Origin of the sequence: Achromobacter sp. (assembly GCF_050285585.1) — a bacterium.
GTDB lineage: Bacteria > Pseudomonadota > Gammaproteobacteria > Burkholderiales > Burkholderiaceae_B > Achromobacter.
Genome location: NZ_JBLZXF010000017.1, coordinates 54562 through 108118 on the forward strand (window position 1 = coordinate 54562; position 53557 = coordinate 108118).

General features: G+C 66.6%; 51 protein-coding genes and 3 tRNA genes (1 of these 54 cut by a window edge). 30 read left to right on the plus strand and 24 right to left on the minus strand.

The window, feature by feature from the left end; genetic code table 11:
- From ACN6PJ_RS20460 to ACN6PJ_RS20470, 3 genes are all read left to right on the plus strand, one after another.
- Positions 1-517 carry the 3' end of a homoserine dehydrogenase gene (locus ACN6PJ_RS20460; protein WP_427997689.1) on the plus strand. Its footprint begins 788 nt before the window's first position, so the window shows 517 of its 1305 coding nt (coding positions 789-1305); the start codon falls outside the window, past its left edge; it ends in the stop codon at positions 515-517.
- Positions 514-1923, plus strand: coding sequence for a threonine synthase (thrC, locus tag ACN6PJ_RS20465; RefSeq protein ID WP_427997639.1), 1410 nt, complete (start codon positions 514-516; stop codon positions 1921-1923). The genes ACN6PJ_RS20460 and thrC overlap by 4 nt, the downstream gene beginning before the upstream one ends.
- 226 nt (positions 1924-2149) lie before the next feature.
- Positions 2150-2371, plus strand: coding sequence for a YgdI/YgdR family lipoprotein (locus ACN6PJ_RS20470; protein ID WP_427997640.1), 222 nt, complete (start codon positions 2150-2152; stop codon positions 2369-2371).
- Between the two features lie 74 nt (positions 2372-2445).
- On the opposite strand, the gene ACN6PJ_RS20475 is transcribed toward ACN6PJ_RS20470, so the two are convergent.
- On the minus strand, positions 2446-3468 hold the full coding sequence (locus tag ACN6PJ_RS20475) for a class 1 fructose-bisphosphatase (protein WP_427997641.1): 1023 nt from the start codon (positions 3466-3468) through the stop codon (positions 2446-2448).
- A 10-nt stretch (positions 3469-3478) separates the two neighbouring features.
- The gene (pepN, locus tag ACN6PJ_RS20480; protein ID WP_427997642.1) at positions 3479-6184 is read right to left on the minus strand and encodes an aminopeptidase N; all 2706 of its coding nucleotides are present in this window, start codon (positions 6182-6184) and stop codon (positions 3479-3481) included.
- A gap of 149 nt (positions 6185-6333) precedes the next feature.
- Between pepN and ACN6PJ_RS20485 the strand changes: the two genes are divergently transcribed.
- Entirely contained in the window at positions 6334-6972 is a 639-nt protein-coding gene (locus ACN6PJ_RS20485; protein WP_427997643.1) for a DUF4136 domain-containing protein, read from the plus strand.
- 88 nt (positions 6973-7060) lie between these two features.
- Here ACN6PJ_RS20485 and ACN6PJ_RS20490 read toward each other — a convergent pair whose 3' ends face one another.
- Positions 7061-7444, minus strand: coding sequence for an H-NS family nucleoid-associated regulatory protein (locus tag ACN6PJ_RS20490; RefSeq protein ID WP_427997644.1), 384 nt, complete (start codon positions 7442-7444; stop codon positions 7061-7063).
- Positions 7445-8273: 829 nt separating this feature from the next.
- On the opposite strand from ACN6PJ_RS20490, the gene tldD reads away from it, so the two are divergent.
- The 7 genes from tldD (at position 8274) to glcF (ending at position 16819) form a co-directional block, all read left to right on the plus strand.
- On the plus strand, positions 8274-9734 hold the full coding sequence (tldD, locus tag ACN6PJ_RS20495) for a metalloprotease TldD (protein WP_427997645.1): 1461 nt from the start codon (positions 8274-8276) through the stop codon (positions 9732-9734).
- 166 nt (positions 9735-9900) lie between these two features.
- A complete protein-coding gene (locus ACN6PJ_RS20500; RefSeq protein WP_427997647.1) occupies positions 9901-10158 on the plus strand; it encodes a hypothetical protein in 258 nt (85 codons plus the stop codon).
- Complete coding sequence (gene aroG / locus ACN6PJ_RS20505) at positions 10139-11212, plus strand: 3-deoxy-7-phosphoheptulonate synthase AroG (RefSeq protein ID WP_043544326.1); 1074 nt, start codon at positions 10139-10141, stop codon at positions 11210-11212. The genes ACN6PJ_RS20500 and aroG overlap by 20 nt, the downstream gene beginning before the upstream one ends.
- Before the next feature lie 102 nt (positions 11213-11314).
- Complete coding sequence (locus ACN6PJ_RS20510; protein ID WP_427997648.1) at positions 11315-12730, plus strand: FAD-binding oxidoreductase; 1416 nt, start codon at positions 11315-11317, stop codon at positions 12728-12730.
- Positions 12731-12959: 229 nt separating this feature from the next.
- Positions 12960-14459 carry an FAD-linked oxidase C-terminal domain-containing protein gene (locus ACN6PJ_RS20515; RefSeq protein WP_427997649.1) on the plus strand — a complete coding sequence of 500 codons (1500 nt, stop codon included), beginning with the start codon at positions 12960-12962 and terminating at the stop codon, positions 14457-14459.
- Between the two features lie 12 nt (positions 14460-14471).
- Positions 14472-15578: a glycolate oxidase subunit GlcE gene (glcE, locus tag ACN6PJ_RS20520; protein ID WP_427997650.1), complete on the plus strand. Its 1107-nt coding sequence runs from the start codon at positions 14472-14474 to the stop codon at positions 15576-15578.
- Between the two features lie 5 nt (positions 15579-15583).
- Positions 15584-16819: a glycolate oxidase subunit GlcF gene (gene glcF, locus ACN6PJ_RS20525; RefSeq protein WP_427997651.1), complete on the plus strand. Its 1236-nt coding sequence runs from the start codon at positions 15584-15586 to the stop codon at positions 16817-16819.
- A 67-nt stretch (positions 16820-16886) separates the two neighbouring features.
- Here glcF and ACN6PJ_RS20530 read toward each other — a convergent pair whose 3' ends face one another.
- The 5 genes from ACN6PJ_RS20530 to ACN6PJ_RS20550 all read right to left on the minus strand — a co-directional run bounded on the left by ACN6PJ_RS20530 (position 16887) and on the right by ACN6PJ_RS20550 (position 22108).
- On the minus strand, positions 16887-18326 hold the full coding sequence (locus ACN6PJ_RS20530) for an NAD(P)(+) transhydrogenase (Re/Si-specific) subunit beta (protein WP_427997652.1): 1440 nt from the start codon (positions 18324-18326) through the stop codon (positions 16887-16889).
- A complete protein-coding gene (locus tag ACN6PJ_RS20535) occupies positions 18323-18640 on the minus strand; it encodes an NAD(P) transhydrogenase subunit alpha (RefSeq protein WP_427997653.1) in 318 nt (105 codons plus the stop codon). The genes ACN6PJ_RS20530 and ACN6PJ_RS20535 overlap by 4 nt, the downstream gene beginning before the upstream one ends.
- Before the next feature lie 2 nt (positions 18641-18642).
- Entirely contained in the window at positions 18643-19761 is a 1119-nt protein-coding gene (locus ACN6PJ_RS20540; protein WP_427997654.1) for a Re/Si-specific NAD(P)(+) transhydrogenase subunit alpha, read from the minus strand.
- A gap of 411 nt (positions 19762-20172) precedes the next feature.
- Positions 20173-21048: an N-formylglutamate amidohydrolase gene (locus ACN6PJ_RS20545; protein WP_427997655.1), complete on the minus strand. Its 876-nt coding sequence runs from the start codon at positions 21046-21048 to the stop codon at positions 20173-20175.
- 70 nt (positions 21049-21118) lie between these two features.
- Positions 21119-22108 (minus strand): Bug family tripartite tricarboxylate transporter substrate binding protein, encoded by a 990-nt coding sequence (locus ACN6PJ_RS20550; protein ID WP_427997656.1) that lies wholly within the window; start codon positions 22106-22108, stop codon positions 21119-21121.
- Between the two features lie 281 nt (positions 22109-22389).
- Here ACN6PJ_RS20550 and gcvA point away from each other — a divergent pair, with 281 nt between their 5' ends.
- From gcvA to ACN6PJ_RS20565, 3 genes are all read left to right on the plus strand, one after another.
- The gene (gene gcvA / locus ACN6PJ_RS20555; RefSeq protein WP_427997657.1) at positions 22390-23316 is read left to right on the plus strand and encodes a transcriptional regulator GcvA; all 927 of its coding nucleotides are present in this window, start codon (positions 22390-22392) and stop codon (positions 23314-23316) included.
- A gap of 7 nt (positions 23317-23323) precedes the next feature.
- Entirely contained in the window at positions 23324-24439 is a 1116-nt protein-coding gene (gene mnmA, locus ACN6PJ_RS20560; protein ID WP_427997658.1) for a tRNA 2-thiouridine(34) synthase MnmA, read from the plus strand.
- A 104-nt stretch (positions 24440-24543) separates the two neighbouring features.
- Positions 24544-25362, plus strand: a complete 819-nt coding sequence (locus ACN6PJ_RS20565) for a sulfite exporter TauE/SafE family protein (RefSeq protein ID WP_427997659.1) — start codon at positions 24544-24546, stop codon at positions 25360-25362.
- A 220-nt stretch (positions 25363-25582) separates the two neighbouring features.
- On the opposite strand, the gene ACN6PJ_RS20570 is transcribed toward ACN6PJ_RS20565, so the two are convergent.
- Positions 25583-26188, minus strand: coding sequence for a glutathione S-transferase (locus ACN6PJ_RS20570; protein ID WP_043544311.1), 606 nt, complete (start codon positions 26186-26188; stop codon positions 25583-25585).
- A 161-nt stretch (positions 26189-26349) separates the two neighbouring features.
- Here ACN6PJ_RS20570 and purB point away from each other — a divergent pair, with 161 nt between their 5' ends.
- Positions 26350-27726 carry an adenylosuccinate lyase gene (purB, locus tag ACN6PJ_RS20575; protein ID WP_427997660.1) on the plus strand — a complete coding sequence of 459 codons (1377 nt, stop codon included), beginning with the start codon at positions 26350-26352 and terminating at the stop codon, positions 27724-27726.
- 56 nt (positions 27727-27782) lie between these two features.
- Positions 27783-28241 (plus strand): c-type cytochrome, encoded by a 459-nt coding sequence (locus ACN6PJ_RS20580; protein WP_043544310.1) that lies wholly within the window; start codon positions 27783-27785, stop codon positions 28239-28241.
- A 56-nt stretch (positions 28242-28297) separates the two neighbouring features.
- Here ACN6PJ_RS20580 and ACN6PJ_RS20585 read toward each other — a convergent pair whose 3' ends face one another.
- The 3 genes from ACN6PJ_RS20585 to ACN6PJ_RS20595 all read right to left on the minus strand — a co-directional run bounded on the left by ACN6PJ_RS20585 (position 28298) and on the right by ACN6PJ_RS20595 (position 30320).
- Positions 28298-28990 (minus strand): cytochrome b/b6 domain-containing protein, encoded by a 693-nt coding sequence (locus ACN6PJ_RS20585; protein WP_427997661.1) that lies wholly within the window; start codon positions 28988-28990, stop codon positions 28298-28300.
- Positions 28991-29078: 88 nt separating this feature from the next.
- The gene (locus tag ACN6PJ_RS20590) at positions 29079-29360 is read right to left on the minus strand and encodes a hypothetical protein (RefSeq protein WP_427997662.1); all 282 of its coding nucleotides are present in this window, start codon (positions 29358-29360) and stop codon (positions 29079-29081) included.
- 600 nt (positions 29361-29960) lie between these two features.
- Positions 29961-30320 carry a hypothetical protein gene (locus tag ACN6PJ_RS20595; RefSeq protein ID WP_427997663.1) on the minus strand — a complete coding sequence of 120 codons (360 nt, stop codon included), beginning with the start codon at positions 30318-30320 and terminating at the stop codon, positions 29961-29963.
- Positions 30321-30414: 94 nt separating this feature from the next.
- Between ACN6PJ_RS20595 and ACN6PJ_RS20600 the strand changes: the two genes are divergently transcribed.
- From ACN6PJ_RS20600 to ACN6PJ_RS20620, 5 genes are all read left to right on the plus strand, one after another.
- Complete coding sequence (locus ACN6PJ_RS20600; protein WP_427997664.1) at positions 30415-30924, plus strand: GNAT family N-acetyltransferase; 510 nt, start codon at positions 30415-30417, stop codon at positions 30922-30924.
- Between the two features lie 146 nt (positions 30925-31070).
- Positions 31071-31784: a DUF3053 family protein gene (locus tag ACN6PJ_RS20605; protein WP_427997665.1), complete on the plus strand. Its 714-nt coding sequence runs from the start codon at positions 31071-31073 to the stop codon at positions 31782-31784.
- A gap of 58 nt (positions 31785-31842) precedes the next feature.
- A complete protein-coding gene (locus ACN6PJ_RS20610) occupies positions 31843-32934 on the plus strand; it encodes an AI-2E family transporter (protein ID WP_427997666.1) in 1092 nt (363 codons plus the stop codon).
- A 130-nt stretch (positions 32935-33064) separates the two neighbouring features.
- On the plus strand, positions 33065-33286 hold the full coding sequence (locus ACN6PJ_RS20615; protein ID WP_427997667.1) for a hypothetical protein: 222 nt from the start codon (positions 33065-33067) through the stop codon (positions 33284-33286).
- Between the two features lie 393 nt (positions 33287-33679).
- Positions 33680-35257: a diguanylate cyclase gene (locus ACN6PJ_RS20620; RefSeq protein WP_427997668.1), complete on the plus strand. Its 1578-nt coding sequence runs from the start codon at positions 33680-33682 to the stop codon at positions 35255-35257.
- Between the two features lie 13 nt (positions 35258-35270).
- On the opposite strand, the gene ACN6PJ_RS20625 is transcribed toward ACN6PJ_RS20620, so the two are convergent.
- Positions 35271-35513 carry a 6-phosphofructokinase gene (locus ACN6PJ_RS20625; RefSeq protein WP_427997669.1) on the minus strand — a complete coding sequence of 81 codons (243 nt, stop codon included), beginning with the start codon at positions 35511-35513 and terminating at the stop codon, positions 35271-35273.
- A 166-nt stretch (positions 35514-35679) separates the two neighbouring features.
- Here ACN6PJ_RS20625 and yddG point away from each other — a divergent pair, with 166 nt between their 5' ends.
- Positions 35680-36588, plus strand: a complete 909-nt coding sequence (gene yddG, locus ACN6PJ_RS20630) for an aromatic amino acid DMT transporter YddG (RefSeq protein ID WP_427997670.1) — start codon at positions 35680-35682, stop codon at positions 36586-36588.
- Between the two features lie 36 nt (positions 36589-36624).
- On the opposite strand, the gene ACN6PJ_RS20635 is transcribed toward yddG, so the two are convergent.
- Complete coding sequence (locus tag ACN6PJ_RS20635; protein WP_427997672.1) at positions 36625-36810, minus strand: hypothetical protein; 186 nt, start codon at positions 36808-36810, stop codon at positions 36625-36627.
- A 258-nt stretch (positions 36811-37068) separates the two neighbouring features.
- Between ACN6PJ_RS20635 and ACN6PJ_RS20640 the strand changes: the two genes are divergently transcribed.
- The 4 genes from ACN6PJ_RS20640 to ACN6PJ_RS20655 all read left to right on the plus strand — a co-directional run bounded on the left by ACN6PJ_RS20640 (position 37069) and on the right by ACN6PJ_RS20655 (position 40429).
- A complete protein-coding gene (locus ACN6PJ_RS20640; protein WP_043544293.1) occupies positions 37069-37308 on the plus strand; it encodes a hypothetical protein in 240 nt (79 codons plus the stop codon).
- A 137-nt stretch (positions 37309-37445) separates the two neighbouring features.
- Positions 37446-37637: a hypothetical protein gene (locus ACN6PJ_RS20645; RefSeq protein WP_427997674.1), complete on the plus strand. Its 192-nt coding sequence runs from the start codon at positions 37446-37448 to the stop codon at positions 37635-37637.
- A gap of 189 nt (positions 37638-37826) precedes the next feature.
- The gene (locus ACN6PJ_RS20650) at positions 37827-38738 is read left to right on the plus strand and encodes a hypothetical protein (RefSeq protein WP_427997675.1); all 912 of its coding nucleotides are present in this window, start codon (positions 37827-37829) and stop codon (positions 38736-38738) included.
- 131 nt (positions 38739-38869) lie between these two features.
- Entirely contained in the window at positions 38870-40429 is a 1560-nt protein-coding gene (locus ACN6PJ_RS20655; protein WP_427997676.1) for a diguanylate cyclase, read from the plus strand.
- A 78-nt stretch (positions 40430-40507) separates the two neighbouring features.
- Here ACN6PJ_RS20655 and ACN6PJ_RS20660 read toward each other — a convergent pair.
- The 3 genes from ACN6PJ_RS20660 to egtD form a co-directional block, all read right to left on the minus strand.
- Positions 40508-40584, minus strand: a tRNA-Met gene (locus ACN6PJ_RS20660).
- A gap of 133 nt (positions 40585-40717) precedes the next feature.
- Complete coding sequence (gene egtB, locus ACN6PJ_RS20665; RefSeq protein ID WP_427997677.1) at positions 40718-42034, minus strand: ergothioneine biosynthesis protein EgtB; 1317 nt, start codon at positions 42032-42034, stop codon at positions 40718-40720.
- 35 nt (positions 42035-42069) lie between these two features.
- Positions 42070-43047: an L-histidine N(alpha)-methyltransferase gene (egtD, locus tag ACN6PJ_RS20670; RefSeq protein ID WP_427997678.1), complete on the minus strand. Its 978-nt coding sequence runs from the start codon at positions 43045-43047 to the stop codon at positions 42070-42072.
- A gap of 344 nt (positions 43048-43391) precedes the next feature.
- On the opposite strand from egtD, the gene ACN6PJ_RS20675 reads away from it, so the two are divergent.
- Together ACN6PJ_RS20675 and ACN6PJ_RS20680 are read left to right on the plus strand one after the other, a co-directional pair.
- A complete protein-coding gene (locus ACN6PJ_RS20675; RefSeq protein ID WP_043544285.1) occupies positions 43392-43727 on the plus strand; it encodes a DUF883 family protein in 336 nt (111 codons plus the stop codon).
- An 11-nt stretch (positions 43728-43738) separates the two neighbouring features.
- Positions 43739-45205: a phospholipase D-like domain-containing protein gene (locus ACN6PJ_RS20680; RefSeq protein WP_427997679.1), complete on the plus strand. Its 1467-nt coding sequence runs from the start codon at positions 43739-43741 to the stop codon at positions 45203-45205.
- A gap of 41 nt (positions 45206-45246) precedes the next feature.
- On the opposite strand, the gene ACN6PJ_RS20685 is transcribed toward ACN6PJ_RS20680, so the two are convergent.
- The 5 genes from ACN6PJ_RS20685 to ACN6PJ_RS20705 form a co-directional block, all read right to left on the minus strand.
- A complete protein-coding gene (locus tag ACN6PJ_RS20685; protein ID WP_427997680.1) occupies positions 45247-46911 on the minus strand; it encodes an FMN-binding glutamate synthase family protein in 1665 nt (554 codons plus the stop codon).
- Positions 46912-46994: 83 nt separating this feature from the next.
- Complete coding sequence (locus tag ACN6PJ_RS20690) at positions 46995-48221, minus strand: YeeE/YedE family protein (protein WP_427997681.1); 1227 nt, start codon at positions 48219-48221, stop codon at positions 46995-46997.
- A gap of 152 nt (positions 48222-48373) precedes the next feature.
- Positions 48374-49654 carry an arsenic transporter gene (locus tag ACN6PJ_RS20695; protein ID WP_427997682.1) on the minus strand — a complete coding sequence of 427 codons (1281 nt, stop codon included), beginning with the start codon at positions 49652-49654 and terminating at the stop codon, positions 48374-48376.
- A gap of 10 nt (positions 49655-49664) precedes the next feature.
- Entirely contained in the window at positions 49665-50609 is a 945-nt protein-coding gene (locus ACN6PJ_RS20700) for an AEC family transporter (protein ID WP_427997683.1), read from the minus strand.
- Positions 50610-50636: 27 nt separating this feature from the next.
- Entirely contained in the window at positions 50637-51530 is an 894-nt protein-coding gene (locus ACN6PJ_RS20705; protein WP_427997684.1) for a DMT family transporter, read from the minus strand.
- A 110-nt stretch (positions 51531-51640) separates the two neighbouring features.
- On the opposite strand from ACN6PJ_RS20705, the gene ACN6PJ_RS20710 reads away from it, so the two are divergent.
- Positions 51641-52090 (plus strand): GNAT family N-acetyltransferase, encoded by a 450-nt coding sequence (locus tag ACN6PJ_RS20710; protein ID WP_427997685.1) that lies wholly within the window; start codon positions 51641-51643, stop codon positions 52088-52090.
- Positions 52091-52248: 158 nt separating this feature from the next.
- Here the strand turns inward: ACN6PJ_RS20710 and ACN6PJ_RS20715 are convergent.
- Positions 52249-52333 (minus strand) — tRNA-Leu (locus tag ACN6PJ_RS20715).
- Between the two features lie 184 nt (positions 52334-52517).
- Between ACN6PJ_RS20715 and ACN6PJ_RS20720 the strand changes: the two genes are divergently transcribed.
- A complete protein-coding gene (locus ACN6PJ_RS20720; protein ID WP_427997686.1) occupies positions 52518-53135 on the plus strand; it encodes a tRNA-uridine aminocarboxypropyltransferase in 618 nt (205 codons plus the stop codon).
- Between the two features lie 105 nt (positions 53136-53240).
- Here ACN6PJ_RS20720 and ACN6PJ_RS20725 read toward each other — a convergent pair.
- A tRNA-Leu gene (locus ACN6PJ_RS20725) sits at positions 53241-53325 on the minus strand.
- Positions 53326-53557: the final 232 nt, after the last annotated feature.

A 53557-nucleotide genomic window follows, 5' to 3' on the forward strand; every position in this document is an offset into this window, starting at 1 on the left:
GCATCCGGCGCTGGTGCCGGCCGAGCGCCTGCTGGCCAATGTCGAGGGCGCGATGAACGCCGTGCTCGTGAAGGGCGACGCCGTCGGTCCCACCCTGTACTACGGCCAGGGCGCGGGCGAAGAGCCCACGGCCTCGGCCGTCGTGGCGGACCTGGTCGACGTGACCCGCCTGCACACGGCGGATCCGGGCAACCGCGTGCCGCACCTGGCCTTCCAGCCGGACGCCATGTCGGATACGCCGATCCTGCCGATCGAGCAGGTCAACACCTCGTACTACCTGCGCCTGCGGGTGGACGACCAGCCCGGCGTGCTGGCCGATATCGCCCGCATCCTGGCGGACCGTTCCATTTCGATCGGGTCGATGATCCAGCAGCCGTCGCACATCGGCGGCGCGGACATCATCTTCCTGACGCATGAGGCGGTCGAAGGCAACGTCAATCAGGCGATCGAGCGCATCGAGGCATTGCCGTTCGTGCGCTCGAAAGTGACGCGCCTGCGAGTGGAGAATCTCACATGAAATACGTCTCCACCCGCGGCGGCATGACGCCGCTGCAATTCTCGGACATCCTGCTGGAAGGCCTGGCGCCGGACGGCGGCCTGGCCGTGCCGGAGCAACTGCCCCAGGTGTCGGCCGAGACGCTCGAATCGTGGCGCGGCCTGCCGTACGCCGACCTGGCGTACGAAGTGCTGTCGCTGTTCGCCACGGATATCCCGGCGGACGACCTGCGCCGCCTGACCCGCGCCGCCTACACGCAAGAGACCTTCAACAGCGAAGACATCGTGCCGCTGCGTCCCCTGGACGGCGGGCTGTCGTTGCTGGGGCTGTCCGAGGGGCCGACACTGGCGTTCAAGGACATGGCCATGCAGTTCCTGGGCCAGGTCTTCGAGTATGTGCTGGGCAAGCGCGGCACGACTCTGAACATCGTGGGCGCCACTTCCGGCGACACGGGCTCGGCGGCGGAGTACGCCTTGCGCGGCAAGCGCGGCGTGGCCGTGTTCATGCTGTCGCCCCACGGCCGCATGAGCGCCTTCCAGCGCGCGCAGATGTACTCGCTGCAAGACGAGAACATCCATAACATCGCCGTGCGCGGCGTCTTCGACGAAGCGCAGGACATCGTCAAGGCGCTGGCGGGCGACCTGGCGTTCAAGACCCGGTACCGCCTCGGTGCGGTGAACTCCATCAACTGGGCGCGCATCGCCGCTCAGGTGGTGTATTACTTCCACGGCTGGCTGCGCGCCACCGGCAAGGCGGGCGAGGAAGTCTCGTTTGCCGTGCCCTCGGGCAATTTTGGCAACATCCTGTCGGGCCACATCGCGCGCAGCATGGGCCTGCCCATTCGCCGGCTGGTGCTCGCCACGAACGAGAACAACGTGCTGGAAGAGTTTTTCCGCACGGGCGTGTATCGCCCGCGTCCCGCGGAGCAGACCTACGCCACGTCCAGCCCGTCCATGGACATTTCGCGCGCATCGAACTTCGAGCGTTTCGTGTTCGATCTGGCGGGCCGCGACGCGGGCCGCGTGAAGGCGCTGTGGGAGTCCCTGGCGCGCGACGGTTCGTTCGATCTCTCGGATCTCAAGCCGCAGTTCGAGACCCGCTACGGTTTCGTGTCGGGCGCCAGCTCCCACGAAGACCGCCTGGCCACGATCCGTTCGGTATATGACGAGACCGGCGTGCTGATCGACCCGCACACCGCCGATGGCGTCAAGGTCGCGCGCGATTTCGTCGAGCCCGGGGTGCCGATGCTGGTTCTCGAGACCGCCTTGCCGGCGAAGTTCTCGGAAACCATCGAGGAGGCGCTGGGCCGTCCGGCGACGCCGCCGGGCAACCTGGCCGATCTGGAATCCCTGCCGCAGCGCGTGGAAATCATGGACTGCGACCTGGCCGAAGTGCGCCGTTTCATCGAGCTTCACGCCAAGGTGTAAAGGCCGCTTGCCGCATGTGTAAGTGTGCAACCCCTCGCGGGCCCGGCCCGCGAGGGGTTTTTCGTTTCCGGGACCGGAACCGCCCCCGGGCGCAGAGCGCGGTTATGCGCGTTTCCGGGCGCGGACGAACGGATTACGTTCTCATGCATTTTGACCACAACCCGTCACGTATGGGGCGGCCGCGTCAGATACAGTGAATCTACATTCACACTCGGAGAACACGCCCATGAACCTGAAGACCATGACGCTTGCCCTGGCTGTGACCGGATTCGGAGTGCTGGCCGGATGCACGTCCCCCTCGGTCATTCAGCAGCGAGACGGCAGCTCGACCGTGACGCCCGACGAGCCCCAGTATGACAAGGAATCCGGCATGTACGAATACGACAAGGACGGCAAGAAGGTACAGATCAACAAGGACGACGTGAAGTCGATCGAGCAGGTCAAGTAGCCGCCGTCCTTCCAGGCAAGAAAAAGCCCCGAGTCTTGCGGCCGGGGCTTTTTTCGCGCCGGAGCGCGGGCGGATTATTGTTTGTCCGCCGCTTCGGCGTGGTAGCGGCCAACGCGCTCCACCTCGTTCTTCGATCCCAGGATCACGCTCACGCGCTGGTGCAGCTTCTCGGGCTGGATGGACATGATGCGCTGTTCGCCGTTGATGGCCGCGCCGCCGGCCTGCTCGATCAGAAAGCTCATGGGATTGGCTTCGTACATCAGGCGCAGCTTGCCGGCCTTGCCGGGCTCGCGGGCGTCCCAGGGGTACATGAAGATGCCGCCGCGGGTCAGGATGCGATGCACGTCCGCCACCATCGAGGCGATCCAGCGCATGTTGTAGTCCTTGCCCAGGGGGCCGGTGGTGCCGGCCAGGCAGTCGTCGACATAGCGCTTCACCGGAGCGGCCCAGTGGCGCATGTTCGACATGTTGATGGCGAATTCCTTGGTGTCCTCGGGCACGCGGATATCCTCGTGAGTCAGCACCCACGAGCCCATTTCGCGGTCCAGCGTGAAGCCCACGACGCCATTGCCGATCGTCAGCACCAGCATGGTCTGCGGGCCGTAGACGGCATACCCGGCCACGACCTGCTTGTCCCCGGGCTGAAGGAAGTCCTGTTCGCACACGGGGGCGCCCGACACGTCATGGGGGGCGTGCAGCACCGAGAAGATGGTGCCGATCGAGACGTTCACGTCGATGTTCGACGAGCCGTCCAGGGGATCGAACAACAGCAGGTATTCGCCCTTGGGATAGCGGTTCGGGATCAGGTGGATGGTTTCCATTTCCTCCGACGCCATGGCCGCGAGGTGGCCGCCCCATTCATTGGCTTCGAGGAGGATTTCATTGGACAGCACGTCCAGCTTCTTCTGGACTTCGCCCTGGACGTTTTCGCTTTCCAGGCTGCCCAGGACGCCGCCGAGGGCGCCCTTGCTCACGGCATGGCTGATGGCCTTGCAGGCGCGCGCGACCACTTCGATGAGCAGTCGCACTTCCGGCGCAAGGGCTTGGGCGGAGCGTTGCTGCTCCACCAGGTACTGGGTCAGTGTTTTACGTTTCAAAAGGATCTCCCTATGCTGCGAATTCTAAAGCCTTGGATACGATTTCCTGCACGTTGCGCGACAAGCCCTCGTGCGCCCGCACCCGCTGCAACGCGGCCTGCATGGGCGCGCGCAGGGCGGGAACGAAGCGTGACCAATTGTCCAGCGCGCGCGCCAGCCGGGCGGCGATTTCCGGATTGAGCGCGTCCAGCGCCAGCACCTGCTCGGCCCAGAACGCGTAGCCCGAGCCGTCCGGATGGTGCATGCCCCGGGCGTTGTTCAGGCAGAACTGGAAAATCAGCGCGCGGGCGCGGTTCGGGTTGCGCAGCGTGAAGGCGGGATGCTGCATGAGCTCGCGCGCGGCCTGCACCGTGGTCGAGCGCGCGGCCGCCTGCAAGGCGAACCATTTGTCCACTACCAGAGGGTTGTCGCGCCACTTGTCGTAGAAGGCGGCGAGCGCCTGCCGCGGAAACTCGCCCTGGCCGAAATTGATCAGGGTGGACAGCGCCGCCATGCTGTCCGTCATGTTGCCCGCCTGACGATAGAGCTGTTCGGCCAGGCCCTGGGCATCGGGCTCGCCCGCCGCCATGAGGTGGCTCAGCGCCAGGTTCTTCAGGGCGCGCTTGCCGGCCGGAACCGGAGCGGGGCTGTATTCGCCCGGGGTCTGGTTGGCCTCGTAGGCCTGGCGGAACTCGGTGGCCAGTTGGCGGCCGAGTTCGGCGCGCAGGAAGTCGCGAGCCACGGCGAGGGCGGGCGGATCCACCTGCCGCATGCGCTCCGCCAGCGTCTTCTCCGAAGGCAGGGCCAGGGCGCGGGCGCGGTAGGCGGCGTCGATGGCGGGGTCGGTCAGCAGCGCGCGCCACGTTTCGATGAACGAGGCGTCCGCCCGCAGCGTCTTGCCGGCCTGGCTGGCCTCGGCCAGCGCCAGGATCTGCCGGGTGGCGAATTCCTGGCCGGCTTCCCAGCGGGCGAAGGGGTTGCCGTCATGAGCCGAGAGCAGGGCGAGTTCCTCGTTCGTCCAGGCGTACTCGACGATGACGGGGGCCGAGAAGTCGCGCAGCAGCGACGGCACGGGGCGCTCGGCGATGTCTTCGAAAACCCATTGCTGGCTTTGCGTGGTCAATTCCAGCAGGGCGGTTTCGCCGGCTTTGCCTTCGTGGCGCAGCGTCAGCGCCCGGCCCTCGCGGTCCAGCAGGCCGATGGCGAAGGGAATGTGATAGGGCGCCTTCACGTAGTCGGCGCCGGCCTTCTTTTCCACGCCGACCGGCGGGCATTCCTGGGTAAGCGTCACGGTGCAGCGGCGGGCGGCGGCATCGTGGTCCAGCTTGACGGTCACGCGCGGCGTGCCGGCCTGGCGGTACCAGCGGCGAAACACGGAAAGATCGCGGTCCGGGTGCTGGCGCACGTAGACGGATTCCATGGCGTCGACGAAGTCGTCGCAGGTGACGGCCTGGCCGTCATGGCGGCGGAAATACTCGTCCATGCCGGCGCGGAAGCCTTCCTCGCCCAGCAGGGTGTGCTGCATGCGGATGACCTCGGCGCCCTTTTCGTACACGGTGGCCGTGTAGAAGTTGCCGATCTCCTGGTAGCTTTCCGGGCGGATGGGGTGGGCTATGGGGCCGGCATCTTCCGGGAACTGGGCGGCGCGCAGCGCCACCACGTCGTCGATGCGCTTGACGGCGCGGGCGCTGGCGGCCTCGGCCGCCTCCATGCCATGGGCCATCATGTCGGCGCTGAATTCCTGGTCGCGGAAGACCGTCAGGCCTTCCTTCAGGCTCAGTTGGAACCAGTCGCGGCAGGTTACCCGGTTGCCGGTCCAGTTGTGGAAGTACTCGTGCCCGATGACGGATTCGATGCCCTCGTAGTTGGCATCCGTGGCGGTGTCGGCGTCGGCCAGCACGTAGGCGGCGTTGAAAATGTTCAAGCCCTTGTTTTCCATCGCGCCCATGTTGAAGTCGTGGACGGCAACCACCATGAAGCGGTCCAGGTCCAGCTCCAGGCCGAAGCGGGCTTCGTCCCAGCGCAGCGCGCGCACGAGCGAATCCAGGGCCCATTCCGTCTTGGTCTCGGAGCCCGGGTCGCTATAGACCTGCAGCAGCACGTCGCGGCCGCTGGCGGTCTTCACGGTGGTTTCGCGGTGGGTGAGCTTGCCGGCAACCAGCGCGAAGAGATAGCAGGGCTTGGGGAACGGGTCTTCCCATTCGACTTCGTTTCGGCCGTCCGGCAGTTGGCGCGAGGCGACCAGGTTGCCATTGGACAGGAGCACCGGGTAGTCGGGCAGGGCGCGCAGCGTCACGCGGTAGCGCGACATGACGTCGGGGCGGTCGGCGAACCAGGTGATGCGGCGGAAGCCCTCGGCCTCGCATTGCGTGAAGAAGTTGCCGCCGGACACGTACAGGCCCATCAGCGTGGAATTGGCGGAAGGCTTGCAACGGCCGACGATTTCCACCGTGGCGCTGGCCGGCAGGCCATGGATCTCCAGGCGGCGCTCGGAAAGGCGATAGCGGTCGGCGGGCAGCGCGGCGCCATCCACCCCTACCGAGACGAGCTCCAGCTCTTCGCCGTCGAGGACCAGGGCGGCGTCGGCGCCGGCCCCGGGCTTGCGCCGCACCTGCATCACGCTGCGCACTTCGGTGGCGTCGGGCGCGAGGTCGAACGCGAGGGCGACTTCGGGAATGTCGTAGGGGTAGGGCTGGTAATCCTTGCGATATACGGTTACGGGCGTGTCGGTGCGCATGGGATTGCAGTCCTGTATGAACGAGGAGCCTATTGTAGTGGCTGGATCCGCCGCGCCGCCCGGCGCCTTGTGAGCTGACGTAAACTTTTCGGGACGGGGCCGGTCAAAGCTCAGTATCATGCGCCGTCGCGCGCAGAAGGAGTCGCAGAATGTCGAGGTCGTCTATGTTCAATGCGGGCCGTTGGGCCGGCGTGCTCGTCGTGCTGGGGGCGCTTGCGTTGACGGGCTGCGCCGCTCCCACGGTATCGGCGCGGGTGACGTCCTTCCAGCAATGGCCAGCCGGCGTGGAGGGGCAAACCTATCAGTTCGTGCCCGCCGATCCATCCCAAAACAATAATCTCGAATATCAGTCCTATCAGGATATGGTGCGCGCCGGCATCGGTCCGACCGGCCTGGTCGAGGCGAAACCCGGGGCCAAGGGCCGTTTCGATGTCTCGTTCCGTTACGGAACCACGCAGACGCAGGTAATGGTACGCCGGCCGTATGATCCGTATTTCTACGGCGGCTATGGCTATGGCGGTTTTTATGGCCCTCGCCCGTGGGGCGCGGGCTATGGCTACTGGGGGCCGGACTGGGTGGATGTGCCCATGGTCGTCCAGCGCAATTCGCTCACGCTGCAGATCCACGATACACAGCGCGGCGGCGCCGAGGTATACCGTTCAACGGCTTTCATACTGAGCGAGCGCGACGATTTCATGCGCACCATGCCCTATCTGGTGCGTGCAATATTTGATAATTTTCCCGGAAATAATGGCGCGGAGCGCGAAATCGAGTTTCCCGTCCAGTAAGTTCCGGCCGGCCTGAACGCCTGCCGTATAAATAAAAATCGGCGCACCATTTTGGTGCGCCGATTTATTTCTTACTTTCAGATAGGTTTTATTCTTTGATAAGAAAACTGTCGCGCGTGGCGCCGGCGGCTTCTTCAGCGGCCAGCCAGCGGGGCGCCTTGCCGCGGCCGCTCCAGGTTTCGCCGGTTTGGGGGTGGCGGTACTTGGGCGCCACGGCGCGCTTGGCGGCATTGGCCGGCCGGGCCGCGGGGCTGGCCTTGCGGCGGCCGCCAGCGGCGCCGCGGGTGGCCTTGCCGGCGCCATAGGCTGCGATGATCTCCTCGGGCGTGATGTCGTACTCGCGCATCGACGTGATGATCGACGAGATCACGGGCTTGCGGCGCTTGGTTTGGAGGATCTCAGCCTTCTTCTGTAGCTTGTTGATTTCCTTTTCGATCTTTGCTTGCAGTGCTGCGTAGGTTTCTCGGGCCATGGTTTATTCCTGATTATGGAACTGCTTTTAATCGCCGGCGACGTTATGTGTATTTGTTGTGCTTCGCATAATACAGAAATTACGCCTTGACTTCCCGGTTTTAGGACTAATTACTTTGTATCAAAAGGGCCAAGGCTCTTTTCCGCTTTTTCAGGCGATGCCGGAAGCAACTATTGGGAATGGTATGCCCATATCTGGGACAACTTGAAACAAATGGGGCATTGGTTCACGAGGCGGACGGATCGTGCCCCGCCGCTTCCGCAAATGCCTGATTTTGCGGCACATCGTGAGTGACGGGTACTACGGAGAGCCGCAATCCCCATGGCGCAATGCGCAATTTGGACCGTGGGTAAACCGAGGGGTTCCGCAAAGTAGTCTGATGACTTGTCATGAAAGACCGCCCGTATTGCGGGATGCCACGATTTTCGGGATTCCCGGCCATTGAGAACGCCCCGGCACGCATAATCAGGCGGCGCATTCTCTCTGGTTTCATTTTTATGTCAGGTTGTATGACGAGTGCCGAAATTGCTCGCGCAATAGTCTCCCGGCGCGGCCGCCCGCATGCGCGGAATGGCGCGCCTGCGCGCGGGATAGCATTTCCCAAATGGCGGTTCGATGGAAATCTGCTTAACTTGATAGGTAATATTTCGACCCCATCTATCGTTGCGGAGATAATCCACGTCCCCGTTTCCCCGGGGCGTCCGCCAAGCCGGGGCGGCCAAGGATTTCCGGCGAGGCCGGGACGCCGGGCCTGTGTCGGCGTTACGATATGGTCTTGAGCGCCATTGCAGGCGCGCGCTTTCGCGCCGCCGCCCCTGAATAGAGTCCCATGAAAATCACCGATCCCGCCATTGCTTCCCTCGCCACCGCCAAATCGCTGCTGCTAGACCCCTGGGGGCTGACGGAGGCGGACATGGCGCGCGCGCTGGGTGAGATCTTCACGCACAAGGTCGACTATGCCGACCTGTATTTCCAGTACACGCGCAGCGAGGGCTGGAGCCTGGAAGAGGGCATAGTCAAGACGGGAAGTTTCTCGATCAGCCAGGGCGTCGGCGTGCGCGCCGTGAGCGGCGAGAAAACCGCCTTCGCGTATTCGGATTCGCTGTCGCCCGAAGCGCTGCTGTCATCCGCCCACGCGGTGCGCGGCATCGCGCGCCGCGGCGCCGGCAAGGTGAAAGTGGCGGCCCAGGTCGAAGCCGAGATCGGCCGCAGCCTGTACGCCGACATCGATCCGGTCGCGTCGCTGAGCGCGCCCGAGAAAGTGGCCCTGCTCGAACGGGTAGAGCGCATGGCGCGCGCGCGCGATCCGCACGTGATCCAGGTCATGGCAGGGCTGGGGGCCGAGTACGACGTGGTCCTGGTGGCCGGCAGCGACGGCCGCCTGGCCGCCGACGTGCGTCCGTTGGTGCGCCTGTCCCTGACCGTGATCGCCGAACGCAACGGCCGCCGCGAAATGGGCCATGCCGGCGGCGGCGGGCGCCTCGGCCTGGCGTACTTCACGGACGAGATGCTGCAAGGCTACGTCGAGCGCGCCGTCCACGAAGCCATGGTGAACCTGGAGGCGCGTCCCGCGCCGGCAGGCGAGATGACGGTGGTGCTCGGTTCGGGCTGGCCGGGCATCCTGCTGCACGAGGCGGTCGGCCACGGGCTGGAAGGCGACTTCAATCGCAAGGGGTCCAGCGTGTTTTCCGGCCGCATCGGCGAACGCGTGGCCTCCAAGGGGGTGACGGTGGTGGACGACGGCACGATCCCGGATCGCCGCGGTTCGCTCAACATCGACGACGAAGGCAACGCCACCCAGCGCAACGTCCTGATCGAGGACGGCATCCTGCGCGGCTACATGCAGGACACGCTGAATGCGCGGCTCATGAAGACATCCGCCACCGGCAACGGCCGCAGGGAATCGTTCGCCCACCTGCCGATGCCGCGCATGACCAACACCTACATGCTGGCGGGCGACAAGCCGGCCGAGGAAATCGTGTCGTCCGTCAAGCGCGGGCTGTACGCCGTCAATTTCGGCGGCGGCCAGGTCGACATCACGAACGGCAAGTTCGTCTTCTCGGCATCCGAGGCCTACATGATCGAGAACGGCAAGGTGACCTACCCGGTCAAGGGCGCGACCCTGATCGGCAACGGCCCCGATGCCATGAACCGGGTCACCATGATCGGCAACGACCTGCAGCTGGATTCCGGCGTGGGCACCTGCGGCAAGGATGGCCAGAGTGTTCCCGTGGGCGTCGGCATGCCGACCGTTCGGATGGAAGGCCTGACGGTGGGCGGCACGGCGTAGGCGTGAGCCCCCCACGCCGCGCCCGCTGCGCGGGCTAGCTGCCCCCCCGAGGGGGGGGCAGGCCCGCCTTGGGACAGCCCGGCGGCGGGCTAGCCGTTCTTGCCGCGTCTGTCGTTTCCGCAGGCGATCCATTGCGCGCGCGGGGCGCCGCGCCCGCGAAAAAATCATGACGGGCACGAAAAACTGTGCTAGAGTCATTCCCCATGAAATTCGCGTCCCCCGCTTTTTACTTTTACTTTTATGGTTTTCTGAAGCCGCTGGCGGAGGAAGGGACGCGCTCAATCTGAAGTTTGGAAAGAATCCCCCCAAAAAAGCCGCCAGCGAACTGGCGGCTTTTTTTGCGCCGCCGGTTGAGGAAACCCTCGGGAACGGTCCCCGACGGCGGGCAACCCAGGAGCAGTACCGTGTCACACAATACCGATGACCTTCGCATTCGAGAAATCAAAGAACTGAATCCGCCCGCGCACGTCATGCGCGAGTTCGCCTGCACCAAGGAGGCGTCCGATACCGTGTTCGCCGCCCGCCAGGCGATGCATCGCATCCTGCATGGCATGGACGACCGGATGATCGTCGTGATCGGTCCCTGCTCCATTCACGATACGCGCGCGGCCATCGAATATGCGAAACGTCTGAAGCCGGTGCGCGACCGCCTGAGCGCCGACCTGGAAATCGTGATGCGGGTCTATTTCGAGAAACCCCGCACGACGGTGGGCTGGAAGGGCCTCATCAACGATCCCGACCTGGACGGCAGCTTCGACATCAACAAGGGCGTGCGCGTCGCGCGGGAACTGCTCCTGGACATCAATAGCCTGGGGCTGCCCGCGGGCTGCGAATTCCTGGACATGATTACCCCGCAATACATCGCGGATCTGGTCTCCTGGGGGGCGATCGGGGCTCGGACGACGGAAAGCCAGGTGCATCGGGAACTGGCCTCCGGCCTGTCGTGTCCGGTGGGATTCAAGAACGGCACGGACGGCAATGTGAAGATCGCGGTGGATGCCATCAAAGCGGCTTCGCAGCCGCACCATTTCCTGTCGGTGACCAAGGGCGGGCATTCCGCCATCGTGTCCACGGCCGGCAACGAGGACTGCCATGTCATCCTGCGCGGCGGCAAGACGCCCAACTACGACGCGCAGAGCGTGGATGCCGCCTGCCAGGACATGGCTAAGTCGGGCCTGGCCCAACGCATCATGATCGACGCCAGCCACGCCAACAGCAGCAAGAAGCCCGAGAACCAGCCGCAAGTGGTGGAAGACGTTGCGCGCCAGATGGAAGCGGGCGATGCCCGGCTGGTGGGCGTCATGGTGGAAAGCCACCTGCTGGGCGGCCGCCAGGACATGGTGCCGGGCACGCCGCTGGTCTACGGCCAGAGCATCACCGACGGCTGCATCGACTGGGACGCTTCCGTCGCCGTGCTCGAGCGCCTGGCCCACGCCGTGCGTGAGCGCCGCCGGGTCGCGCTGACCTCCGGCAAGTAAATGCGCGGATCGCGCCGCGGATCGCCACGCATGGCGGTGTGCGGCGCAGCATGCGCGGCGGCGTAGAATAATCGGATTAACGAACCCGAGAACACGCTGATCATGAACGCTCCCCTGCACGCTGAAACGTTGCGCCGCCCGGTGCCGGCTGCCTGTCTGGATGCCCTGCGCGCGCGCTTTGGCGACCGCCTGTCCGAGTCTTCCGCCGTGCGCGAGCACCACGGCCGCGACGAGTCTCCCTATCCGGCCATGCTCCCGGACGCCGTCGTCTTCGCGCAATCGACCGAAGAGGTGGCCGAGGTCGCCAAACTGTGCAACGAGCATCGCGTGCCGCTGATTCCCTATGGCGCGGGTTCGTCGCTGGAAGGCCATATCCTGGCCATCCAGGGCGGCGTCAGCCTCGACCTCTCGCAGATGAACAAGGTGCTGGCGGTCAACGCCGAGGACCTTACCGCCACCGTGCAGGCGGGCGTGCTGCGCAAGCAGCTCAACGAAGAGATCCGCGACACCGGCCTGTTCTTCCCGATCGACCCCGGCGCCGACGCCAGCCTGGGCGGCATGGCCGCCACGCGCGCCTCCGGCACCAACGCCGTGCGCTACGGCACCATGCGCGAGAACGTCATGTCGCTGACGGTAGTGACGGCGGATGGGCGCATCGTCCGCACGGCGGGGCGCGCGCGCAAATCGTCGGCGGGCTACGACCTGACCCGCATTTTCGTGGGCAGCGAAGGCACGCTGGGGATCATCACCGAAGTGACGGTGCGCCTGTATCCGCAGCCCGAGGCGGTGTCCGCCGCGGTCTGCAACTTCCCTACGCTCGACGACGCGGTGCAGAGCGTGATCGAAATCATCCAGATGGGCGTGCCGGTCGCCCGGGTCGAGTTCATGGACGCGGCCAGCGTGCGCGCCGTCAACCTGCACAGCAAGCTGACCCTGCGCGAAACCCCGCTGCTGGTATTCGAATTCCACGGCAGCCCGGCAGGCGTGCAGGAGCAGGCCGAAACCGTCCAGGCGATCACGGCCGACCATGGCGGCATGGACTTCGAATGGGCCGAACGCCCCGAAGACCGCAGCCGCCTCTGGACCGCCCGCCACAATGCCTACTTCGCCGGCCTGCAGCTGCGCCCAGGCTGCCGCGCCAGCACCACCGACGTGTGCGTGCCGATCTCGCGCTTGGCGGATTGCGTGCGCGACACGGTCGAGGAACTGGACCGCGCCAGCTTCCCCTACACCATCGTGGGCCATGTCGGCGACGGCAACTTCCACGTGCTGATGCTGCTCGACGCCGATAGCGCCGAGGAATGGCAGGAGTCCGAAGCCATCAACCACAACCTGGTGCGCCGCGCGATCGCGGCAGACGGCACGTGCACCGGCGAGCACGGCGTGGGCCTGCACAAGATGCAGTTCATGGCCGAGGAGCACGGCGAGGACGCGCTGGCGCTGATGCGCAGCCTCAAGCATGCGTTCGATCCGAACAACATCCTGAACCCGGGCAAGATCGTCTCCTGGCAGGCCTGAGGAAGGCGCGGCCTTCACCTCGCGAACCGACGGGCAGCCGTCGGTTTTTTTTGCCGCCGCGCCGGGTCGGGCCGTCCCGAGGCAAAAGCCCCCTTTGAGGCATTTCCTGCGGCCGGGCGCCGGGCGGCTTCGCCGATTACGGCTGGTTACTTATCTGGGCGCGAGCGAGCCGCCGATGCGGGTAAATCCCGGCCTGCTTATAGCGGGCGCTCGCGCTATTGTTGCGGTCATGAATTCATTGGTCGAAACCGGCCTGGCACAAGTGCAGGCGCCTTACTCTTTGCAGCAGCTCGTCGAGGCCCTGACGGCGGCATTGCCCGCGCACTGCGTTCTGTTCCGCGAAGAGGACACCCGCCCCTACGAGTGCGACGGCCTTTCCCTCTATCGCGCGCTGCCGGCGGTCGTGGCCCTGCCCGAAACCGAAGAGCAGGTGCAGGCCGTCATGCGCATCTGCAAGCGGCTGAACGCCCCCATCGTCGCGCGCGGCGCCGGCACCGGCTTGTCCGGCGGCGCCATGCCGCACAGCCGGGGCGTGCTTCTCGGCCTGTCGAAATTCAATCGCATCAAGCACATCGACCTGGCGAGCGCGACGGCCATCGTCCAGCCGGGCGTGCGCAACCTGGCCATCTCGGAGGCCGCCGCGCCCTATGGCCTTTACTACGCGCCCGATCCCTCCAGCCAGATCGCCTGTTCCATCGGCGGCAACGTCGCCGAGAACTCGGGCGGAGTGCACTGCCTCAAATACGGGCTGACCGTGCATAACGTGCTGCGCGTGCGCGTGGTGACCATCGACGGGGAGGTCGTCGAGCTGGGTTCGGAAGCGCCGGACGCGCCCGGGCTGGATCTGCTGTCCGTCTTCATCGGATCCGAAGGCATGCTGGGCGTGGTCACCGAAGTGACCGTCAAGCTGATTCCCAAGCCCGCCTGCGCGCAGGTCGTCATGGCCAGCTTTTCCAGCGTCGAGGCCGCCGGCAATGCGGTCACGCAAGTCATCGCCCAGGGCATGATCCCCGCCGGCCTGGAAATGATGGACCGGCGCGCGACCCATATGGTCGAACCCTTCGTGCGCGCGGGCTACGACATGGACGCGCAGGCCATACTGCTGTGCGAATCGGACGGCACGCCCGAAGAGGTCGAGCATGAGATCGCGCGCATGGAGGCGGTGTTCCGCGCGGCGGGCGCCACGCGCTGCCAGGTCTCCGCGTCCGAGGCCGAGCGCCTGAAGTTCTGGGCGGGCCGCAAAAATGCGTTCCCGGCCGCAGGGAGAGTGTCGCCCGATTACTATTGCATGGACGGCACGATTCCGCGCCGTCACCTGGCGCGCGTGCTGGGCGCCATCGAGCAGATGGAAGACGAGTTCGGATTGCGCTGCGCCAACGTGTTCCACGCAGGCGACGGCAATCTGCATCCGTTGATCCTGTTCGATTCGAACAAGCCGGACGAAGTGGAGCGCGCCGAAAAATTCGGCGCCGCCATTCTTGAACTGTGCGTGCAGGTAGGAGGAACCGTGACCGGAGAGCACGGTGTGGGAATGGAGAAGATAAATCAAATGTGCGTGCAATTCTCTCGCGAAGAACTCGACGCGTTCCTGGCGGTAAAGCGGGCGTTCGACCCGCCGTGCCTGCTCAATCCCGAAAAGGTCATTCCCACGCTGGCCCGCTGCGCCGAATACGGCAAGATGCATGTCCATGCGGGCGAGTTGCGCTTCCCCGATCTCGCCCGTTTCTAGGACGCATCCCCCATGGATTTCGTCCTGTCGGAGTTGTGCGACCAGGTCATGACGGCCCGCGCCGGCCATAAACCCCTGTTCGTGATGGGCGGGGGCAGCAAGGCGTTCTATGGCAATTACCGCCCGGTAACGCCCCAGGACGGCCATTGCCTGCTGGACATGACGCCTTATCGCGGCATCGTCAGTTATCACCCATCCGAGCTGGTCGTGACGGTGCGCGCCGGAACCCCCCTGGCCGAGCTCGAGGCCGCGCTGGCCGAAAACGGGCAGATGCTGGCTTTCGAGCCGCCGCATTTCTCGCCGGCGGCCACGGTGGGCGGCTGCGTAGCCGCCGGGCTTTCCGGCCCGCGGCGCATGAGCGCCGGCGCGCTGAAGGATTTCGTGCTGGGCGCGCAACTGCTGGATTCGGAAGGGCGCATTCTCTCGTTCGGCGGAGAGGTCATGAAGAATGTGGCCGGCTACGACGTGTCGCGCCTGCTGGCCGGATCGCACGGCATCTTCGGCGCCATCCTCGAGGTGTCGCTGAAGGTCGCGCCCCGGCCGATGGAGGAGCTGACGCTGGTGCTGCCCGCCACGCAGGCGCAGGCGCTGGCCAGCTTCGCGCTGTGGCGCGGCAAGCCCCTGCCGATTTCGGCCACCAGCTGGACCGGCGAAGACAGCCAGGCGGAAGGCGCGATGGCCGTGCGCCTGTCGGGCGCTCCTCCGGCGGTCGCCAGCGCCCGGCAGTCGATCGGCGGCGCGCCGATGGCGCCCGAGGCGGCCGCGGCGTGGTGGCGGTCGCTGCGCGAGCAGACCCACGCATTCTTCACGCCCGGGCAGCCGTTGTGGCGCCTGGCCTTGCCTCCCACGGCCGCGGCGCTCGGGCTGGGCCCGACCTTGCTGGAATGGGGCGGCGGGCAGCGTTGGCTGTCGGGCGCGCACGACGCTGCCATGCTGCGCGAGACCGCCGCGCGGCTGGGCGGACATGCGACGCTGTTCCGCGCCGGCCACGGCAAGCCGCCGGCCGACGGCGTATTCCATCCGCTGGCGCCAGGGATCGCTGCGATCACGCGCCGGCTCAAACAAGAGCTCGATCCGGCCGGCCTGTTCAATCCCGGCCGCCTGGTCCTGGAGCTATAGGCATCATGCAAACCAATCTGGCATCCTGGGCACGCGATACCGATCTGGGCAACGAGGCCGACGCCATCCTGAGGCGCTGCGTGCATTGCGGCTTCTGCACGGCCACCTGTCCCACGTACCAGGTGCTGGGCGACGAACTGGACAGCCCGCGCGGGCGCATCTACCTCATCAAGCAGGTGCTGGAGGGCGCCGAGCCCACGCAGTCGACCCAACAGCATCTGGACCGTTGCCTGACCTGCCGCAATTGCGAAACCACGTGTCCGTCAGGCGTCGAGTACGGGCACCTGGTGGACATCGGCCGCAAGATCGTGGACGAGCGCGTGCCGCGCTCCTGGGGCGACAGGACGAAGCGCACGGTGCTGCGCAAGGCCATGATGTCGCCGCTATTCGCGCCCGCGATGCGGCTGGGGCAGGCCGTGCGCGGGCTGTTGCCGGAGTCGCTGAAACGCAAGGTGCCGGAGCGCCGCGATGCGGGCGCGCTGCCGCAGGTGTCCGGGCACGCCCGGCAGGTGCTGATGCTGGCCGGCTGCGTGCAGCCCGCCATGATGCCGACGATCGATGCCGCCACCATCCGCGTGCTGGACGCCGTCGGTATCGGCGCGCGCATCGCGCCGGGGGCGGGGTGCTGCGGCGCCGTCAGTTTCCACCTGGACGCGCAGGATGCCGCCTTGGCGCAGATGCGCGCCAATGTCGACGCCTGGTGGCCGCTGGTGCAGGACGGCAAGGTCGAGGCCATCGTCATGAACGCCTCGGGCTGCGGGGCCATGGTGAAGGAATACGCTCATCACCTGCGGCATGATCCCGCCTACGCCCGGAAGGCGGCCGACATCGTGGCGCTGGTGAAGGACGTGGCCGAGATCGTCGCGCCGCACGCCGCGCAGCTGCGCTCGCGCCTGCCTGCGGGCATGCGGGCGGCCTTCCACCCGCCCTGCACCCTGCAGCATTGGCAAGGGTTGCGGCCGCTATCGGAACAATTGCTCGCGGACCTGGGTTTCGAATTGCAGCCATTCGCCGACAAGCATCTGTGCTGCGGTTCCGCCGGCGCCTATTCGGTGCTGAATCCCGAGATCGCGCTGCAACTGCGAGACCGCAAGCTGAGCGCCATTTCCTCTGGCGGGCCGGACGTGATCCTGTCCGCCAACATCGGCTGCATCGGCCACTTGCAAAGCGGCACCGATACGCCCGTGCGGCATTGGGTCGAGATCGTGGACGAGCGGCTGCAATCCGCCGCGGGAGCTTGACGCGGGAAGCGGCCGGGGAGGGCGCCGGGCCCCGGAGCTTCCCGTCGCCTGGCGCCCCCTGGCGGGCTTATTCCACCGCCTTGACCATGTCTTCCAGCACCTTCTTCGCGTCGCCGAAAACCATCATGGTGCGGTCCATGTAGAAGAGCTCGTTGTCCAGCCCGGCGTAGCCCGACGCCATCGACCGCTTGTTCACGATTACGGTGCGCGCCTTGTAGGCTTCGAGGATGGGCATGCCGGCGATCGGCGATTTCGGGTCGTTCTTCGCCGCGGGGTTGACCACGTCGTTGGCGCCCAGCACCAGCACCACGTCGGTCTGGCCGAACTCGCTGTTGATGTCCTCCATTTCGAAGACCTGGTCGTATGGCACCTCGGCCTCGGCCAGCAGCACGTTCATGTGGCCCGGCATGCGCCCGGCCACCGGGTGGATGGCGTACTTGACCGTGACGCCGCGCTCGGTGAGCTTTTCCGCCAGTTCCTTCAGCGCGTGCTGCGCGCGCGCCACCGCCAGGCCGTAGCCGGGCACGATGGTCACGCTTTCGGCGTTGGTCATCAGGAAGGCCGCGTCATCGGGGCTGCCCGACTTGACGCTGCGCTGCTGGGCGCTGCCCGCCGCCGCGCCGCCGCCGGCCTGGCCGCCGAAGCCGCCCAGGATCACGTTGAAGAACGACCGGTTCATCGCCTTGCACATGATGTAGGACAGGATGGCGCCGGAAGACCCCACCAGAGAGCCCGCGATGATCAGCATCGGGTTGTTCAGCGAAAAGCCGATGCCCGCCGCTGCCCAGCCCGAATAGCTGTTCAGCATGGACACCACCACGGGCATGTCCGCGCCGCCGATGGGAATGATGATGAGCACGCCCAGCACGAAGGCGATGGCGGTCATGATGACGAAGGGCGTCCATTCCTGCGTGAGCATGAACCAGATGCCGCAGGCCAACATCAGCAGCGCCAGCGCCAGGTTCAGCATGTGCTGGCCCGCAAACACCACGGGCGCGCCCTGGAACAGCCGGAACTTGTACTTGCCCGACAGCTTTCCGAAGGCGATGACCGAGCCCGAGAAGGTAATGGCGCCCACGAACGTGCCGATGAACAGCTCGAAACGGTTGCCCGTGGGTATCGGCGCGCCGGCCGCGGCGACGCCGAAGGCGTGCGGTTCCGCCACCACGGCGACGGCGATGGCCACCGCCGCCAGGCCGATCATGCTGTGCATGAACGCAACCAGTTCGGGCATCTTCGTCATTTCCACGCGCTTGGCCATGAGCGTGCCGATGGAGCCGCCCACCAGCAGGCCCAGCACCACCCATCCCAGGCCGATCGTGGCGGCGCCGTCGCGGGCCAGCCCGACGATGAGCGCGGCCGTGGTCAGCACCGCGATAGCCATGCCCGTCATGCCGAACAGATTGCCCAGGCGCGAGGTGGTGGGATGGGACAGGCCCTTGAGCGCCTGGATGAAGCAGACCGAGGCAACGAGGTACAGCAGCGTGACGAGGTTCAGCGAGATCATTTCGCGTCCTCCTTGCCGGGCTTCCTGTCCTTTTTCTTGAACATCTCGAGCATGCGCCGGGTGACGAGGAATCCGCCGAACACGTTGACCGCGGCCAGCGCGACGGCGAACACGCCCATGCCGCGCGCGAGCCCGCCTTCGGTCAGCGCGGCGGCCAGCATGGCGCCCACGATGATGATGGCGGAAATGGCGTTGGTCACGGCCATCAGCGGCGTATGCAGGGCAGGGGTGACGTTCCACACCACGTGATAGCCGACATAGACGGCGAGCACGAAGATGATGAGGTTCATCAGGGTGGGGTTGATCGCTTCCATGTTCAGGTTCTCCGCGTCACGTTGCCGCCTTCGCACACCAGGCAGGCCGCCACGATTTCATCTTCGCGCTGGATCGCCAGCGCGCCGTCGGCATTGATGATGAGCTTCAGGAAATCCAGGATGTTGCGCGCATACAGCGCCGACGCGTCGGTCGCGACCAGGCCCGGCAGGTTGGTCAGTCCGACGATCGTCACGCCGTGCTTTTCCACGATCAGGCCTTTTTCGGACAGGGGGCAATTGCCGCCTCGTTCGACGGCAAGGTCCACCAGCACCGACCCGGGCTTCATGGCCGCCACGGTTTCCGCGGAAACCAGCGTGGGCGCCGGCCGGCCCGGGATCAGCGCCGTCGTGATGACGATGTCGGCCTGCTTGCAGCGCTCGGAGACCAGCGCGGCTTGCCGCGCCATCCATGCGGGCGGCATGGGGCGGGCATAGCCGCCCGTGCCTTGCGCGATCTCGCGCTCTTCGTCCGTCTCGAAGGGCACGTCGATGAACTTGGCGCCCAGCGACTCCACCTGCTCGCGCGCGGCGGGGCGCACGTCCGAGGCCTCCACCACGGCGCCCAGCCGCTTGGCCGTGGCGATGGCCTGCAGGCCGGCGACGCCGGTGCCCAGCACAACGGCGCGAGCGGCCTTCAGCGTGCCGGCGGCGGTCATCATCATGGGGATCAGGCGCCCGTAGTGGTGAGCGGCCAGCAGCACGGCCTTGTAGCCCGCCAGGTTGGCCTGCGAGGACAGCACGTCCAGGCTTTGGGCCCGAGTGATGCGGGGCGCGGCCTCGAGCGCGAATCCGACCAATCCCGCAGCCGCCATCCGCGCGAGGCCGTCGGCGTCGAAGGGATCGAGCATGCCGATGACGACCGTGCCCGGCTTCATTTGCCCCAATTCGGTGGAATCCGGCGCGCGAACCTTCATGACCAGTTCGGCGCCCAGGGCATCCTGGGCTGTGCCGAGCGTGGCGCCCGCGGCTTCGTAGGCGTCGTCCAGATAGCGGGCGGCGGTGCCGGCCCCACGTTCGACGACGACGGTGTGCTTGCCGCCCACGTACTTCTTGACGGTCTCCGGTGTTGCTGCGACACGGGTTTCCCCGTCTCGGGTTTCTTTTGGTATCCCGATGTGCATCTACGCCTCTCCTCAGAAGGTTCGTCGTAGTTATACACGGGAATATGCCCCCACGCCGCACTCGCTTCGCTCGCTTGCTGCCCCCCAAGGGGGCTGGCCCGCCTTGGGGCGGCCCGGCGGCGGGCCGGCTATTTTTGCGGAGAGTGACGAGGGCTCCGGCGCTGCGCGCGCCTTGCGTGCTTGCTGCCCCCCGAGGGGGCTGGCCCGCCTTGGGAGCGCCCCGGAAGCGGGCCGGCTGTTCTTGCGAAGGCCGTTTGGGCTTCTCGCGTCGCACGTGCCGTGGGCGCTTGTCGTCTCCGCGGCGGGCACAAAAAAAGCCCCATGGCGAACCATGGGGCTGGGGCTTTTCAGCCCACTATTCCGGCCAGGCTTACCACGCCGCTGGCCGGCACTGCGCGCAAACGTCCGGCGTTAAGCCGTTTGCGCGCGAGTCCAGGTGATGAGCGCGGCGGTGAGGTCGCGCAGGTCGGCCTTCAGGCGGCCGTAGTTTTCGGATGGACGCAGCGTGACTTCATCCATGTAGAGCTTGCGGTTGATCTCGATCTGCAGGCTGTGGCGGCCTTCCTGGGGGCGGCCGAAGGCGCGCACCAGTTCCACGCCCTTGTAGGGATCGTTCACGGTGACGTTATAGCCGCGCTCGCGCAACCAGGCGGCGATGAACTCGCGGAAGGCGGGGTCGCTGGTGCTGCCGTCGCGGTCGCCCAGCACGAAATCGGGGTGGACCAGGCCGGGGCGGTCGGTGGCGAAGGCGCCGGCTACGCTGGGCATCGAGTGGCAGTTGATGTGCCAGACCTTGCCGAACTTGCGGTGAGCGTCGTCCAGCACGCGGCCCAGGGCGGCGTGATAGGGTTTCCAGCACGCGTCGATGCGGTGGCGGACTTCCTCGACCGTCAGCTTGCGGTCGTACAGCGGAGTGCCGTCATCGAGCATGCGCCAGATCAGGCCCTTGCCCAGCTTGACCTTGGGCGAGGCGTTGAGCGCGTCGGGCCAGGGCTGGTCGAGCAGCAGTTCATCGATCTCGTCGGGCGCGCGGTTGGCGTCGATGTAGGCGCGCGGGAAGGCCGCGGCGATCATGGGCACGCCCATCTCGAGGGCGTCGCCCCAAAGATCGTCAACCCAGGTGTCCTCGGCAGTGCGCAGTGCGCCAAAGTCCACCGCGGCCGCGAAATCGGGAGGGTAGGCGGTGCCGCTGTGCGGAGAGTCCAGCACGAGCGGGGCCGAGGATTCCGAATCGGGATATTGCTGCGGAAGGTCGAGCCGGTAAGACAGGGGTTGGGTAATTCGCATAAGGGGGTGGTGCGTTCGTGAATCGGAGATCCCCGCGCCCCGGAGAGGGGCGGCGGGGATCGAAGATCGATCAGTCGATCTTCACGTTTGCTTCTTTGGCGATGCGCTTGTTCTTGGCGATTTCAGCGGCGATCTGCGCGCCGAACTCGGCCGAAGTGTTGGCGGCGGGCGAGGCGCCCAGCGCTTCCAGGCGCGTCTTGACGTCGGCTTCGGCGCTGACCTTCTGGACGGCGGCGTTCAGCTTGGCCAGGACCGGCGCCGGCAGCTTGGCCGGGGCGACCAGGCCGAACCACGATGCGTCGTTCACGGCCGGCAGGCCGGCTTCGGCGAAGGTGGGAACGTCGGGCAGGGACGCCACGCGCTTGGGCGAGGCGACGGCCATGGCGATCAGGCGGCCGGACTGCACGTGCGGCAGCGTGGAGGGCAGGTTGTCATACATGACGTCGACCTGGCCGGCCAGCGCGTCGTTCAGCGCCGGGCCCACGCCGCGGTACGGAACGTGCATCAGGTTGGTGCCCGAGGCCATCTTGAACAGTTCGCCCATCATGTGCGAGACCGACCCGTTGCCGGCGGACGCGTACGTCAGCTTGCCCGGCTCGCTCTTGGCCAGCTTGATGAAGTCGGCGATGTTCTTGGCCTGGACCTTCGGGTTGATGGTCATGATGTTCGGCACGGCGGCCAGGTTCGAGATGGGCGTGAAGTCCTTCTCGCCATCGAACGGCAGGTTCGGGTAGATGGCCGGGTTGATGCCGTGCGTGCTGACGGTGGCGATGCCCAGGACGTAGCCGTCCGGCGCGCTGCTGGCGACGAAGGCGCTGCCGATCGAACCGCCGGCGCCGCCGCGGTTTTCCACGACGACGGTCTGGCCCAGTTCCTTGCCCAGCTTGTCGGCGAACAGGCGGCCGACGATGTCGGTCGTGCCCCCGGGCGGGAAGGGAACGATCAGGCGGATGGGCTTGGACGGGTACGCGTCTTCAGCGTGCGCGATGCCCGAGGTGAGCGGCGTGGCCAGGGTCGCGGCGGCGACGCACAGGCCCAGGACAACTTTACGGCGTTGCATGGATTCCCCTAATGAATTGGAAAGCGGATGCGCAAAGGCAGACGCAAACGCAACGATTCTTTCCTGGCGGCCCCGTTTGCGCAAACGAAAGTTTCTCCGTAAGCTATGAATTTTTTTCATGCCTCTTTTGGCGGCGGCCGTTCAAGGCGCTGTTTTTGCCGCCAAACCTGAAACAATTTGTGTTTCGCGGACGGGGCGCGGGACCAGTCTTTCCCACCGTCCCGGCTTAGCACTGCCCCGCAGCGGGCAAGGAGCCCACGGCTGCCGTGGGAACGATATTTATGCGGCGTTTCTGTCCCTCTTTAACGGATCTCCAGGCGTTCGAAGTCGCCGCGCGGCACAGCAGTTTCACGCGCGCGGCCCAGGAACTGTGCGTGACGCAGGGCGCGGTCAGTAAACAAGTGAAACATCTGGAGGAGTTCGTCGGCATCGAGCTATTCCTGCGGATCAGGCAAGGCCTGGTCCTGACGGAGGCGGGACGCAGCTATCTCACCAAAATCCAGGCCGGCCTCGGCCAGATCGAAGCCGCCACCGTGGAGCTGATCGCGCACCAGGGGCAGGGAGGCACGCTCAACCTGACCTGTATGCCGACGTTCGGGGCGCGCTGGCTGATTCCGCGGCTGACCGCCTTCATGCGCCTGCGGCCGGACATCCATGTGGAATTCCTGCCGCACCGTCAAGGCTACGACTTTTCCACGCCGGAGCTCGACGCGGCCGTGCGCTTCGGCGAGGGCATCTGGCCGGGCAGCGGGGCGGACTACATCGTCGGCCGCGAAATCCTGCCGGTGTGCAGCCCGCGCCTGATTCCGGGCGGCTGTAGCTCGCCGGCGGACCTGCTGGCGTATCCGCTGCTGCACCACACTTCGGCCCTGGAAGGCTGGCGCGATTGGTTCGAGCAGGCGGGCTGCGACACGCGCCGCAGCCTGGAAGGCGCCCGCTTCGACCAGTACGCGCTGCTGTCCCAGGCCGCCGCGGCGGGCTTCGGGGTCGCGCTGATACCGCGCTGCCTGATCGAGGATGAACTGCGCGACGGCAAGCTGGCCGTCGCCATCCAGCTGCCCATCCGTGCGCGCATGGGCTACTACCTATGCTATCCCGAACAGAAGGCCAACCTGCCTACGCTGCAGGCGTTCCGCACGTGGCTGATGGAAGTGTCTCGGGCCGCGGAACCGCAGCCGCAGGAAGAAACCCGCTCCGATTTAAAATAGCGCCATCATGAATCAAAAATCCAATAAGGGCCGCGTTGTCGTGGGCATGTCCGGCGGGGTCGATTCTTCGGTCACCGCGTGGCTGCTCAAGCAGCAAGGCTACGAAGTCGTCGGCCTGTTCATGAAGAACTGGGAAGACGATGACGATTCCGAATACTGCTCTACGCGCCAGGATCTTCTGGACGCGGCCAGCGTGGCGGATCTTGTCGGCGTCGAGTTCGAGTTCGTCAACTTCGCCGCCGAATACAAGGACCGCGTGTTCGCGGAATTCCTGCGCGAGTATTCCGCCGGACGCACGCCCAATCCCGACGTGCTCTGCAATGCCGAGATCAAGTTCAAGGCCTTTCTCGACCACGCCATGGCCCTGGGCGCCGAGCGCATCGCCACCGGCCACTACGCGCGGGTGCGCGAGGTGCCGGCCGCGGGCGGCGGCACCGAGTTCCAGTTGCTCAAGGCGCTGGACGCATCCAAGGACCAAAGCTACTTCCTGCATCGCCTGAACCAGGCGCAGTTGTCGCGCACCTTGTTTCCGCTGGGCGAAATCCACAAGACCGAGGTGCGGCGCATCGCGCACGAGATCGGCCTGCACAATGCCGCGAAGAAGGATTCCACGGGGATCTGCTTCATCGGCGAGCGGCCGTTCCGGGAGTTCCTGAACCGTTATCTGCCCACCGAACCCGGCTCGATCATGACGCCCGAAGGGACGACGGTCGGCCGCCACGAAGGGCTGTCTTTCTACACGCTGGGCCAGCGCAAGGGCCTGGGCGTGGGCGGCGTGAAGGGGCGGCAGCGCGAGGACGGCACGGCCGAGGCCTGGTACGTGGCCCGCAAGGACCTGGAGCGCAACGTGCTGTATGTGGTGCAGGGGCACGACCATCCCTGGCTGCTTTCGAACGCGTTGCGGGCGCAGGACGCCAGCTGGATCGCGGGCCGTCCCCCGGCATCCGGCGCGTACGGCGCCAAGACGCGCTACCGGCAGGCGGATGCCGCCTGCCGTCTCGACGGCGCCACGGACGCGGCCTTCGGGCTGGACTTCACAGAGCCGCAGTGGGCGGTGACGCCCGGGCAGTCCGCCGTGCTTTACGATGGCGAGGTTTGCCTGGGAGGCGGCATCATCGTGTAGGCGATGCGCCGGCAGGCGCCCGATGGGGCGCCCACTTTTCCAAGGCCCCTGGGGCGCTGCTCCAGGGGCCTTGTTCATGACCAAGAAGAAATAGGGAGACCGTTGTGGATGTAACGATGTTGATTTGCCTGCTGGTGCTGGGCGGCGTGGTCGGCTTTGCCGCGGGCCTGCTGGGCATCGGCGGCGGCATGCTGCTTGTGCCGTTCCTGACGATGCTGTTCACCTGGCAGGGCATGCCCGCCGAACTGGTGGTGCACGCCGCCATCGCCACGTCGATGACGTCGATCCTGTTCACGTCGATCTCCAGCGTCCGGGCCCACCAGCAGCGGGGCACGATCAAATGGAACATCGTCTGGGCGATGGCGCCCGGCATCATCATCGGCGGCCTGTTTTCCGGGGGCGCCGTGTTCGCCGCGCTGAGCACGCTGTGGCTGTCGCTGTTCTTCGCGCTGTTCGTCGGGTATTCCGGCTGGAGCATGCTGCGCAACAAGAAGCCCAAGCCCAGCCGTCAGATGCCCGGCGTCGTGGGCACGAGCGCGGCCGGGGCGGGCATCGGTTTCCTGTCCGGCCTGGTGGGCGCGGGCGGCGGCTTCCTGTCGGTCCCGTTCATGGTCTGGTGCAACGTAGCCCTGCACAACGCCGTGTCGACCTCGGCGGCGCTGGGCTTTCCCATTGCGCTGGCCAACAGCGTGGGCTACGTGGCGTCGGGCCTGAGCGCGGGCGAAACGCGGCCGGGCATGCTGGGCTATATCTATTGGCCCGCGCTGCTGGCGCTGGTGTGCACCAGCGTGCTGACGGCTCCGCTGGGCGCGCGCATGGCGCATCGCCTGCCGGTGCAGACCCTGAAGCGCGTATTCGCGTGCCTGCTGTTCGCGCTGGCTGCCTACATGCTCTTCAAGGCCTGGCAAACCTTCACCGCTTGAACACGGCGCCGCACGGCTCTACGGAGAGCGGCATGGCCATGCGGCGCCGCATGGCCGGCCCGGCATAGCGCCGCACGAATCCACGGAGAGAGGTATGGCCAAGTGGGGCAGGACGGCCCGACGGAGAGAAGTGTCGCCAAGCGAGGCCGCACGGATCCGGCTCCGCCGGTCCGTAGCGGCGCCTCCCTGGGGGGGAAGCGCGCAGCGCTTCGGGGGGGACCTATCCCGGTATCGTGTCGATGAACGATTGGCGCTGGGACAGCTTGTCGTACAGGCGGGCCAGGTTGAGGTGGTTGGCGCGCCAGTCGAGCGAGGCGAAGCGCAGGTCCAGGTAGCCCAGCGCGCAGCCGACGGCGATGTCCGCGAGGCTGTAGTTGATGCCCATGCAATGGGCGTTTTCGCCCAGGCTCTTGTTCATGGCGTCGAGGCTGGCGTGGATCTTGGAATATTGCCGCTCGATCCATTCCGGGCTGCGCTGGGCCTCGGGGCGCTGGTTTTCCTTGACGATGGTCACACAGGCGTCCAGGAGGCCGTCGGCGATGGCTTCCCAGCACTTGACGGCCGCGCGGTCGCGTCCCGGCTGAGGAATCAGGCGGGCGACGGGAGACAGGGTGTCCAGATATTCGACGATGACGCGCGAATCGAACAGGGCGCCGCCATCTTCCATGACCAGGCACGGAACCTTGCCCAGCGGGTTGTACGTTTGGATCTGCGTGTCGGCGGACCAGACGTTTTCGAGTTCAAGCCGGTAGTCCAGCTTTTTCTCGGCCATGACGATACGCACTTTGCGCACGTAAGGACTGGTAAGCGAGCCGATCAGTTTCATGGAGTCACAAGCGGAGTCGGAAAGCGGCCGAAGTATAGCAGGCCGCATGGCGGTCAGACCGCCCGCAGGCCGGAATCTTCGTCAGTTTGCCACAATGTTGCACGCTTCCGGATGATAAAATCGCCCGATTCGCTCATTCCCCGCTTTTTCTTTTCCAGACCATGCAAATCGCCGATCAGCTCAGTCAACTCAACGCCCTTTCGCCATTGGATGGCCGGTACGCTTCCCGGGGCGACGCGCTGCGCGGCCTGCTGTCGGAGGCCGGGTTCATGGCGCACCGCGTCGAAGTCGAAGTGGCCTGGCTGGTCGCGCTGTCCGACGCGGGCCTGCCCGAGCTGCCCGCCTTCTCCGAGACCGCCCGCGCGCGCCTGCAACAATTGGTGCGCGATTTCTCCGAATCGGATGCCGCCCGGATCAAGGACATCGAACGCGTCACCAACCATGACGTCAAGGCCGTCGAGTACTGGCTGAAGGAAAAAGTGGCGGATGACGCCGAGCTTGCCCGCGCCGCCGAGTTCATCCATTTCGCCTGCACGTCCGAGGACATCAACAATACCTCGCACGCGCTGATGCTGACCCGCGCCCGCAACGAAGTCGTGGTGCCGCGCCTGCGCGAGCTTGCCGCCAAGCTGAATGAAATGGCCATCGCCCAGGCCGACCAGCCCATGCTGTCGCGCACGCATGGCCAGCCCGCCAGTCCGACGACGCTGGGCAAGGAATTCGCCAACGTGGCCGCGCGCCTGAACCGCGCCATCGCCGCCGTCGAGGCCGTCGAGCCGCTGGCCAAGCTGAACGGCGCCACCGGCAACTACAACGCGCACCTGTCAGCCTACCCCGAGATCGACTGGCCCGCGTTCAGCCAACGCGTGCTGGCCGGCCTGGGCCTGACCCAGAACCGCCACACGATCCAGATCGAGCCGCATGACTGGATGTCGGCCCTGTTCGACGCCATCACGCGCGCCAACATCATCGTGCTGGACCTGGACCGCGACATCTGGGGCTACGTGGCCCTGGGCTACTTCAAGCAGCGCCTGAAAGAGGGCGAGGTCGGCTCGTCCACCATGCCGCACAAGGTCAACCCGATCGACTTCGAAAACTCCGAAGGCAACCTGGGCCTGGCCAACGCCGTGCTGCGCCACCTGGCCGACAAGCTGCCGGTCTCGCGCTGGCAGCGCGACCTGACCGATTCCACCGTGCTGCGCAACCTCGGCGTGGGTCTGGGCTATTGCCTGGTGGCCTGGGATGCCTGCATGCGCGGCCTGGGCAAGCTCGAGGTCAACGCCACGGCCATCGACGCCGACATCGATGCGTGCTGGGAAGTGCTGGCCGAACCGGTGCAGACCGTCATGCGCCGCTATGGCCTGCCGCAGCCCTACGAACAGCTCAAGGCTTTGACCCGGGGCAAGGGCATCACCGAGGAAGGCCTGCGAGAATTCATCCAGGGCCTGGCGCTGCCGGAAGAACCGAAGGCGCGCTTGCTGGCGATGACCCCGCGCTCGTACATCGGGCTGGCGGCGGCCTTGGCCCGGGCGGTATAGTCGCCCTGCCGCGCGCGGCGCGCGCGGCATCTTGTTTGACCTTACGGGAGATAGCAATGAAGAAGTTGTCCACGCTCGTCGCGCTGGCCTGTATGACGGTTGGGCCGTTGCTGGCGACGAACGCCTCCGCCCAGTTCGCCAAGCCCGAGGATGCGGTCAAGTACCGCCAGTCGGCGCTGACGCTGATGGCCTCGCACTTCGGCCGGATGACGCCGGTGGTCAAGGGCCAGGCGCCTTACGACGCCGCGCAGATCAAGGCCAACGTGGAAGTGCTGAAGACGCTGTCGGCGCTGCCGTGGGCGGCATTCGGTCCGGGCACGGAAGGCGGCGACGCCCGTCCGGAAGTCTGGAGCGATGCGGCCGGCTTCAAGCAGAAGCAGCAGGCTTTCCAGGACAATATCGTCAAGCTGTCGGCCGCCGCCGACTCCGGCGACCTGAACAAGCTGCGCGCCGCGTTCGGCGATGTCGGCGCAAGCTGCAAGGCCTGCCACGACTCTTACCGCAAGAAGAAGTAAGCCCCGGCGGAAAAAAAAGCCCCTCGAACGAGGGGCTTTTTACTGGGCGGGCGGTGTCAGGAAAAAGACATGTCCGCCGCGATCTCCAGCGACCGGATCCAGAGCACCAGGCCCGTAGCGCAGGCGCCGAGCACCAGGGCGCGCAGCCAGATGGCGATGCCGTCCTGCGTGGGCGGCGTGCCGGCCGGCACGTCCTTGGCGTCGACCTTGCCGGTGATGATCGCGCGCACCAGCCGCTTGCGGCGCACCAGCGCATACCAGGCGACGGCGGCCAGGTGCAGCGCCACCAGGCCGATGATGACCCACTCGTTGAGCTTGTGCCAGGATGTCATGGCGCCGGCGAAGGCCGCGCTGACGTGCCCGAACAGGGGGCCTTGCGTCATGATGTCATCGGTGGTGAACAGGCCGCTGACCGCCTGGAATCCGATGACGAGCAGCAGCGCCACGACGGATAGGGCGCCCAGGGGATTGTGGCCGGCCGGCGCGGCGCCGCCCTTCAGGTAGTTGGCCACGGCGGCCGGGCCGCGCAGGAACTGCGCGAAGCGCGCGTAGCGGGGACCGAAGATTCCCCACAGCAGCCGGAACAGGATCAGGCCCAGCGCCGTGCAGCCGAAGCGCACGTGCCAGTCCATATAAAGGCCGCCGAGCTTCACGCTGACGAAGGCGCCGACGATACAGACGACGAGCGCCCAATGGAATAAGCGGGTGGGGAGGTCCCAGATGTGGACCGCGAGACGATTGTTCTGCATGTGGGGATCGCCAAGGCCTGGTTTTCCAGGGACTTTATCACGCGCGAACCGCCCCGCCGCCCGGGGAAAAGGGTGGGGCGGGACGGGTTCAGTGGGCGGCGCGGCGCACCGGTTCGATGCGATGCACGTGCTCGTGGCGGAAGCGGATGCGCTGGCCCGGGGCCTGCTGCGCGGACGCGCCGCAGGGCACGACTTCGGTCGTGTAGGTGGTCGTGCCGTCGATCGGCGCGTTGAAAATGACCGTGGCGCGGATTTCCGGGCCATCGACCGGTTTCAGGTAGACGATGTCGCCGACGTGGATCGGCATGTTGTCCAGCTTGGTGTGGGCGGGACGTCGGATCAGGTCCGAGGTGGTGAAATGGATATTCATGGTGTTTGTTCTCTTGGTTTCTAGTTATGGGAAAAGCCGGTTCTGCCATGGCCCGTGAGCTTGCCATGACACTACCCGATAACAGCCGCGAACCCTTTGCGCATTCTCATGTTTCGCGCAGGCTGCGGGCCGCAACGCCATCGCCAAGTCTGGGGTGGCATCGTTTCAGGCGTGTGGCGCGCCGGCGCAACAATGCGTTTTCCGGCGCAAATGGATCGGGCCTGGATTCTTGCCGGGACGCGCCGCGATGCCGCGGGGCGCAACTTGCGTCAGCCGTGGCTGGTTTTCAGGGCGGCTTGTTTGCAGGACCGCCCGGGTTTCGGGTTCCGCGCCGGTTTGTTTTCTGATGGGAATGGGCGTGGATAGCGGTCTTGCCGTCGAGTGCGGGAGGCTGGGCGGTGCCGATGCACCTTGTGCTAACGCACCTCATTGTGCGTGATGCCCGTGCCAGCGAAAGCCGTTAAAGTTCTTCCGCAAAAAGCACTCAACCATTAATGATACGGCTAGTTCGCGTATTTTGCAAGCATTTTATTGAAGAAGGGCGGCAGTTTTGGCAAGGGGCGGCAGTTTTGCGCGCGATTTCCGCCCCGTCATGCGGCTTCAATGCGTTGCCGGGCGCGCCTGGCGCTGGGCTTCGATGATCAGGCCTTCCAGGCGCGGAGACATGCGCAACGCCACCTGCGCGCCCATTTGGCCGTCGGGCCCGCGCTCCGTTTCCAACGCCAGGCCGATGCGTTCGTTGTCGAAGGCTTCAGGAGCCGCCTGGATTTCCACGTAGCGGTCCAGCAAGGCGTCGACTGCCTTTTGCGCATCGGCCAGTGCTTCGTCCGACAATTGCCCATGCCCCAGGTACTGGTTGACCACCCGCGCCAGGTCGTTCATGAAAAACAGGAGGGCGGCGGCGCCGCGGCAATCGGGATGGGCGAAGCCCCAGGTGTCGGGGGTAGGATTCTGAGTCATGGGAAGAGGGCAGTGTCACGGGCGGCCCAGGGAGCCGGAAACGCCATTTTATGGGAACGGGCGGCAGGCCCGCATGGTGCATACTTCGACGCCTATGATCAGACTAGCACTTCCCTCCGACCTGGCCAGCCTGGCCGATATCGAACGTTCCGCCGGGAAGCGATTCCTGGGCACCCCCATGGCCTGGGCCGCGGCCGACGATCCCGTGCCGCGGATGGTGCTGGAGCAGGCGCAGGCGGCAGGCCTGCTGTGGATCGCCGAGGCCGAGGACGGCCTGCCCGCCGGATTCGCGCTCACCCAGCCGATGGATGGGGATCTCTATCTTGCCGAAATGGCGGTGGCCTTGCCGAGGCAGGGGCGCGGCCTGGGGCAGGCCCTGCTGGGCGCGGTGCGCGCGCACGCCCGCGCCGCCGGCTACCGGTCGGTGGTGCTGACCACGGACCGCGAGCTGCCGTGGAATGCGCCTTTTTACCGGCGTCACGGTTTTTCAGAATTGCCGGCGGACAGGATCCCGGCGCTGCTCGCGGCGCGCCTGCGCCAGGAAGAGGCGTCGGGCTTCGATCCGGCGCGCCGGTGCGCGATGGCCTGCCCGGCACAAGCGTGAGCCGCCCTGTGTCAACACGCTTCGATGGCAACAAATTCCGCCCGCCGGCAGCGGCGGCGCGGCGCTTCGGGATAATCTGCGGGTGTGGGGCCGCCCGGGAACGGGGCTGCGCCGCTTCCGCAAACCCGCATGCAAGGAGGATGGGCATGGCATTGCTGCGAGCTTGCCTTCTGGGCCTGGCAACGGCGTCGATGCTGTTGCTTGCGGCCTGTGTCAACAAGGAGCCGCAGGAACGCACGGCGTTCATCCAGCTGCTGCAATCCCGGATCAGCAGCGCGTCCCTGGTGCCTCTCGCCGTGCTGAGCAAGCCGGAAAAAGAGGCGGTGGGCGACTATGCCGATGCCTACGATGTGATCGTCGACTTCCAGCAGGCCATGGCCAAGTCCGCCGTGGCCATGCGGGACGTGCTGGCCGTGGAGACCCTGCGCTCGGTGGGCGACATCGTGGAGCGCAGGGCGCGCTTCGAGGAGGCGCGCAAGACGCTGGCCGAGAACGCCGCGAAGCTTGAGGATGCGCGCGCCAAGGCGGACAAGGCGCGGGGCGGCCTGGCGCTGCCGCCGGATCTTGCCCCCGTCTACGACGGCGTCTATGACGAGGCGGTGACCGCTCCCGCCGCGGAGCTCATGGATGCGGCCTCGAAGATGGACGCGGTTGCGCGCGATGCCCTGGGCGTCGCGGATTTCGTGGCCGCGCATGAGGAAGACATCCTTCTCGTGGACGGGCAGACGCTCGTGACGATGCCGACCGTGCAGCAGGAGCTGAACCTCCGGCTGCAAGGGCTGAATGCGCAATCGGACGGCCTGGAACGCGCCCGCGCCATCGTGTCGCAGGCGGCGGGCATGGCCCGGGGCGAACCCTGACGCGGCGCCGCTTTGTACAATGCGGGTCTCGCGGCGCTTGCCGTGCCTGGGACGGAACATGAGCCAATCTTCCAGCGTGCACTACAGAACCTTTCTGCTCCTGCTGGTGGCGGTCACCATCGCGTTCGGGTGGTTGCTGTGGCCCTTCTACGGGGCCGTTTTCTGGGGCGCCATCCTCGCCATCATCTTTGCCCCCTTGCAGCGCCGCCTGGTGCCGCGCATAGGAGGGCGGCGCAATCTGGCGGCGCTGATCACGCTGCTGCTGGTGCTGCTGCTGGTGATCCTTCCTTTGGTCGTCATCAGCGGATCGCTGGTGCGCGAGGGCGCGAACCTCTATCAAAGCATCAAGTCCGGGCAGGTCAATTTCGGCGCGTATTTCCAGCAGGCGATGGCGGCCTTGCCGCCTTCGGTGCATGACCTGCTGGCGCGCTTCGACCTGGCGGACATTCCCAGCCTGCAGGAAAAGCTCAGCGCCGGCGCGATGCAGGCGAGCCAGTTCCTGGCCACGCAGGCCCTGAGCATCGGGCAGGACACGTTCCAGTTCGTGATCAGCTTCGGCATCATGCTGTACCTGCTGTTTTTCCTGCTGCGCGACGGCCCGCAACTGTCGGCGCGGCTCAAGCGCGCCATGCCCCTGAGCGACACGCACAAACAACATCTGTTCCGCAAGTTCACCACTGTCGTGCGCGCTACCGTGAAGGGCAACGTTGCGGTGGCGGCGGCGCAGGGAGCGCTGGGAGGCATCATTTTCTCGATCCTCTCCATCCAGGGCGCCTTGCTCTGGGGGGTGATCATGGGCTTTCTGTCGCTCCTGCCCGCGGTGGGCGCGGGCTTGATCTGGGCGCCGGTCGCGATCTATTTCCTGCTGACGGGCGCCACCGTGAAGGGCGTCGTGCTGATTCTGTTCGGCGTGCTGGTCATCGGCATGGTGGACAACGTGCTGCGCCCCATCCTGGTGGGCAAGGACACCAAGATGCCGGATTACGTGGTGCTGATCTCCACGCTGGGCGGCATGGCCTTGTTCGGCTTGAACGGCTTCGTGATCGGTCCGTTGATCGCCGCGCTGTTCATGGCGAGCTGGGATCTGTTCGCGCCCTTGCCCGAGGCATCCCCCGGCGCTGCCGAGGAGCGCCGGCCCGCGAAGAAATAGCCCCGGCGGGCGGGCTGGATGGCCATCGCGCCATCCGTTCATCCGGCCGCGGGTGTATGGTGTAGCAGCGCCCGGTCCCGCCTGGGACGGGCCTTTCGTGTCGACTTCGCCTATCAGGAGCGTGTTGCATATGGAATGGAAACTGCATCGGTCGGGCTGGATCGAAGAACGCAACTTCGACATTGAATTCGCCGAGACCCCGGAGGGCTACCACACCCGGGTGCGAGTCTTCGGCTTTCCCATACTGGAAGACACCAAGCACGTCTTTCCCAACGAGGCGCTGGCGGAGAAGGGCGCCCTGACCCTGCTCAAGAGCCAGTTCACCGGCACGCCGGACCTGGAAGAACAATAGCGTCCGGCAGGCGCGGCCTTCTTGGGCCTGGCGTTCGCCGTCCTGTCCGGCGGCGGCGTTGATCCGCTCGATCCGACCCGCGAGCAGGCCATGAGCGGCCGGCACGAGCCTTTACGGCCATGGCGGCCGGATCGGGTCCCAGGGGATGCCCCAGGCGGAGCCCATGGCCTGGGGCGCGGTTTCGGAGTAAATTGGGGACGCCGGGATCCGGCCGCTCCGGTGCCGGTTACCCGGGTCGCGGATTGTGCGATTGCGAGCTTCTGCAATATTTTCTGACTTCCGTTCGTGCGTCGGCGACGGGCCGGGCCGGACGTTTCGGGAGGCGCATGAGTTCAACGGTGTCGGTGCGATCGCAGTCGCGCAGCGCGAGGGCCGCCCTAGGCGGGCCGGCCCATGGCTGACGGCCAGAGCGTCGTTGGTGCGCAGGCCCGGGCGCCGCGGCGCTACTCCATGCGCACGGGCCTGCTGGCCCTGGTCGTCGCCTGTATTTCGCCCGCGCTGGTGGTGGCGTCGGTGGCCGTCTACGAAAGCTACGTCATCCAGAAAGAACGGATTTTCCGCGACACGATTTTCCTGGCGCGCAATCTCGCGGCGATTCTCGACCGGGAGCTGACCGGCGTCGAGGCCGGCTTGAAAATGCTTGCGTCTTCGCCGGATCTCGTCGCGGGCGATCTCGCCGCTTTCCATGAACGCGCGCGCGAAGCCGCGCACTTCCAGATCGTCGACAATTATGTCCTGACGGACAAGGACGGCCGCCAGCTCGTCAATACGGAAGTGCCCTTCGGCAATGTCTTGCCGATGAGCGGCGCGCCCGCGGAGCTGGCGCGAGTCTTCCATACGCGCGCGCCGGTGCTGACGGGGCTGTTCACTGGCGGGCTCAACGTCGGCCCGACCATCGCGCTCGGCGTGCCGGTGGTGCGCGGCGGCGAGGTCGTCTACAGCCTGAACGTCGGGATCCTGCCCGAGCGCATCGGCAATGTGCTGGGCCGGCGGACCTTGCCGGACGGCTGGGTCGCCGCCGTGCTGGACGGCTCCGGCACCATCGTCGCCCGCACGAGGGACACGTCGAAGTTCGTTGGCCAGAAGGCCGTGCCCGCGCTGGCCCGCGCCGTGCAGCAGGAAGGCGAGGGATCGTTGGAAACGGTCACGAAGGAAGGCACGCCCGTCTATACCGCGTTCAGCCGGTCGTCGCTGTCGGGCTGGACCGTCGCGGCCGGCGCGCCCATGGCCTTGGTGACGACGGACCTGTACCGCTCTATCGCCTGGATCGCCCTGGGCACCCTGTTCGCCTTCGGCCTGGGGCTATGGCTGGCCCTGCGGCTCGCCAACCGGCTGACCTCGGCGGTGCAGGGCCTGGTCGTGCCCGCGCTTGCGCTGGGCAAGGGCCGCGCGGTGGAACTGCCCGGCACGCGGGTCAAGGAGGTGGCGGAAGTGGGCGGCGCGATGCAGCAGGCCTCGCGCATGCTGGCCCACGCGCAGCACCTGGCGCACTACGACCCGCTGACCGGCCTGTGCAATCGGGTCCTGTTCGGCGAACTGGTGCAGCGCGAGCTGGCGGTGGCGCAGCGCAGCGGCGAATCCTTCGCGATTCTTGCGATCGACCTGGACGGATTCAAGTCGGTCAACGACATGCACGGCCATGCGGCCGGCGACGCGGTGCTCAAGGAGGCGGCGGAACGCATGGCCGAAGCGGTCCGCGTGTCGGACGTCGCGGCCCGCCTGGGGGGCGACGAGTTCGCGGTGCTGCTGCTCGGCGCCACCGGGGAGAACGCGAGGCTGGTCGCGCAATCGCTGGTGGAGCGCCTGTCGCAGCCCTATCCCGGTATCCGGGCGGCCGTATCGGCCAGCGTGGGCGTCGCGGTGTTTCCGCAATCCGGCATGACCCTGCGGGAACTGCTGGAGCGCGCCGACGTGGCGCTCTACAAGGCCAAGGGGGAGGGCAAGCGGCGCGTCGTGTCGGACGGGGCGTAGCGCCGCGGCCCGTTCAGGCCTCGTGGCCCGGAGGGGCGAGGGCGGTGAGGACTTCCCCCGATTTCAGGCGATACCGGTTGCGGTCCAGCGCGAGCACGCACTCTCCGTCGGAAGTCCGGAGGATGTAGCGGGCGGCGTCGGACGGATGCGCCGCGGCGTGCGGGCCGTCGGCGTGCAGGAAGACTTCTATGCGGTAGAGCCGGCCCGATTCCGTGCTGGCGAGGACGTCGCTCAATCTGCGTATCGATATGGTCATGCGGCTTTCTCTCCCTGTTCGTTGCCGCGGCACAGAGGCGCTTTCGGCCCCGGCCCCCGGCCTGCGAGACGCCAGCGGCGCCCGGCTTTTCGCTAAACTGCCCGGCTTGGCGTCGGGCCGCGCCAGAAAGGCAGGCGCGGACAGCGACGGACAATCGGAAACGGTAATGCAATTTTCTTTCGGCCGGAATACGGCCACCTCCTTAGGTTTGCTGGCGGTCCTGCTGTGGGGAACGGTGGTCGGCCTCATCCGCAGCGTCAGCGAGAGCTTCGGCCCCGTCGGCGGGGCCGCGCTCATCTATACGGCAGGCTCCGCCTTCCTGGTGCTGCTGCTGGGATTTCCCAGGCTGCGCACCTTTCCCCGCTCGTACCTCATCGTCGGCAGCCTGCTTTTCGTCGCGTATGAAATCTGCCTGTCGCTCTCCCTGGGCTTTGCGGCCAACCGCGGGCAGGCGATTGAGCTGGGCATCGTCAACTACCTCTGGCCGTGCTTCACGGTGGTCCTCGCCATGCTCATCAATGGCCAGCGGGCCCGCGCCTGGGTGGTGCCCGGCATTCTGCTGTCGCTGGGCGGTATCGTCTGGGTGGTCGGCGGCTCGGGCGGCTTGTCGTGGGAACGCACCGTCGCGAACGTGTCCAGCAATCCCCTCAGCTACGGGCTGGCATTCAGCGGCGCCGTTATCTGGGCCCTGTACTGCAACGTGACGCGCCGGTTCGCGGACGGCAAGAACGGGGTGGCGCTGTTTTTCATGCTGACCGCGGCGGCCCTGTGGGCCAAATACCTGCTTGGCGAGGAGCCCGCGCTGGCGTTCACCGGGCCCGCCACGCTCGAACTGTGCGTGACCGGCGGGGCCATGGCGGCAGGCTACGCGCTGTGGAACGTGGGAATACTCAAGGGCAATCTGACCTTGCTGGCTACCGCCTCGTATTTCACGCCGGTCTTTTCCACCTTCTTCGCGGCCGTGTGGCTTTCGACCCGTCTGACCGCGTCGTTCTGGCAAGGCGTGGCCATGGTCACCGCCGGTTCGTTGATCTGCTGGGCGGCAACGCGCGGCAAGAGCGCCCGGAACGGGTAGCCCCGGGCGCGCGCGTCATGAAGAGGAGTTGCTCGATCAGAGCAAGGATTGCGCGACCGCGTATCCCAGCGGGATCAGCAGAAGCGAAGCGAACAGGGAACTGACGATCGCCGCCGATATTTTCAGCCAGGGCTCGGGCCCCGCGCTTTGAATCGTTTGAATCACCAACGCGACGATACCCATAACCATCAAACAGCTGATAACCACTGCTACGTGAGTCATGTTGTCTCCGTCCTCGCCTGATTAAAGGGATTCGGCGCCGCTGAGCGGTCTATATGTTTGTAATGATTGTGCGCCTGTATTCGCGTGGCGGGCCCTAGGGTTTTCCAGGCGCTTCGCATGGTTTGTGGCGTAATTGCCGCGGGGTCTGCAGCATGAATGCCATGTGCGGATGCAGCATTTCCAGCCCGGCCCAGGGTGTCGTGACCGCCGCCGGTTTGCGCTACGATGGCGGCGTCGAATCACCGAAGAGGCCGCCAGATGCCGCAGAAATTGCGTCCGGGCACGCGCGCAACGTTGCAGGTCAGGCAATTGATGCCCGGCGAGTTCGCCTGGATCATCACCTTGTTCGACCCCGAGTCCGGCAATGTGCGCAGCACCAATTACTCGGAGAAGCGCTATGGCAGCCAGGACGAGGCCTCCGCCGCCGGAAAGGCCGCCGTGCTGGAATTCCTGGGCAATGGCGGCCAGAAAAGCCTGGAATCCAAGCCCAGGCCCTGAGCCGGCGGCCCGTATCCGTTCCGAAGCCCTCGCAAGAGGGCTTTTTTACGGGCGCGCAGGCGGGCGGCGCCGCGCCGCCGGGAACGCGGTTTGCTGGGCAGGCGGGGCGCGCTTCGCGCCTACCGAGGAGACCCGCCATGTCCCAGTCCACGCATAGAGAACCCGGCCTGCCCGACGACCTGCCGCCGGACGATCCCGCGCTTCCCGGCAATCTGCCGCCCGATGGGTCGGTGCCCGTGCCCAACCCGCCGCCGGACGAGCCTGAAGAGGAGCCGCCCGTTCCGCCCAGGCCGGATCCGAGCGATCCGCGCACGATCGATCTGGCTTGACGGCCACGTACCCCGCTGCGCGCCATGCGCAGCCCATGCAAGGAGGCTTCCATGCGTTCGATTCTGTTGTGGCTGCTTGGCGTCCCCATCCCGATCATCATCCTGCTTGCCCTGTTCTGGCATTGATGCAGGCCCTTACCCGTCGCGGCGCAGCGCGGCCGCTTCTTCGCAATGAACAAGGAAGAGTCCATGGAAAACGCATCGATGTTGAGCCAGCCGTACGCCAATGACGCGCCCCCGCGCGAGTCCGCGATTTCCGCCGTCTCGTGGGCGGCCGTGTTCGCCGGCGCGGTCATCGCCGCGGCGCTATCGCTTGCCCTGTTCGCCGGCGGGGCGGGACTGGGGTTCCTGTCCGTCTCCCCGTGGGGGGACGAAGGTCTTCCGGCTCCTGCCGTGGGCATCGGCGTGGTCGCCTGGATGCTGTTCACCCAGATCGTGGCCTACGGGATAGCGGGCTATGTCGCGGGCCGCTTGCGCACCAAGTGGGTCGATGTGCACGCCGACGAGGTCTATTTCCGAGATACGGCGCACGGCTTTCTCGTATGGGCCGTGAGCGCGGTCGTCAGCGCGGCGCTGTTGGGCGCATCCATCGTCTCGCTGGCCTCGGGCGTGGCGAAAGCGGGCGCCTCTGCGGCCGGGGCCGCAACCGCGGCAACCACCGCCGCCGCCGCCGCCGCGGGAGCCGGCGGCGCAACTGAGCAGGCAAGCGACTATTTTGCCGACATGCTGCTGCGGACCGACCGGCCCGATGCCGCAGGCGACCGCGCCGGCGCCCGCGCGGAGGTGGGCCGCATCGTGGCGGTCAGCCTGGGACGGGGCGAGATGACGCCTGAGGACCGGGATTACGTGGCAAGCGTCGTCGCCGCGCAGGCCGGCATCGAGCCCGACGCGGCGCGAAAGCGTGTCGAGCAGGCGATCCAGCAAGCGAAGAAGGCGGCCGGCGAGGCCCGGCAGAAGGCCAGGCAGGCCGCGGACGGCGCGCGCCAGGCCGCTGCCGCGTTCGCGTTGTGGGCCTTCGCGTCGATGCTCATCGGCGCATTCGTGGCGAGCCTGGCGGCGACCTGGGGAGGCAGGCGCCGCGATACGCAGAAACTGCCCTAGCACCGCGCGAGGCCCGACACCCCCGGGGCGGCAGGCAGGCGCCGGCCGGCATGCATGCCGGGATGTGCATTTTGCGCGATAGATGGTAGAAAGCACATTCGTACTTGGTCGCCTTGGCGCGGGGTGCTTGCTTGAGAAAATCGAGCGTTACGTTTTTGGTCCTCATCGTCGCCCTGTCCGTACTAACGGCGATGATTGCGTTCATCAATGCCCTGGTCGTGGCCCAGATCGTTCAAAAGGACCAATTGATCGCCCGCTCCCTGGAGGCCAATCGGGCTTACGCCGCCAAGCTGGCGGAGACGGTCGACCTGTATGTCGAGTCGATCCAGCGGCAGCTGGAGGTCAGCGCCAGCCGCATTCCCGCCATGCTGGATTCAACGGAGGCGCTGGATGCCGAGGCGGCGAGAGTCGCCAGGCAGTCTGACGGCGTGGTGGCGGCCTTTATCGCCGATGGCGCCAACAGAATCGTCGCCTTCGAGTCGTTGGCGCCGGAACTCACCGAAAAGCCCGCCATGTTGAATCGCATCGAGATAGACCAGCGCGAAGTCGCAGGCCATGTTTCGGCCGCATACCTGTCCGCCAAGGGGTTTCCGAGCGTTCTTTTCTCCGAACCCGTGCGCGATGCGAAAGGCAAGTACCTGGGCCTGGTGGCCGCGGCGATGTTCCTCAGGCAGGACAACGAACTGGACCGCCTGATAAACGTCCATTTCCATCTCGATGGTTCCTATGTCTATGTGGTGGATTCCCACGGGAAAATCCTGGTTCACCAGGACAAGGAAAGAATAGGGACGAGCGAAAGCGGCAACGTGGTCGTCGACGCGGTGGGGCGCGGGGAAGCGGGTTCCATGGCGGTCACCAACACGCGCGGCAAGCGGTTCTTCGCCGGCTACGCGCCTATGCGCAACGGCGACTGGGGCGTGGTGGTGCAGACGCCGGAAGAGGTCACGCTGGAGCCGCAGCAGGATCTGCTGCGGCGCTCCTTGCTGTATTCGATCCCCGCCGCGGTGCTGGCGCTGCTGCTGATCTACGGCCTGGCCCGTTGGATTGCCTCGCCGCTTTCCCGTCTGGCCCGGGCCATGCAGCTGCATGGCGAAGAGGCCGCCGCCGCGCTGCGCGGCGTTTCTCCGTGGTACTTCGAGGCGCGGCAGCTGCGTGAAGCGGTCGGCGCGACCCTGGCGCAGCACCAGCGTCAGATTACCGAACTCAACACGGAAAACCTGACCGATCCCATGACGCGGCTCCTGAACCGGCGCGGCGTGGAAGACGAGGTCGCGCGGCTCAGGGCGGCGCGGCAGCCGTTTGCCGTGCTGGCGCTGGACATCGACCACTTCAAGCGTGTCAATGACACGTTCGGCCATGCCGCGGGCGACAAGGTCCTGATCCTGCTCGGCGACCTGATGCGCGCCAGCATCCGCGCCGGCGACGTGCCATGCCGGGTGGGCGGCGAGGAGTTCCTGGTATTGATGCCGGCCGGCGACGAGGGCATCGCGCGGCGGGTCGCCGAACGGATCCGCGCGACCGTGGAGGTCACTGAAATGCCCGAGGGGGTCGGGTATATCACCATCTCCATCGGCGTGGCCCGCTGGCCCGAGGACGATGCGGACACGGATGAGGTCATGAAGCTTGCGGACCGGGCGCTGTACGGGGCCAAGAACGCGGGCAGGAACCGGGTCGTGGTGTATCCGTTCTAGCCTCTTGTTCCTGCGCGCTTCAAGGGAGCCGCCGGAAAAGCGAAAGGCCCTCACCGAAGTGAGGGCCTTTCAAATTCCTGGTGGCGCATCCCTGATTCGAACAGGGGACCTGCGGATTATGATTCCGTCGCTCTAACCGGCTGAGCTAATGCGCCACGCGTGTCTTACTTTTACCGCTGCTTCGTTGTTCGCCGTTGCGTTGCAAGTGGTGATCAACGAAGAACGAAATTCTAGCATGAACTTTTTCCGATGTGCAAGCGGCTGGGAATGAAAATTTCCGCAGGCGCTTCAGGCGTCCCGGGCCAGGCGGATGCCCGAGAATTGCCAGCGGGCCTCGGGAGGGAAAAAGTTGCGGTAGCTGGGGCGGATGTGGTCCCTGGGCGTGGCACAGGAGCCGCCCCGCAGCACATATTGGTTGCACATGAACTTGCCGTTGTATTCGCCCACGGCGCCGGCGTCGGGCTGGAAGCCGGGGTAGGCGTCGTAGGCGCTGCTTGTCCATTCCCAGGCGTCGCCGAAGAGCTGCACGGGGCCGCCGGAGCCGCTGCGCGTAGGGGCGGGGCGGGGATCCAGGTGGCCGTTTTCGAGCAGGTTGGCGCGGGCGCTGAGGGCGCCTTCGGGCAACTGGCGGGCGGCATGTTCCCATTCCGCTTCGCGCGGCAGGCGCACTCGGGCCCAGCGGGCGTAGGCGTCGGCCTCGAAATAGCTGACGTGCGTCACGGGGGCCTGCAGCTCCAGGTCCTGCAGGCCGCGCAACGTGAAGACGCGCCACTCGTCGCGCTGGCGCTCCCAGTAGAGCGGCGCTTGCCAGCCTTGCGAGCACACGATGTCCCAGCCCAGGGACAGCCACAATTCCGGCCGCCTGTAGCCGCCGTCGCGGATGAAAGCCAGGTATTCATGCTGGGTCACCAGGCGGTCGGCCAGGTGGAACGGGGCCAGCAGCACGTCATGGGCGGGGCCTTCGTTGTCGAACCCGAAGCCGCGTCCGTCGTCGCCGATGCGGGTGATGCCGCCGGCGTACCGGGTCCAGCCGGCGGGCGTGGCCGGGGGCAGGGCGGGCGCGCCGGGCGCCACGTAGGCGGGCCGCAACGGGTTGGCCGACAGCATGTGCTTTACGTCGGTCAGGATCAATTCCTGGTGCTGCTGTTCGTGGTTCAGGCCGAGCTCCAGCAGCGCATCGAAGTCGGGATCGTTGCCGCCCAGCCTGGAAATCAGCGCGTGCATGGCGCCGTCCACGTGCTGGCGGTACTGCAGCACCTCGCTCAGGGCGGGGCGCGACAGCAGGCCCCGCTGCGGGCGCGGGTGCTTGGCGCCGATGGCGTTGTAGTAGGAATTGAACAGCATGCGGTATTGCGGGTGGAACACCGCGTAGGACGGATGAAAGCGGGTCAGCAGGAAGGTCTCGAAGAACCAGGTGGTGTGCGCCAGATGCCACTTGACGGGACTGCAGTCCGGCATGGATTGCACTTGGCAATCCTCGGGACTCAGCGGGGCGGCCAGCGCGGTGCTGGTCGAGCGCACGGCGTCGTACCGGTCATGCTGGCCGGCCTGGCCGGCCGCGTACGGTCCGGTGGCGGGGTGGGTCAGCAGGCACGCAGGTTCCATGGCGATCCTCCAGTGGCGTGTTGGGAAAGCCCGCGTCAGGCGCGAGCGCTGAAAACAGAGAACCAGCCGCGGGAATCGGACCAGTGCGCAACGTCGCGATAGCCGGCGCTGGCGAGCAGGCCGGCGAAGGATTGCGGAGTGAATTTGTAGGAATTCTCGGTGTGGATGCGTTCGCCGGCGCCGAACTCGCGCTGGCCGCCGGGCCAGGCCACGCGGACCGCCCGCTGCGCTTCCAGGTGCATTTCGATGCGCGACCGGGAGCTGTTGAAGAGCGCCACGTGGCGCCAGTCGTCCACGTCGAAATCCGCGTCCAGCACGGTGTTCACGTGACGCAGCAGATTCAGGTTGAACGCGGCGGTCAGATGCAGCGCGTCGTCATAGGCGGGCTCCAGCACCTGCCGGGCCTTGACGCGGTCCACGCCGACCAGCAGCCCGCCCCCTTCGCATTGGCCGCGGATGCGCTGCAGCATGGCGTGCGCGTCCTCGGGGCTCAGGTTGCCGATGCTCGAGCCGGGATAGAAGAACAGGCGCTGTTCGGCGGGTATGCTGTCGGGCAGCTCCAGCGCATGGGAGAAATCCTGTCCGATGGCGGTAATCCGCAAGTCGGGATACGAAAGCCGCAGCCGGCGCGCCGCGGACTGGAGATAGTCGGCGGATATGTCGATGGGGACGTAGTGGCTGGGCCGCAGGCTGAGGAAGAGGCGCTCCGCCTTCACGCAATCGCCCGCGCCCAGGTCGATCATCGATTGCACCGGCCCGATATGGCGGGCGATGTCGTCGCCGTGGCGCTGGAAGATTTCCGCTTCGCACCGTGTCGGATAGTACTCCGGCAATTGCGTGATGGCGGTGAAGAGCGCGGAGCCGAGCGCGTCGTACAGGAACTTGGGATCGACGTGGGCCGGATGGTCCATCAACCCGTCGCGCAGTTCGATCTGCTCAGGGCTGGGGTGCTGCAGGTGCTGCGCGATGAATTCCGGGGCGGCGGGGGCAAACAGCGTGGAAGGGGAAACCATGCGTTCAGTTCCTTTTTTGAGGGGGGTGAAGCGCATTGCAAAGGTCTATTGTGGCGGCGATTGGGGTTGCGGTGTCAAGCGCTAAGCCGCTGAATGCAATGGACTTTTACGAAATCGCGCCGGGCCGGCGGGGGCCGCGGCCCGCGCCGCCGCGAGCGGCGCGGCTGCCGGCCCAGGGGGGCGTTGGCAGGACCCCGCCCCGCTGAAATATCGGATTACGGCTGGTTGCCAAAGCTCGGGCGGCATGGAGGGATGGCGGCCACAATGAAAGCCGTGGCCTGGCATGGCGCGCCGCCGCGCGCGCAGGCAGGCCCGACCCATCCAAATAATCACAAGGAGCGACCATGAATCGAAAGCATCAACGCGCCGAAATGGCTTTGCACCGCGAACGGGTAAGCGACAGCTTCCAGGAACTGCTGGCGGGTACCGAAGACCTGCTGCGTTCGACGGCTTCGTACACGGGCTCCGAAATTGAAGCGGCACGCGCGCGCCTGCGGCGCCAGCTGGCCGACGCGCGCGAATCGGCGGGCGAGTGGGAGGGCGTGGCGCGCGAGCGCGCGCGCCGGGCCTCCGCCTATGCCGACGAGTACGTGCATGAGCACGCCTGGAAGTCGGTGGGCGTGGCGGCGCTGGTCGGCGCGTTGCTCGGGTGCTGCCTGATGGCGGGCGGCCGGCGTTAAGCCATCGCATCATGTGGCCGCTTCCGGCTGTGCGCCGGGCCCGGCCCGGGCCCGGCGTGTCTTCGTGGCTGTCTGGCGCGCGCCGGTGGGCCGGCGCGCTGCCGCTGGCCTGCGCCGTTCTGCTGGCTGCCTGCGCCAGCGTTCCGGACGCCCAGGAGCGGCAGGAGCGCCAGGCGCAGGCCAACCTGTCCGCCGACGCCGCGCTGGACAGTTATCGCCGCGGGCAAGGCATCGCCGCGGCGCCGGGAACGCCCAAGGGCGATTTCCTGGCGCGCCATCTTGCCGTCGAACAGGCGGTCAGCGGCGAACCCCTGGTGGCGGGCAACCGTGTCAGGTTGCTGGCGGACGGGCCCAGCACTTACCAGGCCATGTTGCGCTCCATCGGCCAGGCGCGCCGCTACGTCCACATGGAAACCTATATTTTCGATGATGACGCTGAAGGGTCGCGTTTCGCCGAAGCGTTGATCTCGGCGCGCAACCGCGGGGCCGAGGTTTCCCTGATGGTCGATGCCGTCGGCACGCTCAAGACGCCCGACGCGCTGTTCAAGCGCCTGCGCGATGCCGGCGTGCAGGTGGCGGTCTTCAATCCGGTCAACCCGGCCCGCGCCCGCGCCGGCTGGTCGCCCAACCAGCGCAACCACCGCAAGGTCCTGGTGGTGGACGGCAAGGTCGGATACCTGGGAGGCATCAACGTCAGCAGCGTGTACGAGTCCTCGCCCGGCTCCGGCTCCGGTTCGGGGCCAGGCTCCGGAAAGGCGGACGCGGAGGCGGACGGCGATGCCAAGGCGGCGCCCTGGCGCGACACGCATCTGCGCATCGAAGGCCCCGCGGTGGCGCAACTGGAGGCGGTCATCCGCGCGGGCTGGGAATCGCAGTCCAAGGAGCCCATCAAGGGCGGCGACTCGTACGTGGCGCCGCCCGCGGGCGCGACCCGCGTGCGGATACTGGCCAACCAGCCGGACCGCAGCGACGGCTACACCGTGTACCTGACGCTGATGTCGGCGTTCGAGAGCGCGCAGCAGTCCATCCACATCACCATGGCGTACTTCGTTCCGGATCCCGCCTTCATCGACGTCCTGACGGCGGCGGCGCGGCGCGGGGTGGACGTGGTCCTGGTGCTGCCCGGCTTCAGCGATTCGTCGCTGGTGTTCCACGCCGGGCGCTCGCATTACGCCGATCTGCTGGACGCGGGGGTGAAGCTCTACGAGCGGCGCGACGCCCTGTTGCACGCCAAGACCGCGGTGGTGGACGGCGTATGGTCCACCGTCGGATCGAGCAACATGGATTGGCGCAGCTTCGCCTTGAACTATGAAATCAACGCCGTGGTGCTGGGGCCGGAGTTCGCGGCCGACATGGAGGCGCTGTTCCAGCGCGACGTTGCCGATTCGGTGCGCATCACGCCCGAGGCCTGGAAGGCCCGGGGCGTGGGCGACCGCTCCATGGAGTTCTTCTCGCGCATGTTCGAGCGCTGGCTGTAGCCGCGCCTGAGCCAGGCGCGGCCGGCCCAGGCGCGGCCGGCCTACGCGTGCGCCGGCGCGGCCTGGGCGGCATGCTCCTGCGCGAGCGCCGTGGTGATGTCGTGGGTAGGTTGGAACGAGTTGGCCTGCGCCATGGCCCAGCCGGCGCGGAACACCTGGTGCCGGAATTCGCCGCGCAGCAGTTCGCCGGGCGCGAGTTCCGGGAACAGCGCGGACAGCAGCCGGATCTCGCTGGGCGAAATGCGGCGCGCGATGTGATGCGGACGGAGCTGGCCCGGGTGCGTCAGGCCGGCCGCGGCCAGCAGTTCGGCCAGCGCGTGCAGCGTATTGCGATGGAAATTGGCCACGCGCTGCGCCTTGTCGGGGACCACCAGCGCGCGTTGGCGCAGCGGATCCTGCGTGGTGACGCCGGTGGGGCATTTGCCGGTATGGCAGGCCTGGGCCTGGATGCAGCCTATGGCGAACATGAAGCCGCGCGCCGCGTTGCACCAGTCGGCGCCCATGGCCATGACCCGGGCCATGTCGAAGGCCGTGATGACCTTGCCCGACGCGCCCAGCTTGATGCGGTCACGCAGGTTCACGCCGATCAGGGTGTTGTGGACCAGGCGCAGCGCTTCGCGCAGGGGCGTGCCGACGTGGTCGACGAATTCCACCGGGGCCGCGCCCGTGCCGCCTTCGGCGCCGTCCACCACGATGAAGTCCGGCGTGATGCCGGTTTCAAGCATGGCCTTGACGATCGCGAACCATTCCCAGGGATGGCCCACGCAGAACTTGAACCCCACCGGCTTGCCGCCCGACAGTTCGCGCAGGCGCGCCACGAATTTCATCAGGCCGATGGGAGAGTCGAAGGCGGAGTGGCTGGCGGGCGAATTGCAGTCCTGCCAGGGCGCGACGCCGCGCGCCTCGGCGATCTCGGGCGTGACCTTGCCTGCGGGAAGGATGCCGCCGTGCCCGGGTTTGGCGCCCTGGGACAGCTTGATCTCGATCATCTTGACCTGCGGCGTACAGGCGTTCTTGACGAATGCCTCTTCCGAGAACGCGCCGTGTTCGTCGCGGCACCCGAAGTAACCCGAGCCGATGTTCCAGACCAGGCTGCCGCCGGGCTGGCGATGATAGCGGCTGATGCCGCCCTCGCCGGTGTCGTGCGCGAAATTGCCTTGGCGCGCACCTTCGTTCAGGGCCAGCACGGCGTTGGCCGACAGCGCGCCGAAGCTCATCGCCGATACGTTGAAGGCCGACATGGAATAGGGTTGGGTGCACTCGGGGCCGCCCACGGTGACGCGGAAGTCGGTGTCGTCGATGCGAGAGGGCGACATGGAATGGTTGATCCATTCGTAGCGGTCGCCGTAGACGTCTTCCTGCGTGCCGAAGGGGCGCTTGTCGATCTCGCGCTTGGCGCGCTGGTAGACGATGGAGCGCTGCGCGCGCGAGAACGGCGCCGCCTGCGTGTCGTCTTCGAGGAAGTACTGGCGGATCTCGGGGCGGATGAATTCGAACAGGAAGCGCAGATTGCCCAGGACCGGATAGTTGCGCCGGATGGCATGGCGGGGCTGGATCAGGTCATACGCGCCCAGCGCGCCCAGAAGCGCCAGCGGAATGGCGATCCACAGCCACCAGGCCGAGCTTGCGAAGGCCAGGGCGGCGGTGACCGCCGCGCCCGCCAGGGTCAAAAGAAAGGCCGTGTACCGGCCGAAGATCCAGCTCATGTCCATCTCCGTATTTCGGGATGGAGCAACCATACACCAGCTACGGGCCCCGCAATGGGGGGACGTAGCTGGAATACTGTTTCTCAGCAGCTGGACGCCGGCGGCGTTTTCTCGACCGCCAGGCCGAAAGCGGGGCGCAGCCGCACGCCGAGGGCGCTGCCCGCGAAGGCGGCCGGCAGCCACAGCCAGGCGTGCAGGCTGCCCGACAGGATGCCGCTGAAGTAGGCGCCGATATTGCAGCCGAAGGCCAGGCGCGCGCCGTAGCCCAGCAGCAGGCCGCCGACGACCGCGCCGGCCAGCGAGCGGGCCGGCACCTTCCAGACGGGGGCGAACTTGCCGGCGGCGCTGGCGGCGGCGAGCGCGCCCAGCATCAGGCCGATGTCCATGACGGTGGTGACGTCCTGGCGCAGCGGCGCGGCCAGCGAAGGCTGCTTGGCCCAGTAGGCCCAGGTGGCCACGTCGCCGCCGACGGCGTCCAGGGCCTTGGCGCCCCACAGCGCGAAGGCCGACGTGATGCCCCAGGGGCGGCCGGCCAGCGCCAGCGTAAGAAAGTTCAGCGCGACCAGCGCCACGCCGCCCCAGATCAGCGGCCAGGGGCCTTGCAGCAGAGAGCCCGGCCGCGCGGTGCGCGAGGCGAACGAGATCACGTGGCCGTGGCGCCGCTTCTCCAGCACCGTGACGGCCCAGGCGATCAGCGCAAAGACGGCGAGGTTCGCGACCAGCGCGGGCGCCAGTCCCCAGGTCTTGATGAGCGACGTGGGCGCAAGCGCGGGCAGGGCGGACCACCAGCCGAAGTTGGCGGTTGCGATGACGGAGCCGACGATGAAGAACAGCAGCGTGACCAGCATGCGGGTATTGCCGCCGCCGACCGCGAACAGCGTGCCCGAGGCGCAGCCGCCTCCCAGCTGCATGCCGATGCCGAACAGGAAGGCGCCCAGCACCACCGACACCCCCGGCGGCGACACAAAGCCGCTGACCGGCTGGCCGAACAGCGTGCCCGCGGCCAGGAAGGGGAAGAAGAGCAGCACGCCTGCGCCCAGCATCAGCATCTGCGCCCGCAATCCGGCGCCGCGGCGGTCCGACACGAAGACGCGCCAGGCCTGCGTGAACCCGAAGGAGGCGTGGTACAGCGTGACGCCGAGCAGGGCGCCGACGATCCACAGCGCGCCCTGGCGCCAGCCGACGGTCTGGTTCAGGTACAGCGCGCCGGCCAGCACCAGCAGCAGGGCGATCCACAGCGGCTTGCGATTGATGCGGATCGGCGGCAGGGCCGAGGAAGGCAGGGGTAGGGTCGAGGCGTTGGTGCTCATGGGAGTCCCGAGGGGAGATACGTAGAAATACAAACGGGCGCGAGGCCGCACCCGTGGGATGGTTAAAAGTCTAAGACGCGCGGTAAATCTCTCAAAGCATCAATTTATGCGTTTTAAATAACTAAAAGTAATATTGATGCTTGCCGGCAGGCTTACTGCAAGCGCCACGCCAGGGCGGCGAGGGTCAGCAGCAACACGGGCAGGGTCAGCACGATTCCCACCCGGAAGTAATAGCCCCAGGTGATGCGCAAGCCCTTGCGCGCCAGCACGTGCAGCCATAGCAGCGTCGCCAGGCTGCCGATCGGCGTGATCTTGGGTCCGAGGTCGCTGCCGATGATGTTGGCGTAGATCATGGCGTCCTTGACCGGCCCTGTCGCGCTGGTGTCCGCGATGGATAGCGCGCCCACCAGCACGGTCGGCAGGTTGTTCATGATGGAGGACAGGAAGGCGGTGATGAGGCCCGTGCCCAGCGCCGCGCCCCAGAGGCCGTATTCCGCGCAGCGGTCCAGCACCTGCGCCAGGTGCGCGGTCAGCCCGGCGTTGCGCAGCCCGTACACCACCAGGTACATGCCCAGCGAGAAGATGACGATGTGCCAGGGCGCTTCGCGCATGATGCGCCGCGTGCCCACGACGTGCTGCCGGCCGGCGATCAGCAGCAGGCCCAGCGCGCCGGTCGCGGCGATCGCGCTGACGGGGATGCCCATCGGCTCCAGGATGAAGAAGCTCGCCAGCAGCAGCGCCAGCACGACCCAGCCGGCGCGGAACGTGGTGAGGTCCCGGATGGCGGAGGCGGGCGCGGGCAGTTGGCTTACGTCGTAGCGCGGCGGGATGCTGCGGTGGAAGAACAGCAGCAGCACGGCCAGTGTGGACGCCACGGCCATCAGGTTCACGGGCAGCATCACCGAGGCGTATTCGCCGAAACCGATGCCGAAGAAATCCGCCGAAACGATGTTGACCAGATTGGACACGATGAGCGCGACGCTGCCCGTGTCCGCGATGAAGCCCGCGGCCATCACGAACGCCAGGGAGGCGCCCGGCCCGAAGCCCAGTGCCACCAGCATCTCCATGACGATGGGCGTGAGGATCAGCGCCGCGCCGTCGTTGGCGAACAGCGCGGAAACCGCCGCGCCCAGGAGGACGATCAGCACGAACAGAAGCCGGCCTCGGCCGCCGCCCCAGCGCGCCACGTGCAGGGCGGACCATTCGAAGAAGCCGGCCTCGTCCAGGATCAGGCTGGTGATGATGATGGCGATGAAGGTGGCGGTGGCGTTCCAGACGATGCGCCAGACGTCGGCGATGTCGGCCAGGTGGACCACGCCGGTGGCCAGCGCGAGCCCGGCGCCGAGCACAGCGCTCCAGCCGATGGACAGGCCCTTGGGCTGCCAGATGACCAGGGTGATGGTGAGAACGAATATGGCGGCGGCGAGCAGCATGGAATGAGGCTCAGGATAGCGGGTGCGCGCTGACCCAGGCGACGAGCAGGCTGACGGTCAGCACCGATGCCACGGTGCTGACCAGGATGGCGCGCGAGGTGACGCGCGCATCGCGGCCATACATCGAGGCCAGCATGAAGGGACCGGTGCCGATGGGCAGGGCGCTCATCAGCACGGCGGTCCAGGCCCACATGGGCGGCATGGGGAAGACGTAGAAGGCCAGCACCGCGGTCACGGCGGGCTGCAGCAGCAGCTTGCCGGCGACCAGGCGGAACACGCCCGGCCCGGAACTGGAGGTTTCGGTCTGCGCCAGGAACAGCCCGATCGTAACCAGCGCGCAAGGGCTGGCCGAGGCGCCCAGCAGCGACACGTAGCGGTCCAGGCCCTCCGGCAGCGCCAGTCCGGTAAAGGCCCATCCCAGGCCCAGCAGGGGGGCGGCCAGCAGCGGATTGCGCATCAGGGCCCGCCCCACCTTGAGCAGGGTGGCGCGCAGGCTGGGCGCCTGCTGGCGGTCGAACTCGATGAGCGCGATGGCGAAGCCGAACAGCACGCTCGCGGTCATCAGGGTGGTGAAGGTGGCGGGCGCCAGGCTTTCCGTGCCGAATAGCGCCAGGCATAGCGGGATGCCCATGTAGCCCGCGTTGGCGTAGGACGCGGCCAGGCCCTGGATGCTGCGGTCGGTCAGCGCGCCCTGCGTGCGCCGGGCTCCCAGGAACGACGCCAGGAACGTGGCGGCGATGCCGCCGGCGAACGCGGCGATGAAGCCCCAGTGCGCCGTCTGCGCCAGGTCCACCTGCGTCATCGCTCGAAACAGCAGCGCGGGCAGCGACAGATAGACGACATAGCGGTTCAGCGCGTCGGTGGCGGCCGCGCCCAGGATGCGCCAGCGGGCGGCCAGCCAGCCGGTCAGGATCAGGGCGAAGACCGGCAGGGCGGCGGTAATGACGGCGTTCATGGATAGGTTTGCGGAAGGGCGCTCATTCTAGCGCGCGTCCGCGGGCTTCGCGCGCGTGACGAGCAGGATGCCGAAGGCCGCGAGGGCCATGCCCGGCCACGCCAGCGCGGGTATGGGTTCGCCGAGGATCGCCAGCGCGATGACGGCCGTGCAGGGCGGAACCAGGAAGAACAGCGCGGACACCCGCGAGGCTTCGCCGTGCCGGATCATGGTCAGCAGCAAGGTAATGGCCACCAGCGAATTGCCCACGACGAGATAGGCGAGGGACGCCCAGAGCGGGCCGGTCCATTCGATGCGCATCGGTTCCAGCCAGAACGCCAGGGGCGCCGTGGCCGCCAGGCCGACCGCATACTGCACCAGGTTGGAGGCGACCGGGTGGGTCTGCGTGCCGAAGCGCTTTTCGTACAGCGTGCCGCCGGTGATGCACAGCAGCGCGCTCACGGCAAACAGCAGGCCCAGCGGCGACAGCACGTCGATCGACGCCTTGGCGACGATCACGAGCGCGGCGCCCGATACGCCCAGGCCCAGACCGGCCCAGCGCCGGGCGTCGACCCGCTCGTGCGCGATCGCCGGCGCCAGCAGGCCGATCAATATGGGCTGCAGCGAGGTAATCAACGCGATTCCGCCGGCCGACATGCCTTGCTTGAGCGACAGGTAGGTGAAGCAGAAATAGCCCGCCTGCAGCAAGAGGCCGACCATCGCCAGATGGCCCCAGGCGGCGGCGCCGCGCGGCAGCGGCGGGCGCACGAACAGCAGCACGGGCGCCAGGATCAGGACCACGCAGGCATAGCGCAGCGCCAGGAATGTCATGGGGTCGGCGTAGGCCAAACCGACCTTGAGCACGACGAAGCCGCTGGACCAGAGGAGCAGGAAAAGCGCGGGAGCGGCCTTCAACCAGGCGGGAGGAGCGGCAGGCGGCATGTCGGGGCACGGACAGCGTGGACAAGCCGCGATCGTACCCCCTTTTGAGCCATCTTCATCCCTGCGAAAATGGGGCGTAGGATTCTTTTATTCATTTGCTGCACGCGAGGATGGACATGTCGACCAACAAACAAGCAACGGTGCGTATCGCCCTGGGAACCTGGGACCGCCTGCGGGAGGACGCTTATTCGGTGCGCCACGAGGTGTTCGTCGTCGAACAGAAGGTGCCGCCCGACATCGAATTGGACGACGATGACGCGGTATCGGTGCATGCCGTGGCTTACGGCCCCGACGGCACGCCCATGGGCACGGGGCGCTTGTTGCCGGACGGCCATATCGGCCGCATGGCGGTCCACAAGCGGGCCCGCGGAATGGGCGTGGGCGGCCAATTGCTGGACGCCCTGATCGAGCAGGGCCATGGCGATGGCCACCGCATGCTGGTGCTGCACGCGCAGACCCACGCGGCGGGCTTCTACCAGGCGCACGGATTCAAGGTGGAAGGCGAGGAATTCGTCGAGGCCGGCATTCCGCACGTCGTCATGACCCGCGTGCTGAAGTAGGGCGCTGGCCCGCCGGGCCGCTCGACCGCGGCCTGGCGTATCAATGGAAGGAATGGGGAAGCGCCGTGCAAAAGCGCGCGGACAAAGAAAAAACCCCGGACGCTTTCGCATTCGGGGTTTTTCTGGCGCATCACGCAGGTACCTCGTGATGTAATAATTGGTGCCCAGGAGAGGACTCGAACCTCCACACCTTGCGGCACATGGACCTGAACCATGCGCGTCTACCAATTCCGCCACCTGGGCTTAACTGCTTCGTTTACTTCTTCCTCCGCGCCTTGCGTTTCACTTCGCGTTTGCGTCGTTTCGTGTTCAGCAGCAGAGGAACGAGATTATGCACACTTTTTTTGAAGTGTGCAAGTCGTGTGGCTTTTTTTTTAATTTTTTTCGATGGGCAGGCTTTTTTCGACTTTCGATATAGTGTCGCCCCATGCCTCGCCTTCTTTGCACGCGCTGCCTGCGCCCCCGATCGCACTGTCTGTGCGCGCTGATTCCCTCGCTTTCCTGCCGGACCCGCCTGGTGGTGCTTCAGCATCCCAGCGAAGCGCGCCACGCCTTGAACACGGCCCGGCTGGCCGTGCTGGGGCTGGCCTGCGCGCGCCGCGTGGTGGGCGAGCATTTCTCGCCGGACGACTGGGCGGAGCCGGGCCATGCGCCGCGCCTGCTGTTTCCCGGCGACGACGCCGAGGTGCTGTCGCCAGGCTATGGGCGGGAGCTGGGCATGCCCATACAGTTGATCGTCCCGGACGGCACCTGGGGGCATGCGCGCAAGCTGCTGCACATCAATCCCGCGCTGGCGGCCCTGCCGCGCGTGATGCTGCCCGCGGGGCTGTCCACGCGCTACCGTGTCCGCCATGCCGACGTGCCCGGCGCCTTGTCCACGATCGAGGCCGTGACGCACGCGCTGAACGCCATCGAAGCCCCGGGCAACTTCGATGCCTTGCTCAGACCGTTCGAGGCGCTGATCGACGGGCAGATCGCGGGGATGGGCGCGGATCTTTATGCGCGGCACCATTTGAATCGCAAAGTGCCCTGGCGCCGAGGGTAGGCGCGGAGGCGGCCGAAAAAGCGAAAGCCCCGAAAACCTTGCGATTTTCGGGGCTCTTCAGCCGTTGCGATCAAGACGGAATGCTTCGTCTTGATTGGAATTCCGTGGTGCCCAGGAGAGGACTCGAACCTCCACACCTTGCGGCACATGGACCTGAACCATGCGCGTCTACCAATTCCGCCACCTGGGCACTGAGAGATACTGTCAGAATGATGTGATACGCTGCGGCTCTGGTTGCATCGATTTAGTTAAAACACATTAACTAAATATATGCCCTCAGGGTGCAGTTGGATTTACAATCCGAACTTTACAGTCCGGGTTTCAAACCCGAGTTTCAAATCCCTTCTGACCATTTTCTGCTTCAGTGTTCAGCCTTGGGCGAACCACAGAAGCTGCGCATTATATACGGAAATTTTAGCTTT

Bases quoted from the DNA above. Each gene is read 5' to 3' on its own strand.
- thrC (WP_427997639.1), top strand. From the start codon at position 514: ATGAAATACGTCTCCACCCGCGGCGGCATGACGCCGCTGCAATTCTCG.
- ACN6PJ_RS20470 (WP_427997640.1), top strand. From the start codon at position 2,150: ATGAACCTGAAGACCATGACGCTTGCCCTGGCTGTGACCGGATTCGGA.
- pepN (WP_427997642.1), bottom strand. From the start codon at position 6,184: ATGCGCACCGACACGCCCGTAACCGTATATCGCAAGGATTACCAGCCC.
- ACN6PJ_RS20485 (WP_427997643.1), top strand. From the start codon at position 6,334: ATGTCGAGGTCGTCTATGTTCAATGCGGGCCGTTGGGCCGGCGTGCTC.
- ACN6PJ_RS20490 (WP_427997644.1), bottom strand. From the start codon at position 7,444: ATGGCCCGAGAAACCTACGCAGCACTGCAAGCAAAGATCGAAAAGGAA.
- tldD (WP_427997645.1), top strand. From the start codon at position 8,274: ATGAAAATCACCGATCCCGCCATTGCTTCCCTCGCCACCGCCAAATCG.
- ACN6PJ_RS20500 (WP_427997647.1), top strand. From the start codon at position 9,901: ATGACGGGCACGAAAAACTGTGCTAGAGTCATTCCCCATGAAATTCGC.
- ACN6PJ_RS20510 (WP_427997648.1), top strand. From the start codon at position 11,315: ATGAACGCTCCCCTGCACGCTGAAACGTTGCGCCGCCCGGTGCCGGCT.
- ACN6PJ_RS20515 (WP_427997649.1), top strand. From the start codon at position 12,960: ATGAATTCATTGGTCGAAACCGGCCTGGCACAAGTGCAGGCGCCTTAC.
- glcE (WP_427997650.1), top strand. From the start codon at position 14,472: ATGGATTTCGTCCTGTCGGAGTTGTGCGACCAGGTCATGACGGCCCGC.
- glcF (WP_427997651.1), top strand. From the start codon at position 15,584: ATGCAAACCAATCTGGCATCCTGGGCACGCGATACCGATCTGGGCAAC.
- ACN6PJ_RS20530 (WP_427997652.1), bottom strand. From the start codon at position 18,326: ATGATCTCGCTGAACCTCGTCACGCTGCTGTACCTCGTTGCCTCGGTC.
- ACN6PJ_RS20535 (WP_427997653.1), bottom strand. From the start codon at position 18,640: ATGGAAGCGATCAACCCCACCCTGATGAACCTCATCATCTTCGTGCTC.
- ACN6PJ_RS20540 (WP_427997654.1), bottom strand. From the start codon at position 19,761: ATGCACATCGGGATACCAAAAGAAACCCGAGACGGGGAAACCCGTGTC.
- ACN6PJ_RS20545 (WP_427997655.1), bottom strand. From the start codon at position 21,048: ATGCGAATTACCCAACCCCTGTCTTACCGGCTCGACCTTCCGCAGCAA.
- ACN6PJ_RS20550 (WP_427997656.1), bottom strand. From the start codon at position 22,108: ATGCAACGCCGTAAAGTTGTCCTGGGCCTGTGCGTCGCCGCCGCGACC.
- gcvA (WP_427997657.1), top strand. From the start codon at position 22,390: ATGCGGCGTTTCTGTCCCTCTTTAACGGATCTCCAGGCGTTCGAAGTC.
- mnmA (WP_427997658.1), top strand. From the start codon at position 23,324: ATGAATCAAAAATCCAATAAGGGCCGCGTTGTCGTGGGCATGTCCGGC.
- ACN6PJ_RS20570 (WP_043544311.1), bottom strand. From the start codon at position 26,188: ATGAAACTGATCGGCTCGCTTACCAGTCCTTACGTGCGCAAAGTGCGT.
- purB (WP_427997660.1), top strand. From the start codon at position 26,350: ATGCAAATCGCCGATCAGCTCAGTCAACTCAACGCCCTTTCGCCATTG.
- ACN6PJ_RS20580 (WP_043544310.1), top strand. From the start codon at position 27,783: ATGAAGAAGTTGTCCACGCTCGTCGCGCTGGCCTGTATGACGGTTGGG.
- ACN6PJ_RS20585 (WP_427997661.1), bottom strand. From the start codon at position 28,990: ATGCAGAACAATCGTCTCGCGGTCCACATCTGGGACCTCCCCACCCGC.
- ACN6PJ_RS20590 (WP_427997662.1), bottom strand. From the start codon at position 29,360: ATGAATATCCATTTCACCACCTCGGACCTGATCCGACGTCCCGCCCAC.
- ACN6PJ_RS20595 (WP_427997663.1), bottom strand. From the start codon at position 30,320: ATGACTCAGAATCCTACCCCCGACACCTGGGGCTTCGCCCATCCCGAT.
- ACN6PJ_RS20600 (WP_427997664.1), top strand. From the start codon at position 30,415: ATGATCAGACTAGCACTTCCCTCCGACCTGGCCAGCCTGGCCGATATC.
- ACN6PJ_RS20605 (WP_427997665.1), top strand. From the start codon at position 31,071: ATGGCATTGCTGCGAGCTTGCCTTCTGGGCCTGGCAACGGCGTCGATG.
- ACN6PJ_RS20610 (WP_427997666.1), top strand. From the start codon at position 31,843: ATGAGCCAATCTTCCAGCGTGCACTACAGAACCTTTCTGCTCCTGCTG.
- ACN6PJ_RS20615 (WP_427997667.1), top strand. From the start codon at position 33,065: ATGGAATGGAAACTGCATCGGTCGGGCTGGATCGAAGAACGCAACTTC.
- ACN6PJ_RS20620 (WP_427997668.1), top strand. From the start codon at position 33,680: ATGGCTGACGGCCAGAGCGTCGTTGGTGCGCAGGCCCGGGCGCCGCGG.
- ACN6PJ_RS20625 (WP_427997669.1), bottom strand. From the start codon at position 35,513: ATGACCATATCGATACGCAGATTGAGCGACGTCCTCGCCAGCACGGAA.
- yddG (WP_427997670.1), top strand. From the start codon at position 35,680: ATGCAATTTTCTTTCGGCCGGAATACGGCCACCTCCTTAGGTTTGCTG.
- ACN6PJ_RS20635 (WP_427997672.1), bottom strand. From the start codon at position 36,810: ATGACTCACGTAGCAGTGGTTATCAGCTGTTTGATGGTTATGGGTATC.
- ACN6PJ_RS20640 (WP_043544293.1), top strand. From the start codon at position 37,069: ATGCCGCAGAAATTGCGTCCGGGCACGCGCGCAACGTTGCAGGTCAGG.
- ACN6PJ_RS20645 (WP_427997674.1), top strand. From the start codon at position 37,446: ATGTCCCAGTCCACGCATAGAGAACCCGGCCTGCCCGACGACCTGCCG.
- ACN6PJ_RS20650 (WP_427997675.1), top strand. From the start codon at position 37,827: ATGGAAAACGCATCGATGTTGAGCCAGCCGTACGCCAATGACGCGCCC.
- egtB (WP_427997677.1), bottom strand. From the start codon at position 42,034: ATGGAACCTGCGTGCCTGCTGACCCACCCCGCCACCGGACCGTACGCG.
- egtD (WP_427997678.1), bottom strand. From the start codon at position 43,047: ATGGTTTCCCCTTCCACGCTGTTTGCCCCCGCCGCCCCGGAATTCATC.
- ACN6PJ_RS20675 (WP_043544285.1), top strand. From the start codon at position 43,392: ATGAATCGAAAGCATCAACGCGCCGAAATGGCTTTGCACCGCGAACGG.
- ACN6PJ_RS20680 (WP_427997679.1), top strand. From the start codon at position 43,739: ATGTGGCCGCTTCCGGCTGTGCGCCGGGCCCGGCCCGGGCCCGGCGTG.
- ACN6PJ_RS20685 (WP_427997680.1), bottom strand. From the start codon at position 46,911: ATGAGCTGGATCTTCGGCCGGTACACGGCCTTTCTTTTGACCCTGGCG.
- ACN6PJ_RS20690 (WP_427997681.1), bottom strand. From the start codon at position 48,221: ATGAGCACCAACGCCTCGACCCTACCCCTGCCTTCCTCGGCCCTGCCG.
- ACN6PJ_RS20695 (WP_427997682.1), bottom strand. From the start codon at position 49,654: ATGCTGCTCGCCGCCGCCATATTCGTTCTCACCATCACCCTGGTCATC.
- ACN6PJ_RS20700 (WP_427997683.1), bottom strand. From the start codon at position 50,609: ATGAACGCCGTCATTACCGCCGCCCTGCCGGTCTTCGCCCTGATCCTG.
- ACN6PJ_RS20705 (WP_427997684.1), bottom strand. From the start codon at position 51,530: ATGCCGCCTGCCGCTCCTCCCGCCTGGTTGAAGGCCGCTCCCGCGCTT.
- ACN6PJ_RS20710 (WP_427997685.1), top strand. From the start codon at position 51,641: ATGGACATGTCGACCAACAAACAAGCAACGGTGCGTATCGCCCTGGGA.
- ACN6PJ_RS20720 (WP_427997686.1), top strand. From the start codon at position 52,518: ATGCCTCGCCTTCTTTGCACGCGCTGCCTGCGCCCCCGATCGCACTGT.